The following is a 57,671-nucleotide window of genomic DNA, read 5'->3' on the forward strand; positions in this document are numbered from 1 at the left end:
TGCGAGGTGTAGCCGGTCATGTTGAACGAAGCGAGGTTCGCCGAGTAGAGCGAGTGCTCCGACGTGCGGCCGACGACCATCGCCGAGCCCTTGAAGAGCCTCAGCCGGACGTGGCCCGTGCAGGTCTCCGTCACCTTCTCGACGAACGCTTCGAGCGCCTCGCGGAGCGGGCTGAACCACTGCCCGTAGTAGACGAGCTCGGCGTAGCGGAGGGCGAGGCGTTCCTTCTCGTGCATCGCGTCGCGGTCGAGGGTGAGCGTCTCGAGGGCGCGGAGCGCCTGGACGAGGAGAGTCCCGCCGGGCGTCTCGTAGACGCCGCGGGACTTGATGCCGACGAGGCGGTTCTCGACGATGTCGACGCGGCCGACGCCGTGGCGGGCCGCGATCTCGTTGAGCGTCGTCAGGAGCTCGGCCGCCGGGAGGAGCTTTCCGTTCACCTCGACCGGGAAGCCCCCGTCGAAGCCGATCTTCACGTACTCGGGCTCGTCGGGCGCCGTCCGCGGGTCGACGGTCAGCTTGAACATCGACTCCTCGGGCTCGAACGCCGGGTCCTCGAGCGGCCCCCCCTCGTGCGAGATGTGCCAGAGGTTCCGGTCTCGGGAGTAGGGCTCCTTCTTCGTCACGGGCACCGGGATGTTCCGCTCGGCGGCGTAGTCGATCGCCTCCTCGCGCGAGGTGATCGACCACTCGCGCCACGGGGCGATGATCGTCAGCTCCGGCGCCAGCGACTGGTAGGCGAGCTCGAAGCGGACCTGGTCGTTCCCCTTCCCCGTGCAGCCGTGGGAGAGGGCGTCGCACCCGGTCTGCAGGGCGATCTCGACCTGCTTCTTGGCGATGAGGGGCCGCGCCGTCGACGTGCCGAGGAGGTACTCGTGCTCGTAGACGGCCCCGGCGCGCAGGACGCGCCAGAGGTACTCCGTCGCGAACTCCTCCCGCGCGTCGATCAGGTGGAAGTCGCACGCGCCGGTGGCCAGCGCCTTTTCCTTGAGGCCCGCGGTCTCCTCGGCCTGGCCGACGTCGACGGCCACCGCCACGACCTCGCAGCCGTAGTTCTCCTTGAGCCAGGGAATGATGATCGACGTGTCGAGGCCTCCCGAGTAGGCGAGAGCGGCCTTGCGGACCTTCGGCGTGCTCATGCGGCACCTTCCTTCAGCGTTTCTTCGAGGGCGGTCAGGAAGGCCGAGAGGGCGGCCTTCGGGATGACGTAGGGAGGGAGGAGGCGGATGACCGTCTTGCGGGCCGTCCCGACGACGAAGCCCTTTTCGAGAAGCCTCTTCTGGACCGGCGCGGCTTCGCGGTCGAGCTCGATGCCCCGGATCAGCCCCGCGCCGCGAACGTCGACGACGGCCTTGTTGCGCCTCTTCAGCGCGGTGAGCTTCGTCCCGAACCAGTCGCCCGTCTCCGCCACCTTCGCGACGAGCCCTCCCTCGACGAGCTCGTCGAGGACGGCGAGTCCGAGCCGGCAGGCAACCGGGTTGCCTCCGAACGTCGTCCCGTGGTGGCCCGGCTTCACGAGCCCTTCCATTCGCGGCCCGGTCAGAACCGCTCCGAGGGGAAGCCCTCCGCCGAGCGGCTTGGCCATCGTCACGACGTCGGGGACGACGCCCGAAGCCTGGAAGGCGAAGAGGTGGCCGGTGCGTCCGAGGCCGCACTGGATCTCGTCGAAGACGAGGACGGCCCCCGTCGTGTCGGCGAGCTCGCGGGCCGTGCGGAGGAACTCGGTCGTGAGCGGAACGATTCCCCCTTCCCCCTGGATCGGCTCGAGGAAGACCGCCGACGTCGTGCCGTCGACCGCGGCCTTCAGCGCCTCCACGTCGTTCGGCGCGACGAACGCCACGCCCGGCAGGAGCGGCAGGAACGGCTCGCGGTACGCGGCGTTGCCGGTGATGGAAACGGCCCCGGCCGTCCGGCCGTGGAACGAGTTGTCGAGGGCGACCAGCCCCGAACGGCCCGGCGTGGCGAGCCTCGCGAACTTCATCGCCGCCTCGTTCGCCTCGGTCCCGCTGTTGCAGAAGAAGGCGCGCGACAGGCCCGACAGCGTCACGAGCCGCTCGGCCAGCTCGCCCTGCGCCGCCTGGTAGAAGAGGTTCGAGACGTGGAGAAGGTCCGTCGCCTCGGCGCGGAGCGTCTTCACGAGGCGCGGGTGGCGGTACCCGAGGGCATTGACCGCGATGCCGGCGAGGAGGTCCCAGTAGACCTTCCCGTCGACGTCGACGAGCTTGGCCCCGCGCCCGTCGCGGGGATGGAACTTCGTCCAGGCGTAGGTTCCGAGAAGATACGAGGCCGCGCGGGCCTCGACCGCCTGCGGGCTCTCGTCAGGCTGCCACAAGGTGAGTTCCTCCCTTCCCCTCGAGGAGGGCCGCGCGGTGCATCGACGGTCCCGCGATGACCACCTCCGACACACCTGCCTCCAGGGCCTCGACGGCAGCGCGGAGCTTCGGCTTCATCCCGCCCGTCACGGCGGGCGAGGCGAGGAGTGTCCGCGCCGCACGCGCGTCGATCCGGTCGATCACCGCGCCGTCGGCGCCCTTCACCCCTTCCACGTCGGTCAGGAAGACGAGCCTCTTCGCGCCGAGAGCGCCCGCGAGGGCCGAGGCGGCCGAGTCGGCGTTCACGTTCAGGAGCGTCCCCTCGCGCCCCAGTGCGACCGAAGCCACGAGGGGCAGGAACCCGGCGCCGAGGACTGCCGCGAGGAGCGTCGGGTCGCACCTCACGACGCGGCCGACGAATCCGAGGTCGACCCCCTCGATCGCCTCGTGGAACTCGGCCCAGAGCGTGTCTCCGTCCGCGCCCGAGAGCCCCGCGGCACGGATCCCCCGGCCCCTCAGCTCGGCGACGAGAGTCTTGTTCACGAGCCCCGAGAGGATCGAGACCACGACGTCGAGCGTCTCGGCGTCGGTGACGCGCAGGCCGCCCTGGACCTTCTTCGGGATGTCCAGCGCGGCGAGCATCGCGTCGATCCGCTTGCCGCCGCCGTGGACGACGATCGACCTCTTCCCCGAAGACCACGCCGTGGCGACCGCTTCGAGGGCGGCGTGGCGAAGGTCCCGGTTCTCGAGGAGGCTTCCCCCCAGCTTGACGACGTCCGTCACAGGAGACCCTCCGTCTCCGGCAGGCCGAAGACCCGGTTCAGATTCTGGACCGCCTGCGAGGCGGCCCCCTTGAGGAGGTTGTCGATGGCGGACACGACGACAGCCCGTCGGCCCCCGGGCAGGAGCTTCCAGCCCACGTGAGCCCGGGGCGTACCGACGACGTCCCGCAGCTCGGGGAGGCGCCCGGCCGGAAGAACCCTCACGAACGGCCGGCCGGCGTACGCCGCGGCGAACCGGTCCGCGATGAGGGCGTCGGAGACCAGCGCACGGAACGAGATGTGGATCGTCGAGAGGATTCCCCTCACGGCAGGGAGCAGGTGCGGAACGAACGTGAAGGCGGCTTCGGCCGGGAGGCCGAGTTCCTGGCGCATCTCGGGCTCGTGCCGGTGGGAGCCGACCGCGTAGGCTTTGTAGTTTCCCGACAGCTCGCAGAAGGAGTACGCCAGCTCGGCCTTCTTCCCGGCACCCGAGACGCCGCTCGCCGAGGTCACGAGGAGCGGCTGGTCCGGCGCGAGAAGGTCCGCGAACGGCCTTGTCGCCACGAGGACGGACGTCGGGTAGCAGCCCGGGTTGGCGACGAGCCGGGCGCCGGCGAGCTCCTGGCCGCACCACTCCGTGAGGCCGTAAACGGCCTCGCCGAGGAGTTCCGGTGCCGGATGCGCGAAGCCGTACCACGCCGGGTAGAGCGAGGGCGCCCGGAGGCGAAACGCTCCCGACACGTCGATCACGCGCACTCCTGCACTCAGCAGCTTCGGCGCCATCTCGGCCGAGACCTCGTTCGGCGTCGCAAGGATGGCGGCATCCGGCGCCCCGTCGAGGAGCGTGGTCTCGGCGTACGCGACGACGTCGGGGCCATCGAGGCCCGCGAGGTCGGGGTGCAGCTCACCGAAGGCCGCCCCCTTTCCGCCCGGGCTGCCGAAGAGACCGGTGAGGGCGACGCCCGGGTGGCGGGCCAGAAGGCGGACGGCTTCCGCGCCGGAGTACCCGGCGGCGCCTACGACGGAGACACGAATCACGCTCAACCTCTCATCTTCCGGATCGGCGTCCGGCCTTCAGGCGCCGCGTCGGCGCGGCGGGGCGGTGGGCCCGGAGGCGGAAAGGCGAGCGGCGAGCGCTCGCGCGGAGGCCGCGTCGTGAGCGGCCACGAAGACCGTGTCGTCCCCGGCGATCGAGCCGGCGGCCTCCGGCAGGCCGGCTTCGTCGAGAACCCTCGCCACAGGGTGCGCACCGGCCGGCGGCGTCTTCAGGACGACGAGCGTTCCCGCGACCCGAACGGAGAGGACCGAGTCCGCGAGGACCCGCTCGAGCCGCCCGAGCCGCCGCCGGGCGTCGTCCGCCGGATCGACCGCTCCCGGAAGGGCGTACCCCCGCGGCGTCTTCACGAGCCCGAGGTCGCGGACGTCGCGCGAGAGTGTCGGCTGGGTCGCCTCGAAGCCGCGCCGGGAAAGCAGCCGCTGCAGCTCCTCCTGGGAACGCACGGGCTCCTCCCGCAGGAGCTGGACGATCGCGTCGCGCCGCCGCAGGAGCGAGGCTTGCGGATGAGTATTCACGGCCGCGAGATATTATTCATTTTTCCTCCCCTGTCAATCGCCCGCCGTTCGTCGGCGCATCGGCGTCTCCGAGAGCCCTGGAACGGACACCTCCCCGCATGCCGGACGCACTCCTCCAACCACGGGCCGCCATGGACACGGTCTCAGCCGGCGCCGCCAACTGATGCCCCTGAATCATTGAACAGGCCCCTTCCGGTCCGAATAATCCGCGCGGGGGACATCGTGACCGACCGCGTTATGACTGAATCGTTTTCCCGGCTCCGTGCCGGGTTCGTCCTGCTCCTCGTCATCCTCGCGGCCTTCGCACTGGCGAACACCGCGGCCGCCAAGCCGCCGACCGACGACGACTGCCTCGCCTGCCACTCCGAGGCGATGGGCAAGGGGAAGAAAGCTCCCCAGAAGGCGCTCGCCGGCTCCATCCACGGCGAAGCAGGTCTCTCCTGCGTCGACTGCCACGCGGACCTCGCGAAGATCAAGGAGCTCCCTCACGCCGAGAAGCTGAAGGCCGTCTCCTGCTCGTCCTGCCACGACGGCATGGCCGAGAAGCACGTCTTCCACCCGATGATGGCCGCGGACCCCGAGGCGATCGCCTGCCAGGACTGCCACGGCGGGCACGACGTGGTGAAGGCGTCCGACCCGAAGTCGCCCGTGGCCGGGGCCGCCGTCCACAAGGTCTGCGCCACCTGCCACGACGCCGAGGTGAACCTCTACGAGGCGTCCGCCCACGGCGCCGCCTCGGCCGCGAAGGTCGCGGCTGCCCCCGACTGCCTCAACTGCCACCGGACCCGCCTCGTCACCGCGGCCGAGGGCGCCCCGGCCGCCACGGCGAAGCAGGCCCAGGAAAAGCTCTGCCTCTCCTGCCACCTCGACAGCGCGGACGTCCGCGCCCGCGTCGCCCCGAGCGCCGGCTTCATCGCGAAGTACGAGCAGAGCGTGCACGGGCGCGCCCTCCTCGCAGGAAACGAGAAGGCCGCGAACTGCGTCGACTGCCACGGCGCCCACACCGTCCGTAAGAAGACGGCGGCCGGGACCGGGCCGACCCCCCTCGACATCGAGAAGATCTGCGGGCGCTGCCACACGGAGATCGACAAGGTCTTCGCGAAGAGCGCCCACGGGAAGGCGCTCGCCAGGGGCGTCCGCGAGGCGCCGACCTGCACGACCTGCCACGGCGAGCACGGCATCCTGAAGGCCGACGACCCGAACTCCCCCGTCGCCGCCGCGAACGTCTCGCAGAAGGTCTGCACCCCCTGCCACTCCTCGCTCCGCCTCTCCGAGAAGTACGGCATCGAGAGCGACCGCTTCCAGACGTTCGAGGAGAGCTTCCACGGCCTCGCGGTCAGGGGCGGCCAGGTCGACGTCGCGAACTGCGCGAGCTGCCACGGCTCCCACGACATCCTCCCCTCCTCCGACCCCGCCTCGAAGGTGAGCAAGGAGAACCTCGTCAAGACCTGCGGCGAGTGCCACCCCGGCGCCGGCGCGCGATTCGCCCAGGGGAAGATCCACGTCGACGCCTCTTCGAAGACGGAGGAGCCGGTCCTCTGGTGGATCGGCTTCATCTACGCGGGCCTGATCGTCGGCACGATCGGGGGCATGTTCGGCCACAACCTCCTCGACTTCGTCAAGAAAGCCCGCCACCAGCACCACGTCCGCCACGGACTGGTCGAGGTCGAGCCCGCGCCGCACCGGCTCTACCTCCGCATGACGCTCGAGGAGCGCCTCCAGCACGGGGCGCTGGCCCTGAGCTTCATCGTCCTCGTCATCACGGGCTTCCAGCTCCGCTTTCCCGACTCGTGGTGGGTCACCGCGCTCCGGGACGTCGGCGGCGACGCCGTCAACTACCGGAGCCTCGTCCACCGGATCGCCGCGGTCGTCATGACGCTGGCGTCGATCTACCACCTCTACTACGTCATCTTCACGGCGCGCGGCCGCCAGCTCGTCAAGGACCTCTGGTTCAAGCTGAAGGACGCCCGCGACCTCTTCGACATGCTCCGGTACAACCTCGGCCTCACTCCCGTGAAACCGAAGCTCGACCGCTTCAGCTACATCGAGAAGGCCGAGTACTGGGCCCTGATCTGGGGCACCCTCGTCATGGCCGGCACCGGCGCGGCCATGTGGCTCGACAACAGCTTCATGAACCTCTTCGGCAAGCTCGGCTACGACGTCGCCCGGTCGATCCACTACTACGAGGCGATCCTCGCGACCCTGGCGATCATCGTCTGGCACTTCTATTTCGTGATGTTCAACCCCGACTCCTACCCGATGAACACCGCCTGGTTCACGGGCAAGCTCTCCCACCGCGAGATGGAGGAGGAGCATCCCCTCGAGCTCGAGCGGATCCTCGAGGAGGAGGAGAAGGAGCGCGCGAAGGCCGAGATGGCCGCCGAGGAGAAGGACAAGGCCTGATCCCGGCTGCAGTCGCACCTCGAAGGGCCCGGTCCTCGCGGACCGGGCCCTTTTCATCTATGCCCGGAGGACCGGGGAGACCGGAGAGACCGAGGGCGTCGTCAATCCATCTCACCGTGCCACACGAGTCGCGGTCGGGAGGGGTGCCCCACGGCGACTTCTGCGCGCGCGCGACCCGCAACGGCCCCGCTGCGCGGGCCGCCGGGGCGAGCGCAAACTCCTCGCTTCGCTCGTCGGACACGTGCGCCCGCCTGATCCGGCGGCCTGCTCGCAGTGCCGTGCGGGGGCCCGCGCGTGCTCGAACGTCGCTCGCGGGACACCCCTCCCGCCCACTCAGACCCTCGTTTCGAAAGCCCTCTGCCGGGTCAGGTCTCGTCTCGCTGCCATTCGGTCAGGCGGGCCGCCGAGAACGGCTCCCCATCGATTGCTGAAGCTCGCCGGCCGCGGGCGGAGCGGTGCGTCTCGCGAGCCGCCCCTGAGCACGGCCGGGGACCCGCTCGAGTTCGCGAGGATCGGGCGGGGATGAAGCCCGCGCGCGTGTTTGACGAGCGAAGCGAGGAGTTCGCGCGGGCGCCCCGCCCGGCCGCAGCGAGCTCGGAAGCGGGTCGGCCGCGCGCAACAGGCGGCCGTGAGACGTACCGGCCCGCCCGCGGCCCCCTGCCGAAACGACGTGACGTAGAAGCTAGGCCTTCCTCGTCCCTTCGCCCCCTCGTCCACTCGTCCCTCAGGTGCTCCGGCCCCCCCCAGAACGGCAGCCGCCCCGGGGCAGGGGCCCTGGGGCGGCAGGAGACGCTGGAAAAGAGAGGGTATCTACTTATACGAGAAGAGCATCGCGTAGATGATCCAGAGCACCGTCAGGAAGCCGATCGTGAGGGCAGCCCACCCGAACGCCTTGACCGCCTTGAGGACCACGGGCTGGTAGGGCTCCCCGAGGTTCTCCTCGAGCTTCCCGCTCGCCACGAGCGCCTCGTACTCGGCCGGCTTGTCGCGCTTGAGCTCGTCGACCGACATCCGCCCCGTGAAGACGACGATGTCCATCGGGAACTTCTCGGGTCTCAGGTGCGTGTTGAAGAAGTGGATCGTGAAGATGAACCCGACGGCCAGGAGCGCCTCGTCGCTGTGGATGATCGTCGCGACGTTGAGGAGCCACCCGGGGAGGATCCTGGTGAACTGCTCCGAGAACCAGAGGAGCAGGCCCGTCGAGCCGATGATGAAAACGCCCCAGAAGACGGCGAAGTAGTCGAACTTCTCCCAGTAGGTCCAGCGGCCGTACTGCGGCCTCGGGCCGAGGCCGAGGAACCACTTGACGGTCCCCACGACGTCCCGGGCGTCCTTCATCGTCGGCAGCATCGTGCTCGGGCCCGTCAGCATCTGCTTCCAGGTCTTGCCCTCGCGCGACTTCCTCCGGAACACGTCGACGATGTGCGTGACGAAGATCGCAAACATCAGGACTGCGGCGGCCCTGTGGAGGAAGCCGGCCCCCTCGAACCCGCCGAACGCCTTCGCGAGCGTCCGGGCCCAGGCCGTGAACGAGAACTTGAGCGTCAGCCCGGTCAGGGCGAGGGTGATGAAGCTGACGATGAGCGAGATGTGCATCGTCCGCTCGAGGCGCGTGAACCGGACGTACTGGAGCTCCTTCTCGCCGGTCGCCCCGTGCGCCGCCTCCTCGGCCTTCAGCTCCTTGCGCATCTTCAGGGCGCGCGGAAGCCAGAGGAGGGTGTGAAGGCCGCTGATCGTGAACGTCCCGACGAGGAGCGCCGTCATCCCCCAGAAGGTGAAGAAGAGGATCGGGTACTTCTTCTTGTCGTGGTGCGTCGCGTGGGAGAGGTAGCCCGCGAACCGGCGCGTCGCGCCGGGGTGACACTGCTGGCAGGTGGCGACGACGTTCTCGCGGGAGAGGTGGGACGCCGGGTTCGACGGCGGGAGGATGTCGTGCGCGCCGTGACAGTCGTTGCACTTGGCGGTCTTGGCGTAGCCGAGCTGCGAGACCTTCCCGTGGAACGTGTCGAAGTAGGTCTCGGTGACCTCCTTGTGGCACTTGCCACAGGAGGTCATGACGTCGAGCTTGAAGCCCACCTGGTCCGTCCGGCGGATCGTGTGCGCGGAGTGGCAGTCCTCGCAGACGGGGAGCCTCTCCTTCGACTTCGAGACGAGCTTGGAGTGGATGCTCTTCTGGAACTTCTCCTCGACTCCGTGGTGGCAGCGGCCGCACGTCTCGGGCTGCCGGAGCGCGTTCACGGACGACTCGGGGTCCTTCGCCGGCAGGACGCTGTGCGCCGTGTGGCAGGACGTGCACGTGGCGCTCACGACGAGACCGCTCTCGAGGAGCCCCTTCCCGTGGATCGACTCCGTGAAGTTCTCGATGATCTGGTGCTGCTCGCCCGTGTAGCGGCGCGCGGCCTTCTGGCCCTCCCGGTGACAGGTCGCGCAGAGCTTCGGGACGTTCCTGGCGAAGGTCGGCGAGAGGGGATCCGTCCGCCCCTTCACGCCGTGCGTCCCGTGGCATTCCGCGCAGGGCGGCCCGTTCGCGTCACCCCGGAGAACGAGCTTCCCGTGCGTGCTCTTGGCGTACTGCGTGACGACCTCGGCGTGGCACGAGCCGCAGTTCACCTTCGCCGTGATCGTGGCGCAGGGCCGATCGAGCGAGGGCTTGACCTCGGCGTGGCACTGCGAGCAGCGCGTCTTCTGGTGCCTGGACCCGACGAGCTCCGCGCCGTCGACGAACATCGACCGGCCGTCCTTCGCCTTCAGGTCCCTGTTGCCGTGGCACTTCTGGCATTCCTGGTCGGCGAGACCCGCGTCGTAGAAGACCTTCCTCACCTTGTGCGGCTGGTGGCAGTCGACGCAGGCCGGGAGGACGTTCGCCTCCTTCTCCCAGAGCTCGCCCTTGATGATCTTCTGGTGGACGCCCTCGATGTTCGAATGGCACGCCGCGCAGGTCTTCGCGATGTTCTTGCGCGCGATCGAGGAGCGCGGGTCGGTATGCGGGAGGGTGAAGTGCGGCGTGTGGCACGACACGCACGTCGCCGAGACCGTCAGGCCCTTCTTCAGGAGCCCCTCGCCGTGGATCGACTCGGTGTAGTTCTCCAGGATCCGGTCCTGGGGGATGTCGTGCTGGAGCTGGACCGCCGTCCCTTCCCGGTGGCACTTCCCGCAGAGGAACGGGACCTTCTGGGGGAGCACCGGCGACTTCGGGTCCTTCACCTTCACGACGTCGTGCCCGCCGTGGCACGTCCAGCACCGGGGCGCCGTGGCGTCGCCCTTCTTGACCGCCTTGCCGTGGAGACTCTCCGCGTACTGCTGGACGACCTCGCCGTGGCAGGCGTCGCACGTCGGCGCAGCGAGCTTCTCCTCGTGCGGGAGCTCCTTGCCGGACAGATCGGAGTGGCAGCCGACGCAGGGAGCGTCGGCGTGGACCGATCGCGTCAGTCTCTTCTCGTCCACGAAGAGCGAGATGGTCCGGCTTCCCCGCTGCTTCGTGAGCGTCTTGTCGGAGTGGCACTCGAGACAGTCCGCGTTCTCCTGCGCCCCGGCGGCCCGGGTCAGTGCGAGGAGGAGGAAGAGGGCGAGCGGAACCAGCCGCGACGTACGGTGCGGGCGGTCGGGACGCGGGTCAGCCAAGGTCACCTCCGTCACGGGCGGCGATGATACGGGCCGCTCACGGTCCGGAACATCAGCCGAACGCACCAGCTCGCCTCGATTGGTTTCCCCCTCCTGATGCAAATGCATCAGGAGGCTCATCAAGATGACCTGGCCCGGGGAGGCTCCTTCGCCCCCGCGGCCACGCCGGGGCTCACTTCAGTCCGAGCTGCGTCAGGATCTCCGGGTTCTCCTCGTCCATCGCGAGCACCTGGTGGCACGCCTCGCAGTCGGCCGAGATGGACTTTCCGTCCTTCGATTCGTGGTTTCCCCCGTGGCAACGGAAGCAGCCCGGGAAGTCCTCGTGGCCGATGTTGTTCGGGTGGTAGCCCCAGTCGAGCTTCATGTTCGGGAAGACGTTCCTCAGGTAGACCGCCTGGACCGCCTTCACGGAGGCCTCGATCTCGGCCTTCTTCGAAGAGGCCAGGTCCGGGTAGCTGGACGCGTAGAAGGCCGTGAGGCCGTCGGCGATCGCCTTCGTCGCCTCCTCCTGGCTCGCGTACTTCACCTTGAGCAGCTCGAGCGCCTTCTTCTTGACGAACGGCAGGTCGCGGCTGATGGCGCCCGCCGTGATCTCGCGGTCGAGGCCCCGGTGGGGCAGCTCGAACGCGTGCGTCGGCCGGTTGTGGCAGTCGACGCAGTCCATCGACCGCGTCTCGCCCTTCGCGAGAGCCTCGGCCGTCGGCTTGACCTCCGTGCTCGCGTAGTCGACCGTCTGCCCGGCGTCGTCGCGATAGCTCACGGTCGCGATCTGCTGGCGCCTTTCGTCGAGGGCCGTGTAGCTGATCCGCGATCCGGAATCGAGGTGCCGGCCGTGGATGCCGACGCTCCCCTGGGCGTTCGACCCGCCGACGTGCATCACCAGCACCGTCGTCAGCTGCGTGTTCTTCTCGTCCTCCGCGTACTTCTTCCTGATGAGGACGCGGTCCCCCGTGAAGCGCTGCGGCCAGTGGCATTGCTCGCAGGTTTCCCGGGCGGGACGAAGATGGTGAACCGGGGAGGGAATCGGCGTGGAGTAGGTCTTCAGCGCGACCGCGATGACCTGGCGCGTCCCCGAGAGCTTCGACTTCACGAACCACCCGGCCCCCGCGCCGATGTGGCATTCGACGCAGCCGATACGCGAGTGCGGCGAGCCCTTGTAGGCGGCCAGCTCGGGCGCCATGACCGTGTGGCACGCCTCCCCGCAGAACCCGACGGAGTCCATGACCTCGAGACCCTTGTAGGAGGCGAACCCGACGAGCGTGGCATTCGCCAGGGTCGCGATCGCGACGAACGAGAGCACCCTCCGGAACTTCGGGGAGGCGAGGTCGATCGGCGGAGGCGGCTCGTTCTGGAGTCCGGCCTTGCGGTCGCTGCGGCGCTGGAGGATGAAGCCGGCCGGTATCAGGAGCAGGCCCGCGACGAACACGGCCGGCAGGATGAGGAACAGGACGATTCCCGAGTACGGGTGCTCCTGCCCCCCCCGCAGGATCTCCATGATCCAGAGGAAGACCATCGAGATACCGGTGGCGGTCGTGACGACGACGCCGGCCTGGCTGAGGCGGTTCTGCCCGAGGACCCTGAAGATGGTGCGCCCCCAAAGGGCGGTACGTTCGCGAGCAGTGGGCATGATCGGGGCTCCCTCCACCCCGTAGTTTCACATGGGGCGCGGGGCCTGTCGCCGGCCGGTGGAGCACCTCTTGACGCACCGCATCGAAAAGCGGACATTGATGGAGGGGGAACGCTCCCCTCCGGGCTGGGCTCTCGCGGCCGGGAGGGCTCGCCTCGGGGGGATGCGGGAGGTGGCGCGGTGAAGAATGGCGAGCAGGGCCCCCGGGCGGGGCAGCCGGTCCGGAAGAGGATCCTGTACTTCGCGCCGAGCCGGACTCACTCCGAGAGCCTCTTCGGCGTGCTCGGGTCGGTGCCGGGCACGGTCCGGTCCCGCGAGAACGGCGAAACGGCCTTTCGCCGGAACGACGTCACCCTCCGCTTCGTCCTCAGGCAGGACGCCGTCGAGGCGCACGAGGCCCTGCACCACGGCTACTACAACGCCGTCGTCCTCGACCTGAGGACGATGTCCGGGCCTTCCGCCCGCCTCGAGGATCACTTCGAGAAGACGATGCGGCTGCTCGACCTGATGGACGCCGAGCACGACGTCGAGCTCCGCTACGGCTTCCACCGCATCCTCGCCCTGATCTCGGGACGGGACTCGGCCCGGGTGGACGATCTCATTCGCCGCCTCGGCAGTCGCGGTATCGGCCACGTGCTTCGGGACCCCTCGGTCTGCTACCTCGATCCCGGCTGCTCCCGCCTCCCGGCTCCGGCCGACTTCGGAAAGCTCGTGGCCGACGAGCTCGTCCGGATGACGACGGTCGGCAAGAAGGGGTCCCGGGCGTTGTGCGCCTCCGGCGGAGGCATCACGGGCCTCTACTTCGAGATGGGCGCGCTGAAGTGCCTGTCCGACTGCCTGCCCCCCGGCGCCATGAACGCGTTCGACCTCTACTTCGGGATCAGCGCCGGGGCCGTCCTCGCCGGAATCCTCGCCAACGGCTATTCGATGGACGAGTTCATGGCCGCGATCGCGGGCCACCCGTGCGAGAGGGTACCGAACGTCGACCTCTCGCTCCTGAGGGTCGCTCACGTCAATCTCGCGAGCCTGGCCATGCCCTTCGAGAACGCTCTGAGGGGCCTCGCCACGACGATCCGGGACGTCCTCGGAGGGAAAGGCAACCCCTCCTTCTCGTCGCTCTTCCTCGACTACAGCGACCTTCTCGCGGCCCCGTTCCAGGCCGACGGCTACGAGAAGATGCTGCGCTACATGTTCACGCGACCCGGGGCGACGAACGATTTCCGGAAGCTGCACCGACGCCTCTTCATCGGCGCGACCGACCAGGACGCCCGCGAGCACGTCCTCTTCGGCGAGCCCGGGTTCGACAGCGTGCCCGTGAGCCGGGCCATCCAGGCCTCGCTCAGCATCAACCCGGCGTTCGCCTCGACGAAGATCGGCGAGCGGTACTACGTCGACGGGGCGGTGACGAGGACCTCCAACTTCACCGAGGCGATCCGCAAGGGGCCGACCTGATCATCGTCCTGGATCCGCTCGCCCCCTATGTTTCGAAGGGAGTCGCCGGCTTCGCCAGCCGCCGCGGACTCCTCTACAACGCCGACCAGGACATACGGACGGCGTCCTACACCCGCTTCGAGACGACTCGCCACTGGGTCCTGCGCCAGCATCCCGAGGTCAGCATGTACACCTTCCTTCCGGCCAATCGCCTCCGGAAGGTGCTCTCGGTCAATCCCATGGACCACCGCCCGTTCCTTTCCATCTGGCGGGGCGCCTACCTCTCGACGCTCCAGCGGATCCACCTCCTGCGCCACCGGATGTGCGGCGACCTCGCGACCCACGGTCTCTCGCTCGACACGGCGCGTGCCGAGGCCGTGGCCGCCCGGCTCGAAGCGACGACCGAAGCGAAGTTCGCGGACTTCTTCCCGGACGGAAGGGTGGACGTCACCGCGGGAATGCGGCCGTCCAAGGCTCTCCGGCTCGCGGCCGGGACTCCCGACGAGGCCGTCGTCTGCCGTTACGGCGACGGAAAGTCGGCCGTCGCCTGACGCCTCAGCCGGGGGGCGGCGCCAGGCGGAACCGGACGCCGACGACGACCGTGGCCCGGGCGGCGATTGGCCGGCCCCGCAGCGACGCCGGCGCGAAGCCGAGCTGGCGTCGCGCAGCCTGAACGACGACGTCGTCGATCTCCGGGTCGACCCCTCGCACGACGTGGATCGAGCCGATCGTCCCGTCGGCGAGGACGAGGACCTCCAGCTCGACCCGCCCGTCCAGGCCCCCGTGCCGGCGCATCAGGTCGTCGGAGAACGTCGGCCTCACGTCGGTCGTCCGGACCGGCGGGATCGCTCCCGGCGGGAGGGCGGCCGGGGGCGTCGGCGTCGGTTCGACCGTCGGGATCGGCGACGGCTCGGGAGTCGGGGTCTCGCTCGGCGCCGTGGGCGGCGGCGTGTCGGCCGGGACGAGAGGTGCGGTCGGCGTCTGCTCGACGACGACGATCGGCCCGGACATCGGATCCAGCGCCGGGGCCGGTGCTGGAGTGGGGGTGGAGTCGGGCGCCGGCAGGACTGCGGGCACGCTCGGTCCTTCGGCACTTCCCCCCGTCCGTCTCGCCCCGATCTTGTCCCACACGACGAGCGCGAGGACGACGGAGTTCACGCCGAGAAAGAGGAGGAGGAGTACGACGAGGCCCGGACGCCGGGACAGGGGGACCGGCGCGGACGCGGCGACCGGTCGCGGGCGGCGGGGCGGCGGACCGGCCGCCGGAACGGGCGCCGGCGCGACGAGGATGGGCTGCGACGAGATGACCGTCGGCGTATCGGCGACCATGGAATTCCGACGAGGCAGGAGCGCTTCGCGAAGCGCCGCGGCGAAGTCCCCGCAGCTCTCGTAACGGCCCTCCGGCTTCTTCGCCAGGACCCGGTCGAAGACCGCGTCCACAGCCGGGTGGACCTCGGGGCGCAGGGACGACGGCGCCGGCGCCGCGTGCGACACGATCCGCATCATCACGACGGCGGGGGCCGCGTTCGGCCCCCAGGGGAGCCGGCCCGTGAGCATCCGGAACGCGAGGACCCCGAGCGAGAACTGGTCGGAAGCGGGCGTCAGGGATTCCCCCCTCGCCTGCTCGGGCGAGAGATACATCGGTGTTCCCATCAGCGTCCCGGCCGCGGTCAGGCCGGAGGAGTCGGCCATGCTCTTGGCGAGGCCGAAATCCGCCAGGACGATCCGGCCGCTCTGGTCGAAGAGGACGTTCACCGACTTGATGTCGCGGTGGATGATGCCCCGCCCGTGAGCGGCGTCGAGCGCCGAGGCGAGGGCGTCGACCCACTCGCAGACGGTCTCCGGCGGAGGTGGCGGCCCGGACTCCAGACGCGAGGCGAGGGTACCTCCCGACAGGCAGGGCATCTCGATGAAGGCGACGCCGTTCTCGACGCCGAAGCCGTAGATCTGGAGGATGTTCGGGTGCTCCAGCTGCGCCGCCGTCTTGGCCTCGCGACGGAACCGCGCATCGAACTCGGGGAGGCTCGAGATCGTCTCCTTGACGACCTTGATCGCGACGCGCCTTTCGAGGGTGACGTCGACCGCCTCCCAGACCTCCGCCATGCCACCCTCGCCCAGCTTCCGGACGAGGCGGCAGTTCCCAAGACGGGTCCCTTCGGAGAGAGGCATGTCGGCGGTTCGAACTCCCCCGGTTTTGGTGCGCCGATGTTAGCCGAGGACCGGCGGAGCCGCCGGGAACGTCAGTCGAGGTTCACGGTGGCCCGCCAGCCCCCCATGGCGATCTCGTCGCCGTGGGAGAGGCGCGCCTTCGATACGACCGTGCCATTCAGCGTCGAGCCGTAGCGGCTTCCGACGTCCTCGAGCCAGAAGGTCCCTCCGCCTTCGCGCAGGATCCGCGCGTGGTGTCGCGAGACTCCCGGAAGCCGGACGATGACGTCGTTCTCGCGTGCCGCGCCGATCGTCAGGACCGCGGTGTCGAGAAGGTAGATCTCGCCCATGTTGTCGAGGATGTGCGGTCCGGCCGCGCCACGCGGGGAAGGCTCCCTCACGCCGGCAGCCTTCGAGGGGGGAAAGGCCATGCGGGAAGGATACGCGGGAGCAGACCGCCGCGCACCCCCGCGGGCCAGGGCCGGCCCGAAGCCGGCCCTGGCGGAGCGTGCCTCCTATTCCGCCCGGACGAATACCGGGTCCGTGGAGGCGTTGTCGATCACGGTGACGTAGGCGTCCCACGGCTCGAGGCCTTCGATCCTCTCGATCGTGGCGGTGAAGCCGTCGCCGCTCGTGCCGAGGACGTCCGCGAGAAGTCGCGTCCACTGGTGGAGCTGTCCGGGCCCGAGGGACTTCTCCAGGGGGGCCCCGACGACGGCGCCGCCCGAGTTGCGGACGGTCACCCGCAGCGTGACGCCCGCGTTCGGGTCCGAACCGGTCGCTCCCGAATGGACGACGGCGAGATTGGTCCGGAAGCGGTCGTTCTGCACGAGTCCGACGATCCGCTTCGTCCGTTTCGCGCGCTCTACGTACGGGTCGATCGCCGTGAAGCCGAGCCCCGTGCCGTTCGACGCGGTCGTCCTCACGGAGGCGAAGCCCGCGGCGAAGTCGCGGAAGGAGATCCTCAGCGGACCGTAGTCGTCGGCACGAACCGAACCGGGCGAGAGCGCGCGGAAATGGTCCACCGCGTTGGGCCAGAGGACGCCCAGCCCGGTCCCGAGAGTCAGGGTCTCGGAGACCGTGTTCCCCGAAACGGAGGACGTGAAGGACACGTCCGCCACGGCGGGCCCGCCCGTCGTGTTCGTGATTGCACACTCCGACGTGAAGCGCGTTCCGATGCCTCCGGCGTCCGTGATCACCGGAAGCGCCAGGTTCGACGCCCGGTCCGCCGGCGAGGCCCTCACGAAGGCGGCGTCCTGGTTCGCGTTCGAGACGACCGTCGCGTAGGCGTCGTAGGCCTCGGAGCCGGCCGAAAAGGGGACGAACAGGACCGAGAAGGTCTCCCCGACCGCTCCCGGGAACCCGGCCAGGGGCGCGTCGAGCTGGCGCCACTGACCGGGCGGCACCTGGAGAGGCACCGTGCCGACCGCCGCGCCCGTGGCGTCGTCGAAGAAATCGGCCGAGATGTCGAGCGTGGCGCAGCTTCCCTCGAGGCCGCAGAGGTTCGCGACCGCCACGTTGGTCCGGAAGGCCGGGGTGTTCTTCAGGCCGTTCAGCGCTTTGCGGAAGACCCTCACCTCGCGGGCCGCGTCCAGCGACGTGAAGCCGAGCCCCGTCGTCGAGGCGTCGGGGAAGCGGGTGAACACGCGTGCCGCGAGGCTTCCCGAGCCGTTCTTGAACGCGGCCGCGAGCGTCCCCGCCACCGTCTCGCCCGGCGGGAGCGCGGCCCCCCCGAGGTCGCGGAAAGACTGGACGACGTTCGGAAACACGCGCGTCGCCCCGGAGGCGAGATCGACCGGGAGGGTGTAGGTCCCGTTCGCCGTGGTCAGGGTCAGGACGACGTCTCGATCGGCGTCGAGGTTTGCGACGGTGACCTCCGTGAAGAAGTTCCGCGTCGGGTCGCCGGGCCGGACCTCCACGGCGACGGGAAGGACCTGCCGCGTCACGAACGGCGATCCGGCCGGCAGAGGAGTCCAGCGCTCCACGGCACCCGTCACGACGAGGAGCTCCCCGTCTCCGGCCCACGGCAGGGCGCGGTACGTCTCGCCGCTCGTCGTGAAGAGCGAGCGTCCGCCGTCCGACGGTGCGTAGACCGTTCGCACGGTCGACTCGACGGTCGTATCGGTGCGCCGTGGTGCAACCGCGACCGCCGGGGCGGCCACCGTCGTCGCGATGCCCGCATCGCCGGGGACCGGTGTCAGGGTCGTCGTCGCGCCGTCCGTCATTTCTGACACGGCGGCGGCGAGAACGTGAGGCCCGTACGACGAGGCGAGCGCAACGGTCCCTCCGGTGGCGGCGATGCCCGCCCAGTTCGAGACGGACCTCGCCTGCGGGAACGCGGTCCGCTCGCCGGTCGCGGGACGGAACCGGACGAGCCGGTCTCGTGCGCCATCCATCCCCCAGAGCTGGGTCCCCGTCTCGTCGACGGTCAGGAGCGTGCCCGGAGACGAGCCGTTCCCCCAGAGCGTCACGGCGCCCTCGGGCGTGAGCGAGAGGAGCACCCCACCTTCCGTCGCGAGCCAGAGGCGCCGGGCCGCGTCGAGCTGCCCCGCGGCCTCGACGACCCCTGCGATGGTCCACGTCGTCAGGGTGCCTCCCGCGAGGCGCGCCACCACGTCGCGCCCCACGAGCCACACCGACCCGTCCTGCGGGTCGAGCCGCATCGACCGCGCGAGGAACGGAACCTCCGTACGCGTCGCGCTTCCCGTCGCGGGATCGAGCGAATAGACGAGCGCCCGCTGCTCGGCCGTGAGCGGCACGAGGACGAGGACCCGTCCGGTTCCCACGTGCCTCCGGACGGCGACCGGGAAGAACGAGCGGGGCGTCGCGTCGAGATCCCATGTCGTGAGGGCGCCCGACGGGGCGAGGCGCCTGACGAGTGGTTTCCAGCCGCCGGTCGGGTTGTCGTACTCGGCGGCGGGGAACCAGAACGACCCGTCCGCGCCGGTCTCTCGATCGCCGGTCGAACCCTCGACGCCCGCAGTGGCGAAAAGCGTCACTCGATACGCCGTCCCCGCCGCGACGGCCCGGGACGGGAACAGCAGCAGAGCCGCGGCCAGCGCGGCCGCCAACGGGGCGTTCTTCATGGGACCTCCGATCGGAAAAATACACGATTCGTTGACAGTGGGCGAACCCAGCGCCACGATTCGGCCCGATGGACACCCTCCGTCGATCGCACGGACTCGTCGCGCGCCTTCTTCTCATCGGCCTCGCGCCTTTCGCCCTCGACGGCTGCGTATCCGTGGGGCTCGCCCGCTCCGTCCGCGACGGCGGCAGCTCCGGCACCGGAGAGGTGCTCGTGAGCGTCTACCAGACGACGGGTGACCGCGACTCCGCCGTTCTCGTGAATCACCCCGTCCTGGCCGAGCTGGCCCGCGTCGAGAGCGGGAACCGATCGATCGTGGCCCGCTCGATGGCTTCGTCGTGGTCTCTCGACGGGCTCCCTCCCGGGCGCTACGTCCTCCGGACGTCGAAGAAGATCGACCTGGACGGCAACGTCGTGCCCCTGAAGGGGCCGATCGAAAAGGAGTTCGACGTCCGCGCCGGCGAACGCGTGGACGCGAAGGTCGTCCTCGAGAAGGTCCCCGTCTTCTGGATCGTCCTGGCCGCCATCACCGTCGTGTTCCTCGTGATCCTCGCGATCGACGCGGCGGGTGACGGAGGGCTCCCGCTTCCACCTCCCCCGCCCCTCCCGCCGCTCTTCGTCGGCGTCGCCCTCGAGATCCCCTTCGGACGCACGACCGGGCCCGAGGCCGTCGAACCCGGCGTGGCCGACGTCTATCCGGCTCCCGGCTCCGTCGTCGCGGCACGCCGGATCGCCGTGAGCTTCTTCATGACGGTGCCGCTCGACCCGCAGTCGGTGGACGGCGCGGCCGTTCTCGCCGTCGGGTCCCTCTCCGGGGAGATCGAGGGCAGGGTCGAGTGGCTGGAGGAGGAGCGCCTTCTCCGTTTCCTGCCGGCGCAGGACTTCCGCCCGGGTGAGGACGTCACCGTGACGCTCGACCTGGGAAAGGTCGAGTCGGTGGGCGGTCGGAGCGGCAGCGGCCGCGCGACGACGTCGTTCCGGGTCCCCTGAGGGTCAGACCGACTCGCCCGCCGCGGCACGCCGCGGCGTCTCGTCGTCGACGCGCGGCTCCACGACCGCGAGAAGGGGCTTTCGTCGTGCCGCCGTGAGGAGAAAGGTCGCGAGGAGGCCGAGCATCAGGCCGAGGAACGCCTGCGAGGCGAGGAACGCCGCGGGCTTGAGGATCGCGAAGCCGGGATGAAGGAACCTGACGAGCCATCCCGACGCCTCCGAGAGGAACGTCGCGGCGAACGTCCCCCCCACGAACGCCGCCTTCAGCCGTCTCGGGCCGGGGACGAAGATGTAGAGGTGCGTCAGGACGAGCAGGACCATCGCCATCATGGCGAAGTGCCCGTGCGAGGACTCGACCATGGAACCGAAGGTCCGCGCAGGCTGGAACGTCTCGTCGGACCCTCGGTAGTACGCGGCGACGCTCGCGGGCGAGAGCCCCATCCTCGAGAAGTACATCCCGAAGTTCGAGGCCCAGAGCCCGGTGAGGAAGACGAACGTCCCCCAGAGAGTCAGGCGGGTGAGGGGGTTGTTCTGGAAGCCGCCCTGTTCCATGTATCTCATCGTCTTCTCATTTCGCCGGCAACGCCGGTTCGCCCAGGAGTGAATGAACCGCCAGGACCCGCCGGAGAGCCGCGGAGATGGAGTGCGTCGTGAGCGTTGCGCCGGTGACGTGCGCCAGCGCCCGACCGACGAAGAGACCGTCTTCCTGCCTCTTCCCTTCCACCCTCTTCAGCCACCCGCCGCGGGGCAGGTAGTCCTGCGGTTCGCCGAAGGCGAGGACGTCGACGCTCCTCACGGTCCGGTCGGGCGCGACGACGACCATCAGCACCTCGCGCGCCGTCCTCACGACATGGGCGTCGAAGTAGGCCGTGCCGAGGAGCGTCCCGTCCGGACCGAAGGCCGCGTAGCGCGTCACGACCGCGGAGTCGACCGGCGCCTGCGCCGTCTTCCGGGCCGCCGCGTGCTGGGCGTCGGTCAGGAAAGACGTGCTCCTCACGACGCGGGCCGGCGGCGGGAAGGCCCTCGCGAGCGCCTGTTCCTGCGTCTCGAAGACGGCCCCTCCCGCCGCGCCCGGGAGGATGGCGGCGAGGAGGAGAAGGGCCGGCGCCTGCCGGAATCGGCGGGCGCCGGGGCTCACCCCGGGGTCAGAAGAGGTAGGCGAGCGCGACATTCCACTGCGAGACGCCCGTGTTCGCGGCGTCCGAATAGTCCTGCCAGTCGACCTTGAGCGCGAGCTGGGGTATCGGCTTGAAGTCGAGACCGACCGTCCAGGCTTCACGGTCGTTCGCACCGTCGCGGGCCCAGCCGGCCGGGACCTCCTTCTGCGTGTCCGTCCTCTCGTAGCGGACGAACGGCGTCAGGGCCATCGCGGACCCCGGAGCGAGCCGAGAGAGAACCTCGTAGCCCACGGAGAGGTAGTACCCCTCCTGCGTCTCCCCGATCGACTTGTTGCCGGTGAGTCCGAGCGACTGGTTGAGGAGCGCGACGTCGTCGATCGTGACCCGCGCGAAGACTCCCCGCAGCCAGAGGCCGCGGTACCGCCAGTCGGCGTGAAGGTCCCACGTCGTCGTCCGCGCTCCGAAGGACTGGCCGGCGGCGACGAGGTCCTTCCCGGATTCGCCCGTGAAGAACGAGGCTCCCGCGAGAAGACCCGGGACCGAGACGAGGTCGAGACGGCCCGAGAACGCCAGGTTGTCGGCCGTGGCCAGGGCACCCTTCTGCCGGCCCCCTCGGATGCCGTTCGACGCGGTGAACGAAGAAGCGCTGAGGCTCTCGTTCAGGTAGAGCTTGTAGGCGACCGGGACCCGCCTCGCCGAAGACGCCGATGCCGTTCGCCCTCCACGTCGACGGGAGGATCCGGTTCTCCGTGTCGGGACGGCGCGCGCCCAGGTAGGTCGTCGGCTCGTGCATCTCGTTCACGAAGCCCACCGGCACGAGGACGAGCCCCGCCCGGAGGTTCACCTCGTCGCGAAGGAGTGCGTCGAGCGTCGCGAACTCCACCGAGACCTCGCCCCCCTTTCCGGTTGATGCGTGCTCGTACTCGAACTCCGAGTTCAGGACGAACGTCCTGTCGAACTTCCACCCGAGGTAGACGACGGCGCGGACGTAGTCCCACTCGTTCGTCCTTCCCGAGGGCGTGCCGTTCTCCCGGGTCGCGTCGAAGTTCTGGTAGAGCGACTCACCGTAGCCGCCGATCGACAGCCCGGAGGACTTCCCGTAGACCTTCGATGCGGCAGGTCCGAGTCCCCACTTTCCGGTCACGCCGGCGGGAGGGGCCGGATCGGAGGCGTCGCCGAGCTTTCGGGCTTCCAGCTCGCGGGCCAGGACCTCGATGCGCCGCGCGAGCTCCTCGTTCGATGGGGTAGCGTCAGATGCGCCCGCAGGGGCCGGTTTCGGCGGATCTTCGGAGCGGGCCGGGCCCGCGAGCAGGGTGAGCGCACACAACGGCAGAGCGAAGAGCGTTCTCGCCTTCGGGTTCATTCGTACTCTCCTGGAAGGTGGATTCAGGGCCGGTGAACGGAGGCGTCCGCGACGCGCGCCGGCGGCCGGAGCCGCTGGAAAGGTCGATCCGACAGGGTCTCGCAGCCGCCCTCGCGGCCGGCCAGAGCGAAGGCCACGGCTCCAGCGCGGCGTAGCCGTGAGCCGGGATCAGACCGGCGAAAGCCCGCCGGTCCCTCGACGGCCCATGCCGTCGAGAGGGCATCGGCCAGCGCGCCGCTGGCCGCGAGAACCGTGACAGATCCTGGGAGCGTCACGAGACTCCCCGTCCGGGGGTCGAGGAGGTGCCCGGCCTCCTTGCCGGCGATCATCCGCGCGCGTTCGGAGTTCGCCGACGTGGAGAGCGAGGCGTCCCGGATCCGGACTGTCAGGACTGGAGTGCCGGGGTCGAACGGAGAGGCAACGAGGGCCTCCCGCGCCGGAGTCCCGGGAGGAGGCCCGATGACGTAGAGCTGGCCTCCGAAGTTCAGGAGCGCATCGTCGACACCGCGGGCCCGGAGGGCTGCCGCAGCACGGTCGAGGGCAAATCCCTTCGCTATGCCGTCGAGGTCGAGCGAGACGCCCTCGTCGAGGCGGAGCATGCGGGTCCGAGGGTCGTAGAGCACGCCCTCGCGCCGGGCGAGCACCGCCGCGCGGCGTCTCTCGGCCCCGGAAGGCCAGCGCCCGTCCCCGCGGAGGTCATAGGCCGAGACGAGTGCCCCGATGGCTGGGGAGTAGGCCCCGCTCGACATTTCTGCTGCCCGGAGCGCCTCCTGGACCAGATCGCCCAGCGTCTCGGAAAGGACGACCGCCTCCCCGGCCCCGGCCCGGGCGTGGACTTCGCCGAGCTCCGTACGCGGCCTCCAGAGCGAAGCCGCCGCCTCCACCTTCGCCACCTCCGCGAAAGCGGCCTCGGCGAGCTCGTCCGTACGCCGCAGGGCCGCAGGGAGGCGCAACTCGAGCACCGTACCCATCAGCCACCGGGCGCGGACCACCTCGGGCTGGCCGACCGGCTGCGCCCCCTCTACCGCAACCGAGCGGCCCGGAAGAGCGAGAAGGCCGAGGAGCGCTACGCGACCGAGAGGACCTTTATTGAGAAAGCATCTCAACACGGTCTCAAGATACGGATCCCCGTCGAGTCTGTCAACACGGATCTCCACTCCACATGATTTCCGTCATGCCGGGCACTGGAGCCGCTCTTCGCTAGACTCGGGGCGAGGAGACTTTCATGGCGAAATGGGAGCGCCGGGACGTCGTCGTCAGAACCAACGCGACCGGGCACGAGCTGACCGCCCCGGTCTTCGTCGCACGCGGACGCCAGGAGCGGCCTCTCGCGTACGTCCAGGCCAACGTTCACGGAGGGGAGCTCCAGGGAAATGCCGCGATCCTCGCCCTGCTCGATCTCCTGGAACGTGAACCGCTTCGCGGCACCGTCATCCTCGTGCCCCGCGTCAACCCCGTGTCGGCGAACCAGCAGGTGGGTGACTACGTCGCCGGCGTCTACGACTTCCTGACGGGGAACAACTTCAACCGCGGCTACCTCTACCTCACCGGTCCGTCCCGCTCGGCGTCCGCGGCCTCGTACGTCGACGTCGACTCCTTCGCGGCCGCTCACCAGTCGTCACCTGTCGGCGAGATCCGCGAGGATTTCCGGGAGTCTCTCAAGGCGGCACTCGACGCGATCGAAGCGGAGACGCACACCTGGGGCACGGACTCCCGCCTGGAGTTCTCGCTCGCCATCCAGAAGATGGCGGTCGAGGCGGACCTCGTCCTCGACCTCCACACCGGCGATCGCGCCCCGCGTTACCTCTACGTTCCGGAAGGGGCCGTCGCCGCGGCGAGGGCCTTCGGCTTTCCATTCGTCCTCGAGGTACCGGCCCGGTTCGGCGGCGCGCTCGACGAGGCGTCCTTCGTGCCGTGGCAGGATCTCTCCGAGGCGTTCCGGCGCCTCGGCCGCAACGACGTCCCCCGTCTCGCCGACGGCTACACGGTCGAGCTCGGCTCGATGAACGCCTTCTCGCTCGAGGCGGGACGTGCGGACGCCCGCAGGATCGCGTCGGCTCTCCGTCACTACGGGATCCTCGAGGGAGAGCCCGAGGAGCCCCCTGTTCGCATCACTGCCTGCGCGATCGGCGACTACCGCTCGCTCCACGCCCCCGTGGGCGGCCTGGTCGACCTCGCCGTGGAGCCCGGGACGCCGGTGAAGGCCGGCGACGTCGTCGTCCGCCTCGTCGACCCCTCCCGCTGCCGGGCTCTCCCACCCCGGGCCGAGGATGCGATCGTCGAGGTGAAGGCCCCGGAAGACGGCGTCGTCCTCCTTTTCCACGCCTTCTCGTCGGTCCCGAAAGGGGCGCGCCTCTTCTCGATGATGACGAGGACGCGGACCCTCTGAGACCACGGACCGAAACGAAAAGCGGGGGGAAGGGATCGCTCCCCTCCCCCCGGGCGGCCCGAGCGGGCCTCTCCTCCCCGTGCGTCAGCCGTCGGACTTCAGGCTGACGTCGTCGATCCGGAAGTAGGTCAACGCGGACGAGTCGGTCGTTGCCGCGAAACGGACTTTCACGGTCTTGCCCTTGTAGGACGTGGCGTTGTAGCTCTTCAGCGCGTACGTCGTCGCGCTCCCGGTCTTGTTGAGGTTCGAGAGGGTCCCGAGCGTCGCCAGGACCGAGCCGGTCGAGGCGTCGACGAGCTGGATGCTCAGCTTGTCGTACGCGGTGACCGTGGACGTCTCGCTCGTCACGATGGAGACGTAGAAGGTGAGCGTGGCGCTCGTCGCCGCGGCCGGGATCACCACGTTACTGCTCGTCACGGTCTGCGAGGCCGAGTTGTAGACGCCCACGTACGCGTAGTCGGTTCCGGTTCGCGGGGCGCTGCCGTTCGCGATCAGCGTGTTGAAGCTCGTCCCGGTGTAGGCCGTCCGCGACCAGGAGCCGTCGGGCGCGGAGTTCGTGGAGGCCGTCAGGGTCTCGAAACCACCGTTTGACAGCCTCTCCACCTGACCCGTCGTCCCGCACGTGGCGGTGAAATTCTTCCCGGTGGCGCTCGGGCCGACCGTCACGGAGAGCGACGTCGGCGAGAACGTACATCCGGACTTCGACGGCGTCACCGTGTAGGTGCCGGCGGCGAGGCCCGTAATCGCGTAGTTGTTGCTCGCGTCCGACGTGGCCGACCTCGTCCCGGCCGTCACCGTCGCGCCGCTCGTACCGGCGCTGCCGCCGATCGAGTAGGTCACCGTCGCCGTCTGCACGGTGGCGGTCACCGAGTACGAAGCCGCCGCGTAGCCGTAGACGCCGAGCCACCAGCGCCCCGCGCCGGGGTTCGTCGCGGTGCAGGTCTCGTTGCCCGTCGCACCGTACGGACGGCAGATGTAGGACGAGGAGGTCGGCTTGGCGTTGAACTGGGTGTAGATGTCGGCGTCGGCCGTGGCGCTCGTCGTCGCGAACGTCAGGCTCGTGGCGCCGGACGGAACGTCGATGTAGTAGTACTTCCAGGCGCTCTTGGCGACGCTCTGGCCGGTCAGGGTCACGCCGCTCGTCAGGGCCGTGTCGCCGCTCGTGCAGGTCGCCGTGAAGTTCCTGCCGGTGGCGCTCGGGCCGACCGTCACGGAGAGCGACGTCGGCGAGAACGTGCAGCCCGACTTCGAGGCGACGACGGAGTACGTCCCCGCCGCGAGACCGGCGAGGGTGTAGTTGCCGCTCGCGTCGGCCGCCGTCGAAACCGTACCGGCCGCGACCGTCGCGCTGGCGGTCCCGGCGTTGCCGGCGATCGTGTACGTCGTCCCGCAGGTCCAGGTTCCCGGGACGCCGACGGCGTCCCACGCCTTGTGGACGGCCGTCCACTCCGCCGTACAGGTGCCGCCGTAGAGGTCCGAGGCGGCGTTCGCGGTGGCCGTGCGCGCCCCCTGGAACGTCGTCGAGGAGGTCATGTAGGCCGACAGAGCCCGGTACCAGACCTTTTCCGCCTTCGTGAGACCGATCCCCGTCACGGCGACGGTCGTCTTGCCGCGCGGATGGGTCCCGCCCTGCGAGAGGAGGTAGAAGAAGAGGTTTGCGATCCCGCTGTTCGTGTGGACGCCGCAGTAGTCGTTGCTGTCCGACGGCGTGCAGCCCGACGCGTAGTTCCGCGTCGGGTAGTAGTCGGCCGAGTCGCCGTCCCTGGCCGGGTCGTACATGTAACGGAGGGCGTCGCCGGAGGTCCCCGGCGTGTAGACGTCGGCGCCGACCGACCAGGCCGTCGTCGTCGCCGGGTTGCCGTTCCCGCCCCAGAAGGCCGCGGCGCGGCCGAGGATGTCGGAGTTCGCCTCGTTCAGCGCCCCCGAGTCGTTCTGGTAGGCGAGGTCCGCGGTCCGCGAGCAGACGGCGTGCGAGAACTCGTGCGTCGTCACGTCGACGCCGTTCGCGAGGTTCGAGAAGGTGCTCCCGTCGCCGTCCCCGAACACCATCTGGTTGTAGGGCGCGTCGATCCAGGCCGCGTTGCTCTTGGTGCAGCTGGAGCCGGTCGAGAACTGCCCGTGGACCGAGGACACGATCACCGAGCCGGAGCCGTCGTAGGAGTCCCGCCCGTGGATCGTCTTGTAGTAGTCGTAGGCGAGCCCGGTGTTGTTGTAGGCGCCCATGACCGCCGTGTCCGCCGAGGTGCCGCCTTCGGAGATGACGAGCGACCCGGGGAGCTCGCTGCCCGTCTCGAGGCAGTCCTGGTTCATGTTGTAGATCTTCCGGTTCTTCGCCGTGAAGATCTTCGGAAGGGAGCCGACGAAGGCGCCGGTCGCGGCGTCGACGTGGACGTCCTCGAACCGGAGCTCCTCGTTCTCGACCCACATCGCCCGGACCGGGACGACGAGGACCGGCTCGCCGGAGAAGCCCCAGACGACCGGCTCGAGGACGTCGACGATCTCGACGTTCACGCCGCCGCTCGCGTGGATCCGCTCGATCGCGGCCCCGGCCGCTTCGTTCGGCGTGAGGGCCGGGAACGCCGGGATGTCGAGGCCGCCGACGAAGCGGCCGTTGATCCCGAGCAGGCCGTCCCCGTCGAGGTGGACGATGAGCTCGCCGCCGAGAACGGCGATGCCGCGGTAGGTCTGCGACATCCTCACGTGCGACTGGCCGAGGGCGTCCTTCTCCTCGAGCCGGAAGGCAAATCCGTCCTGGGGACCACGGCCGAAGGCGCCGCGGTGCTCCTCGAGCGCGTCGGCGGCCGCAACGAGCGGGTCGACGTGGACGCGGATGCCGGCGCGCATCGCCTCGCCCGACCGGGCTTCGCGAATGACGAGCTCCACGTCGCGCGCCATGGCCGGCCGCTCGCCACGATCGACGGCGGCGTGCGCCGCGATCGGGAAGAGAAGCGCCGCCCCCGCGAACGCGATCGACAGAAGAAGGTCCCTCTTTCGGCTCATGCGTCTCCCTCCAGCCCCGGGCTCTCTTGTTGTCTGCGGTTTTCCCGGAGTGATCGAGCAACGATCGTGCCGTCGTGAGCGCTTCTGCCGGCGGCACGCCCCGCACCGGACACCGGACGGATCCTGGGCCCCGGAAGCCCCTGTTTACGGGCTTCTGGGAGGAACGGACGCATCGCGAGGCGTTCCCGGCCTCGGCGCCAGGTCCGCCCACCGGGTCCGCATCTGACCCTCGACCCGTGGTCCGTTTCTGCCGGCGGGTCAGCATCTGGACCTTTCCGGAACTCCTCGGACGCGGTTCGACCGGACGCCGCGGGCGGGTCGATAATCCAGCGCCCCCAACGAGACCGGAGGAAACGTGGCCAACGTAATCGAGTTCACCGGCAACTACCAGGACCTCTCTACCGAAAAGGGCTTCCAGTTCAAGTTCTACTGCGAGAAGTGCGGCAACGGGTACATGTCGAGCTTCAAGCCCAACAAGTTCGGGATGGCGGCCTCGGCCCTCCAGGCCGCCGGGAACGTCTTCGGCGGAGTGTTCGGGCGGGCGGCGTACGGCGCCTACGAGGTCCAGCGGGCGGTCGGCGGCACGGCGCACGACGCGGCGCTGAAGGAGGCCGTCACCGAGATCAAGCCGCTCTTCGTGCAATGCACGCGGTGCGGGAAGTGGATCTGCGGGCCCGTCTGCTTCAACAAGAAAGCCGGCCTCTGTGAAGGGTGCGCGCCGGACCTCGACGAGGAGATGGCCTCCGCGCAGGCCGAAGCCGCCCGCGAGCAGGTCCACCAGAAGGTCCGCGAGATCGACTGGATGAAGCAGCGCGACGTGGCGACCGTGACCGGAGCCGTCTGCCCGCACTGCGGCGCCAAGACCCAGGGAGGCAAGTTCTGCGGGGACTGCGGAAAGCCCACCTCCGCGAAGAGAAAGTGCGTCACCTGCGGCACCGAGGCGGAAGGCAGCCCGAAGTTCTGTCCCGAGTGCGGCGGCCGGTTCGCCTGAGGTCGCGGACGCGATGACCGGCGACGACGAGACCCGTCGCGCTCTGTGTACCTTCGAGACGGAGGGGCTCGAAGGCGCGCCCGCGGGCGGAGAAGGAGAGGCGTTCGTCGACGACGACGGCGTGAGTGTCGGCGGGGCCCGCGTCGCGTTTCTCGACGTGGACACGTTCACCGACGAGCAACGGGTCCTCACGCTCGGCCTCCACCCCTCGGGCCGGCTCCGGCTGTCGATGCTCGCCCGCCGTCACGCGACGTTCGCCAGGGCCCTCGCCGACGCCCGTGACGCGGCCCGCGTCCGCGGGCTCCTCGCCCACGGCCTCGGAAACCCCGAGCCGTTCGACGGCGCCCTGATCGAGCCCGGGCCCGCCCGGGACGCGAGGCTTCTCGTCTGGCCGACGCACGTGGCGGTCGTGCCCGCCGGCGGAGACCCCTTCCAGATTCCTCTCGGGTCCGTCGACGAGGTCCGCTTCGTCGAGGGGACCTGGGAGGTCGTCCTCGTTGCGAAAGCCGGGACCTTCCACTTCGGCCGGCTGGCGCTCAGGACCGACGCCTTCGCCCGCACGATCCGGGCGGCGCGCGCGAGCATGCTCGAGCGTTGCGCCCGCGTTTCCGGGACCCGGCACTTCTCGGACGGCCGTGCGGTGCCGGCGACAGTCCTCGGCTCCGATTTCGAACGCCTGATCGTCTCCTTCTCGGCTCCCGAGAGGCTCGACGGAGCCCGGGACATCGTGAAGCGAGCCGGCCGCGAGGGCTGTGCCCTCGGCCTCGTCGAGCTTCTCGATCCCGACGACGAGGGCCTCGCGGCGAAGGAGGAGCTGCCCGTGAACACGGCCGCCTTCCTGCTGGCGAGCATCCGCGGCCTCGTCGTTCTCGAGCTCCTCTCGGGCCCATCCGCCGCCACGTACGTCTTTCAGCTTCCGTTCGACGACGTCGCCCGTGACCTGGCCGGCATCCACTTCCGCCGCCGCGCTCTCGCCCTGACGGGCGCCGAGGTCCAGGGCCCCGCCGGCAGACCGTATCGCCTCGCGCTCCGCCGGCTCGAACCGCTCAAACGGCTGCGGGCCGCGACGGCGGCCCGCGTGATTCACGACGAGAGGTGGAGAGAAGGGCTCCTGAAGGCCCTCTAGCGAGCGGTCAGCTCTTCGCCCGCGGGACGTCCGCGAGGACCTTGTCGACGAGGCGGTCGACCTTGCTCGGGTCGTGCTGGGCGCCCACCTCCACCGGCCCGGCGGCCCAGCTCCGCCAGTAGAGCTTTCCCGCGCGCGGGTCGCCGATGTCGATGACGAACGTCACGTCCTTGCCGATGGACGAGGAGGCGTAGTAGCCGACGCCGATCGGCCCCCACGGGTACCAGGCGGCGACCGTCTGGTTCCAACGGATCGCGTCCACGTTCGCGACGCCGATCATGGCCTGCGTGGCGACGACGACGTCGGCCGTCTCCTCCGGTGCCGGGGAATAGCCCTTCTCCTTCAGGTGCCGCGTGATCGATGGGACGAAGCGCGTCGCGATGGTCTCGCGGAGCCCCGGGTCCATCGGGACCTTGTCCTGCGGCGCGACGAGGACGCAGAAGGTCTTCACCTTCGACGCGTCGCGCCCATCGATCCGCTGGGATCCAAACTTCATCGACGTGCATCCCACGGCGGCGAGCGTAAAGGCGAGGACGGGCGCGAGGGGGCGGGAGACACGCATCAGAGCTCCTTGGGACGGCACGAAGCGCCGCCGCGACGGGAAGTCTAAGCGACCCGTCGCCCGGCATCCCGAAGGGGGGCCGCCCGCTGCCCGCCACTTTTCCGCTTGACACGGACCCGGGCTCCTCCCTTACCCTGCACGGCCATGAGCAGCGCCTCAGCCCGCCGCCCGATTCAGGGCGCACCGTCCGGTGCCGCGGCGCTCTCGTCCGCCCTCGTCATTCGCCCGTCCATGCGCATGTCGATGAGCATGTGCAGCTCTTCCGCGCTCTCGCAGGAGGAGTCGGGGAACGAGGCGGGCTTGCGAATGTGACGCCCCCAGCGTAACCAGCCGAACGACGGCAACCCGACCGGCCCTCTCGCGAGAGAGGGCCGGTTTTCGTTTTCTCCCCCCTCGACGACGACGAAAGGAAGCGCCATGGCCACCTCGACCGACACCGCCACCCGCCCCGCCCTCCGCCCCGAGACGCTCGCCATCCACGCCGGCCAGGAAAAGGCCGACTCCGCCACGAACGCCCGCGCCGTTCCAATCTACGCGACGACGTCGTACGTGTTCGACAGTCCCGAGCACGCGGCCGACCTCTTCGGCCTGCGCAAGCCGGGCAACATCTACACGCGGATCATGAATCCCACGACCGACGTCTTCGAGCGGCGGGTCGCCGCGCTCGAAGGGGGCGTCGCCGCCGTCGCGACGTCGAGCGGCCAGGCCGCGGAGACGCTCGCGATCCTCAACCTCGCCCGCTCCGGAGAGTCCATCGTCTCCACGACGTCGCTCTACGGCGGGACCTGGGCCCTTTTCGCCCACACCCTGCCGCGCCTCGGCATCACCGTCCGGTTCGTCGACTCCTCCGGCCCGGAGGGGCCCGCGCGCGTCGCCGCCGCGATCGACGAAACGACGCGGGCGGTCTACGTCGAGACGGTGGGGAACCCGCGCCTCGACGTGCCGGACTTCCGCGCCCTCGCCGACGTCGCCCACGCGGCGGGGGTCCCGCTCGTCGTCGACAACACGTTCGCCACGCCGCTCCTCTGCCGCCCCATCGACCACGGCGCCGACGTCGTCCTCCACTCCGCCACGAAGTGGATCGGCGGGCACGGCACGGCGATCGGAGGCGTCGTCGTCGATTCGGGCCGATTCGACTGGAGCGGCTCGCCGCGCTTTCGGGAGTTCTACTCCGACCCCGAGCCGGCCTACCACGGGCTCTCCTTCTCCGCCCTCGCGCCGGCTGCGTACGCCGCTCGCCTCCGTGTCGTCCTCCTGCGCGACGTCGGTGCGGCCGTCTCCCCGTTCAACTCGTTCCTCTTCCTCCAGGGGCTCGAGACGCTCCCGCTCCGGATCCGCCGCCACTGTGAGAACGCCCTCGCCGTCGCGCGCCACCTCGAGGCGCACCCGGACGTCGCTTGGGTCCGTTACCCGGGTCTCGCGTCCCACCCGACGCACGAGACGGCGCGCCGTACGCTCACGGGAGGCTTTGGCGGGGTCCTGACCTTCGGCGTGAAACCCCCGGCCGGCGTTTCCGCCGAGCAGGCCGCGCGGAACCTGATCGCGCGCCTCAGGCTCTTCTCCCTCGTCGCCAACGTCGGCGACGCCAAGAGCCTCGTCATCCACCCCTGGTCGACGACCCACGAGCAGCTCACCGAGGAGGAGCGGCTCGCCGCGGGCGTCTCGCCCGACCTCGTCCGCCTCTCCGTCGGCCTCGAGGACCTCTCCGACCTCCTCACCGACCTCGACGCCTCCCTCGCGCGCCTCTCCGACGCGCCGGACGGCGCACGATGAGCGCCGCCCGCGAGACCCTCGTCGTCAAGTTCGGCGGGACGTCGCTCGGCACGCCGGCGCGGATCCGGCGCGCCGCGCGGCGGGTCGCCGCCCTCGTCTCGGGCGGGCGGAGCGTCGTCGCCGTCGTCAGCGCGATGGGGCACACGACCGACCACATCCTCGAAACGCTCGGCGCCCTCGAGACCGGGCGCGGAGCCGGCCCGGCGGCGCGGGAGGTCGACCGGGCGCTGGCGACCGGCGAGGACCTTTCCGCGGCCTTTCTCGCCGCGGCGCTGAACGCCGTCGGCGTCCCCGCCCGGAGCCTCCGGGGAGGCGAGGCGGGCGTGAGGGCCGACGGCGAGTTCGGCGCCGCCCGGGTCGCCCACGTCGACGTCCGTCGCCTCCGGTCGCTCCTGGCGCGCGGGGTCGTCCCGGTCGTCAGCGGATTCCAGGGAGAGCGGCGCGACCGGGAGACGGCCACCCTGGGGCGGGGCGGCTCCGACACGAGCGCCGTCGCCATCGCGGCGGCCCTCGGCGGGGGGGCCTGCCACATCGTCACCGACGTCGACGCCGTCTACGACCGCGACCCTCGCCTCCACGCGGACGCCCGCCCGCTGCGGCGCCTCTCCCACGACCAGCTCCTCGTCCTCTCCGGGACGGGCGCGCAGGTCGTTGCGGCCGAAGCGGCGCGCCTCGCGCAGGCCCACGGCGTGCCGCTCCGCGTCCTGGGCTGGGACGCGCCGGCTCGCGACGAGGAGAGCGGCACGTTCGTCGGGAGCGCCCCGTGAGCGGCCCTCCCGACGCCGCCGCGCTGAAGGAAGGGCTCTCGACGCACCGCGCGGGCGACTTCACGCTCGAGTCGGGCGAGACGCTGCGCGACGTGCGGCAGGCCTACCGGCTCGAAGGCGAGATCGACGCGGCCGGGGGCAACGTCGTGCTCCTCTTCCATTCCCTCACGGGCTCCCCCGCCGACCTCGGCGGGTGGAGCCCCTTCGTCGGAGAGGGTCTGCCGATCGACACGCGCCGCTTCGCCGTCCTCGCCCCGAACCTCCTCGGGTCGTGCTACGGCACCCGGTTCCTCCGCGGAGCAGGTCACGCGGGAACGCCGCTGGCCGTGACGACGCGCGACATGGCACGCCTCGCGGCGCTTCTCGTCGCGGATCTCGGCATCTCGCGTCTCGCCCTCGTCGCCGGGGGCTCGCTCGGCGGCATGGTCACCCTCGAGTACTGCGCGACTTTCCCGCAAGGATCGCAGGCGGCGATCGCGTTCGCCGCGCCCGCCTCTCCCACCGCGTGGGGTGCGGCGTGGAATCACGTTCACCGGACGGCGATCGAGGCCGCGCCCCGGTCGGGCCTCGCCCTCGCACGGATGGTCGGAATGCTCACCTACCGGACGCCGGGGGAGATCGAACGGCGCTTCCGCCCGCCCGCTCCGGCCACCCACCCCGTCCGCGACTATCTCGAGCACCACGGCGTGAAGCTCGTCCGCCGCTTCACGACGAAGAGCTACCTGACGCTCCTGGACGCCATCGACGCGCACGACGTCGCGAGGGGTCGCGGCAGCGTGGCGCGCGCGCTGTCTCCCGTCCGGGGATCGCTCTCGGGAGTCGGCATCCCGGGCGATCTCCTCTACCCGCCCGAGGAGGTGCTCCGGTGGACCCGAGCCACCGGTGCCCGCTACCGCGAGCTCGCTTCCCCGAGCGGCCACGACGCGTTCCTCCTCGAAACGGACTCGGTCGGGACGATCCTCGCCGAGGCTCTGGGCTCGGAGTCGGCCACGCCGGTTCCTCGACTTCCGCCCCGCACGCAGCCGAGCCCCTTCTCGGTGCTGGAGTAGCGCCTCCCGCTGATAACCTCCCCGGCGGATTTCGCCATGCGATCCGCTCGATCTTCCGTTCCCGCCCGGCGCGTGCCCCTCGGGCTTTTCGTTCTCCTCGCCGCGACCTCCTGCGGCCGAGGGGCATTCAATCCCGCGCCGGCCCCGCTCCCGGCGGGCGAAACGTGGGTCGCGCACCTCTCGCGCGATCTCGCCCCGTTCTGGCTGAGACCCGAGGCGCTCGGGTCGCCCGTCGGGGCGTTCCCCACGTTCCGCTGCGACGACGGGACTCTCGTCCAGCCCGACCTCCCGTGCGGCGAGATGCTCGTCGCCGGTCCGTGGGCCTCCTCGCAGCTCGGCAAGGAGTTCACGCGGATGCGGTCGCGTCAGACGTTCTTCTACGGCGTCGCCTTTCACCTGACCGGGGAAGAGAAGTACCTCGCCCTCGCGAAAGCCGGCGTCGACCACTTTCGCGCGCACGCCCTCGACAGGATGGACCGGAGCGCCGTGTCGTGGTGGAAGGACGGTGTTGCGCGCCCGCCCGTCGAGGCGAGGAACTCGCAGGATCTCGCCTACGCGAACCTCGGTCTCGCTTTCTACGCCTACCTGACCCGTGATCCGGCATCGCTCGCCGACGCGCTCCTCCTCTACGACGGCATCTTCGAGCGCTACGACGACCGGACCCGGGGTCTCATCCGCTGGGCTGCGGGAGGTGTCGGCGGAGAGACGGCCCGTGTCGAGCTCGTCGCGCAGCTCGACCAGGTGAACGCCTACGCCCTGCTCCTCGCCTCCGTCGCCCCCGAGCCGCACCGGACGAAGCTCCGCACGGACCTCGCGCGGATCGCCCGGATACTGATCGACCGGTTCTGGAGCGAGGAGCTGGGCCTCTTCCGCGGCTCGCTGCACGACCCGCTCGAATCGGGACTCGGCTCCCGGCACACCGACTTCGGCCACACGATCAAGGCGCTCTGGATGATCGAGCGGACGGGCGCCCTCCTCGGAGACGGGAAGCTCTCCACCTGGGCCCGGGAGCGGATGCCGGGGGTCTTCTCTCGCGCGTTCCTTCCGCGAGACGGCTGCTGGGCCTCGGGCCTGCGCCGCGACGGGTCGATCGACGCGGGCGTCACGTGGTGGATCGCCGCCGAGCTCGACCAGGCCGCCGCGACCCTCGCCCTCACCGACCGCCGGTACACGGGCTACCTCGAAAAGACGTACGCCTGCTGGCTCGACCGGCTCGTCGACCGGGAGAACGGAGAAGTCTGGAGCTGGATCGACCTCGACAACGCGGCGCGGCGCGGCGCCAAGCAGCACCTCTGGAAGAACGGGTACCACTCCGCCGAGCACGCGCTCGTCTCGTACCTCACGGCGCAGGAGCTCCACGGAAGACCCGCGAAGCTCCATTTCGCCTTCACGACGACGCCGCCGCTCGAGGAGCTGCGGCCCTACTTCTTCGCCGGCGAGGCGGTCTCCGTCGAGGAGAGCGTCATCGAGGACCACCCGGAGCGCAAGCGCGTCACCGTCTCCTTCCGCCGACTCCGCTGAATCCGCTGAATCCGCCGGCGGGATGAGAACATCCCGCGGTGACCTCCGACGCCGCACTCCTCGCATCCCGCATCTCGAACGCCACGCTCGCGGTCCACGACGTCCTCACGATCTACCTCGGCGAGAAGCTCGGCTTCTACGACGACCTCGCGCGGCACGGCCCCTCCACTGCGTCCGAGCTGGGCGCGCGCACCGGGACCCACGAAAGGTACGTCCGCGAGTGGCTCGAGCAGCAGGCGGCGGCGGAAATCCTGGGCTGCGAGGATCCGGCCGCACCCGCCGCCGAACGGCGCTTCTTTCTCCCGCCCGGCGCCGCCGAGGTCCTGACGGAGCGCGACAGCCTCCTCTGGTCCGCCGCGCGGCCCCGCAGCCTCGTCGCCCTCGCGCAGAAGCTGCCGGCGCTGCTGGAGGCGTTCCAGAGCGGCGAGGGCATTCCAGAAGGCACCGACGACGCGCGGACCGCCCAGGCCGACCTCGGCCGGGCCGCGTTCCTCGGGCTCCTCGCGACGGACTGGATCCCCCGCATCGCCGACGTGGACGCGCGCCTTCGCGAAGAGCCACCGGCGCGGGTCCTGGACGTCGGCTGCGGCGCCGGATGGGCCTCGATCGCGCTGGCGAAGGGCTACCCGCTCGCTCGCGTCGACGGCCTCGATCTCGACCCTATCGCCCTCGGCGCGGCCCGCGCGAACGCGGAGGAGCACGGCGTCGGATCGCGCACGGCTTTTCACGCCGTCGACGCCGCCTCGCCCGACCTGCCCGGAGGCTACGACCTCGTCGTCGCGTTCGAGTCGCTCCACGACATGCCACGCCCGGTCGAGGCCCTCGGCGCGATGCGCCACCTCGCGTCACCGGCCGGAACGGTCCTCGTCGTCGAGGAGAAGTCCGGCGAGGCCTTCTCCATACCGGCCACCCCGAACGACCGGCTCAACTACGGCTGGAGCGTCCTGACCTGCCTCTCGTCCGCGATGAACGGTCCCGGCGCGGCGGGAACGGGGACCGTCCTGCGCCGCGAAACCCTCGAACGCTATGCCCGCGAAGCCGGCTTCTCGTCGATCGAAGACGCGGGCGTTCCCCACGAGGCCTGGACGTTCTGGCGCATGCGGCCCTGAGGCCGGACCGGAGCCTACTTCAGCCGGTCGCGCAGGAACGTCAGCGTCGCGGCCCAGGCCTTCTCGGCGGCCTTCCGGTTCGCCCCGTCCCGCCCGGCCTGCTGCCTCAGAAACCCGTGCCCGGCCCCTTCGTAGACGTTCGCGGCGAACGGCTTTCCGAGCTTCTTCATCTCCGCCTCGGCCGTCGGGATCGTCGCGTTCACGCGCGCGTCGTCGGCCCCGTAGAGGCCGAGGACGGGCGCGGCGATCTTCGCGTACGCCGCCGCGTCCGCCGGCGACGAGCCGTAATAGACGACGGCGCCGTCCAGCTTCGGCTGCGCGGCGGCGTAGGCGAAGCTCATCGAGCCGCCCCAGCAGTAGCCGACCGAGGCGCTCTTCCCGTTCGCAGCCGGGAGCTTCAGGGCGTAGTCGCGGACGACGTCGAGCCGCGCGGCCACCTGCTCCGGCGTCAGCGTCCGGATCGTCTTCGTCACGTCCGCCCCGAGCCCCTCGGTGCCGCCCCCGTTCGGGCCGAGGCCCGAGAGGAGGTCGGGAGCGAGCGCGATGAAGCCGTCCTCGGCGAGCTGGTCCGCGACGCCACGAACCCAGTCGGTCAGCCCGTAGACCTCGTGGATGACGAGGACGACGCCGGCCTTCGCCTTGGACTCGGGATAGACGACCCAGGTCAGGAGCTTCGTCCCGTCGGCGAGCTTCAGGTCGACCCACTCGCCGTGTCGCGGGCTCTTCGCGAGCGCCGCCTTCGCGCCCTCGGCGTCGGGCGGGATCGCCTCGTTCGGCGGGAGCGGCGCCGCGGCCGGGGCGGACGTGGCAGTCGTGGCGGGCGCCGCGTGCGCGTGCCCGGCGTGCGGGTCGGCCTGCGCGAGGACGGGAGCGGTCGACAGAAGCAGGGTGAGGACGATTGCGACGGTCGATCTCGTCATGGGCTCCTCCGGTTTCCGCTCTCCGCGTCGGGACTGGCGGCCGGATTCTACGGTTGCCCGGGCGGCACTACACTCGGCTCCGGGGAGAGCGTCGTGAGAACTGTCCGGACCGGTCCGCTGGCGTTCACGGTGGAGTTCGACTCGGAGGAGGAGCTCGCCGCAGAGGCGCGGACGAACCTCTCGGCCGGAGGTCTCCGGCTCCCGACGGCGGAGAAGCTCGGGATCTTCTCGCGACTCTCCCTCGTCCTTCGGCTCGCCGGGGGCGGCGAGGCCGCAGCCAGCGCGACGGTCGTCGCCCCGCTGCCCGACGGCTTCGCCCTCGCAGTGGACGGCGACACCGCCGTGCTCGTCGAGGCCCTCCGCGCTCACCCGCAGGCCCCGGGGGATGCGGGGCTCGAGGAAGCCGTCGAGGAAGAAGACGAAGGCCAGGGTGCGCCCCGCGGAAACGTCTGGGACCGCCTCCGCTCGATCTCCCGAATGGAGAAGCTCCTCCTCGCCCCGAAGGCCGACCGGGTCGAGCGCGCGATCCTCGCCCAGGACTCCGACCCGCAGGTGCTCTACGCGCTCCTGAAGAATCCGCGACTGACCGCCGACGAGGTGATCCGGATCGCCAAGTCCCCGTTCCTCACGTTCCAGACGGCCGAGGCGATCATGAAGTCGACGCAGTGGCTTTCGAACCTCGAGGTGCGGGTCGCTCTCGTGCACAACGCGAAGACTCCACCCGCTTTCGCCATGCGCCTCCTGCACACTCTCCCCGAGTCGGAGGTCAGGACGATCTCCCACGGCGCCGCGACGAGCATGGCGCTGAAAGTCGCCGCGCTGAAGAAGCTCCAGGGCTATACGTAGCGGCACGGTCCCGCGCACGGACGTGCGTTCGAAGTCCGCGCTCCGTGGCAGAATCCGCCGCCAACTGCGAATGAAGAGGCCCCCGTCGACACGACGCCCTGCCGTCGAAGCGTTCCGTGCACCCTCCGGACAGGAGGCCCCCTGAGCAGCGCCCGGCGCTCGTCCGTCCTCGAGACGGTCCTGAGGATCCAGCCCGGCGAGGGGGCTCGCGTCGGGCTCATGCTCGCGTTCTCGCTTCTCGCGGTCGGGGGCGTCGTGATCACCGGGCAGGTCGTGGGCCGATCGCTCTTCCTGAGCGCGCTCCCGCCCTGGGCGATCCCGTTCCGGTTCCTCCTTCCGCCGCTCGCGCTCGTCGCGGCCGTGGCGCTCCACGGGCGCGCGGCCCGGCACCTGACTCCCCGGCAGCTCGTCACGGCGACGTTCGGGCCCATCGTCGCGTTCGTCGTCCTCGCGCGGATCCTCATGCCGACGCCGCTGGGCGAGACGCTCGCCTTCCTGCTGACCCTCGCGGTCATGCTCGACGCGGCGGGGAACGTCGTGATGATCGTCTTCTGGACGATCGCCGGCGACGTCTTCGACGCGCGCGAGGCCAAGCGCCTCTTCGGCATCATCTCCGGGGGCAGCGTCGTCGCCAACGTCGCCTTCGGCCTCTTCCTCGGCCGGCTCGCGGCCGCGGTTCGCGCCGCCGACCTGCTGCTGGTCGTCGTCCTCGCGGTCCTCGGCTGCTGGGCGATCGTCCAGCGCCTGACCACGCGGCACTCCCGGCAGGAACCCGCGCCCTCGCCTCAGGAGACCGCAGCCGGTGCGAACGCCGGCGAGGGATTCGTCGATGACCTGAGGGCCGTCCTCTCGTCACCCCTGACACGGACGCTCGGGGCCGCCCTCGTCGTCGTCGCCCTCGTCGGGACGATCGCCGACTACCAGCTCGACCTGACGCTCAAGGCGGCCTACGGCGCGGACGCGAAGGGGATGGTGGGATTCCTGTCGAACTTCCGCGTCGCGGCCGGCCTCGTCGGGCTCGTCGTCCAGTTCGCGGTCGCGGGGCGTCTCATGGAGCGGTGGGGCGTCCTCGCCGCCCTCCTGGTCCTCCCCGCCTCCGTCGCCCTCGGCGGCGTCGCGGGGCTCGTCACGGGTGGCGCCCTCTGGGCCATCTCCCTCCCGCGCGCAGCGGACATCTCCTTCAAGTACACGCTCAACGATTCCGCCTTCAACCTCCTGTACCTCCCGCTCACGTCACGCCAGCGCACCCGCGCCAAGGCGGTGGTGGACGGAACGCTCAAGCCCGTGCTCGCGGTCCTCCTCGGCCTCGCGTTCCTCGCGGTGAGCCGGACCGGGAGCACGCATGTCCTCCCGTGGACGGTACCGCTCCTGCTCCTCTCGGGGATCTGGATCGCGCTCCTCTTCCGAGCCACACGGCACTACGTGGACGCCCTCTCGGCGAGCCTCGTCATGAGGCGGCTCGACCTCGGGCGCGGCTCCGTCGACCTCTCGGACGAGACGAGCGCACGCGTCCTCAGGACGGCCCTCGGCGAGAGCGACGGCCTGCGCGTCCTCCACACGCTCTCGGTGGCGCGGAGCGCCACCGGGTCGGACTGGTCGGACCTCGTGGCCCCCCTGACGTCGCACCCCGATCCCGAGGTCCGCGCCGAGGCCGCGTCCTACCTCGCCGAGCGCGGGGCGTCCCGCCACGCGGAACGCCTCCGGACGCTGATGGCCGATCCTGCCGAGTCGACCCGCGCCGCGGCCATCGCGGCGTACTGCCGGCTCTCGGGGGCGGACGCCGTCCCCGTCGTCGTCCCCCTGCTCCAGGACGCGAGCCTCTCGACGCGAGGCTCGGCCATCGTTGCGCTCGTCCGGCACGGCGGTCTCGGCGGCCTCCTCCACGCCGGTCGGCCTCTCCAGGACCTCCTCGTCTCCCCGGACGCCGGAGAGCGGACACTGGGCGCCGGAATCCTCGGCGAGCTGGCCGTGCCCGGCTTCTTCCACCCGATCCAGGACCTGCTCGAGGACCCTGTGCCGTCCGTGCGTGCCGCAGCCCTCCGAGCGGCCCGGAGCGTCGCGGCGCCCGAGCTCGTCCCCGCGCTCCGGAAGGCGCTCGACGAGCCGTCTTCCCGCGCCGGTGCCGTGAGGGCCCTCATCGCGAGCACGGCGGCGGACCCGCAGCGCCTCGCCGGGATCGCGCTCGACCCGACGCTGGCGGCCCCGGCGCGCGTTGCGCTCGTGAGGGCTCTCGGCAAGGCAGGCCCCGCCGCGTCGGCGTTCCTCCCGGACTTCGCATTCGACGAGGAAGAGAGGGTCCGCGCGGCCGCGTACGCCTCGATGCTCGACCTGCGCGCGAACGGTCACTCGCCCGCGATCGAGCCGGAACGCCTTCGTGAGCAGCTGCGCTCGGAGGTCCGCTCGGCCTTCGAAAGGCGGGTGGCGCTCGCGGACCTCGAGAGGGACTCGGTGCATCCCCTCCTCCTCGATGCTCTCGCCGCCGGAGTCCAGCGGGACCAGGACCGGGTCCTCGCGCTCGTCGCTCTCCTCTACCCGCGCCTCGTCCTCGAGCCCCTCCGCCGGGCGATGAGCCAGACGGACGCGCGGCTCCGCGCGAACGCCATCGAGCTCATCGAGAACGTCGCCCAGGCGGAGAAGGACGTTCTCGTGCCGTACGTGGGCGGCTCGGCGGCCGAGCGGCAGGAAGCCGCGCGCCTCCTCGGCGTCACGAACCAGGATCCGGCCGCGCACGTCGAGAGGCTCCTCGGGAGCCGGGATTCGTGGGTCCGCCTCTGCGCCCTCGCCTCGGCGGGCGGCTCCTCCCACGCGGGGCTCAGGTCCCGGATCGAAGCCGAGCTCTCGTCGCCGGACCCTCTCTTCCGGGAAACGGCACGTCACGCTCTCGGGACGCCGGCTGCGGGGGCCGGCCAGGCAAGGGAAGGAGAAAACCGGATGCCGCTGGCGCCGCTCGAGAAGGTCCTGTTCCTCAAGCAGGTTTCGCTCTTCCGGGAGATCCCCGCGGAGGACGTGGCCGCCCTCCTGCCGATCGCCGAGGAGGTCTCCTTCCAGGCCGGCGACGTCGTCATCCGGGAGGGGGACAAGGGAGACGCCCTCTACCTCATCGTGGAAGGCTCGATCGGCATCTCTGCCGGCGGGGTCGCGACCGGCAAACGCCTCGGATCGCGCGACGTCATCGGCGAGCTCTCGATCCTGACGGGGGATCCCCGCTCCGTGACCTGCACGGCCGAGAGCGAGGTCCTCGCCCTCCGAATCGACCGCGAGCCTTTCTGGCAGCTCATGCGGGAGAGACCGGAAGTTCCCGTGGGGCTCGTCAAGATCCTCACCGGGTACATCAGGAAGTGACGAGTCCGGAGGTCACGCCCATGTCAGCCTCGAGCGTTCTCCCCCGCCTGCTGTCCGCCGTGGCCGCACTCGCCCTCGCGGGCTGCGTCACCCACGGCGCCCTCTCGAGCCGCGCCGTGGACTACAACACCGCCGCCGAGACCGCCCGCAACGAGATGCTCCTCATGAACATCCTGCGCGCGCGGGATCGCAGGCCCATGGTTTTCACGGGCCTCTCCCGCATCACCGGGAGCGTCCGGGCGGAGTCGCAGATCGGCGCGGCAGCGTCGACGGGCTCGGCGGCGCCGGACGTCCAGGCCTTCTCGCCCAGCTTCGGCTTCAGCGACTCGCCCACCTTCGACGTGGCGGTCCTCGATTCGCAGGAGTTCACGAGGGGCATCATGACCCCCGTCGGCACGGAGATCCTCGAGTACTTCTGGGACCAGGGCTACAACCGCGAGGTCCTCCTCTATCTCGTCGTCGACCGCTTCGAGGTGGACTGTGGAGCGGCGGTCGGAGCGCCTCTCAGGGTCCTCGAGAACGACCCGACAGAAAGTTCGTTCGGCGCCTTCTCCTCCCTCGTCGCCGACCTCGCGGACACCGGCCGCTGGCAGTTCGACGAACTCCTCACCGAGCGGATCGGCCCGCCGGTCGACGCGACCGAGGCCCGGCGTCTACCGACCCTCGTGCAGATGGCCTCCTCGCCCCTCCGGCTCCGGCCTCTCGCCGACGGCACGTTCCAGCTCGAGAAGACGTCCACGAAGCTGCGGCTCACGATCCCGGAGACGGGAGCCTGCGGGGGCGGGTCTCGCGACTCCGTTCGTCTCTACGACACCCGGGAGGCCGTCGAGGCCGCGGCTCGCCTGGCGCCGGGCGAGTCCCGGGCACGGATCGTCATGCGCTCCCCCCAGTCGATCCTCCATTACCTCGGGGAGCTGGCGCGTCCCGAGCGGGAGGTCGCCATCCGGGCGCGCCGGGCCGACCAGCCGGTTTCCGAGAGGCGCCTCTTCGCCGTCCGGCCGGGAGGTGCCTGCCCAGCGAGCGAGGTGTCGGTCCGGTACGACGGCTCGCGGTGGGCCATCCCGCGCGGAGCGGCCGAGTGCGACGGAGGACGATCGATGCAGTCGCTCGCCATCACGGCCCAGCTGATGTCTCTCCTCCAGTCGGCCAAGGATCTCCCGACGACTTCGACGGTCCGGATCGTCGGGCAGTAGAAGCGCGCCGGGACGTCGTCAGGCGGCCCCGGCGCCGGGTGGGCCGGGCGCGCGGCCTTCTTCCACCGCCTCCGACTCGGCGGCCAGGATCGCCCTCTCCTCGACGAACCGGACGAGCCCCTTCAGCGTGAGCGGAAGGGAGAAGTGGAACCCCTGGATCAGGTGGACGCCGCGGGCGACGAGGTAGTCGACCTGCTCCGGCCGCTCGACGCCTTCGGCGATGATCGTCATCTCGAGCTTCTGGCCGAGGTCGACGACGGCGTCGATGACGGTTTCCGCGACGGAGCCGGTCCCGATTCCCTCCACGAAGCTCTTGTCGATCTTCAGGTGGTCGAGGCGGAAGCGGCGGAGCGTGGCGATGTTCGAGAAGCCCGTCCCGAAGTCGTCGAGCGCGACCTTCGCGCCCCACGCCTGGATCGCCTCGAGGACGTTTCGCGCCGTCCCCCCCTCGTCCTCGATGAACTCCCTCTCCGTCACCTCGAAGACCAGGCACTCCGGCCGGAGGCTCGAGCCCTCGAACGCGCGCAGGATGCCCGCCACGGTCCCCGGGTCGCGGAGGTGGGCCCCGGCGAGGTTGATCGACACGTGGAAGCGATCCGGCTCGGGCAGGCCGTCGGGCAGGTCCCGGCCGACGCGCCGCATGAGCCAGTCGGTGATCGGCACGATCAGGCCCGTCTCCTCCGCCAGCGCGATGAAGAGGTCGGGCGAGAGGAGCCCCTCGCGCGCGTGGCGCCAGCGAAGCAGCGCCTCCGCGCCGACACAACGCCCCGAGCGGACGTCGACGACAGGCAGGTAGCGGACCTCCAGCTCGCCGCGGCGGGCGGCGCCCCGGAGCTGACGCTTGAGGGCCGCGCCGGGTGACCCGGCGAGGAGGACGAGCGCCGCTGCGCCCGCCCCGAATCCGAGGCCGATCGCGAGGAGGAGAGGAAGGGTCTCTCCCCACGCGGCGAGCTGGACGTCGGCGGTGGCCCGCACGCGGACGGAGATCCCCCCGCCCGTGCAGCGGGCCCTGGCCTCCTCGGCACGCACCCCGACGATCCGCCCGAGAAGCCGGAGCAGCGCGCCGGGGCGCGGCGAGGGCGTCTCGCCCGCGGCCGGCACCCGGAGCACGATTCCCGCTGCCCCGGCGACCTCCCCCACGAGGCGTCCGCCGTCCGCCACGGGCGCCAGGAAGCGCGACAGCCTCGCCGCGTCGAAGCTCACCTGTCCTGCGCCCCGCGGAAGGCGGACGGCGAACCGCACCGCGCCGGTCCCGAGGGCACCGTCCCAGAGGGCCCGTCCGTCGCGCTGCAGGGCGTTGCGCACCGCTTCCGGCAGGGGCAGGGGGACGGCTCCGACGCTGCAGACGAGCGAGAGGGACCCGTCGAGCAGCGAGGCGTCGCGCACGGCGAGGCCGACGTCGATGGCGGACTTCAGCGTCTCGGCGGTGTCGGGGCTGCAGCCGCCGTCCCACCGGTTTCCAAGGCGTGCCAGGAACGCCTCCGCGTGAGAGAGGAGCGCGTCGGTCAACGCAGCCGCCACCTGAGCGCGCGCCTCCAGGTCGTCGCGGAGCGCCCGCCTCTCCAGGCGCCACGAAAGCCAGACGAGGAGCGCCGGCGGGAGGAGCACGGCGAGGAGGACGGACGCGGCCAGCCGCGCCGGCCACCGCGTCAACACGCCCCCGACGGCCGATGTTCCGAATCCGGTGTCATCGAGACGGACATTGTACGGACGGTCGTCCCCTTCAGCGGAGGTAGCCGAGGGATCGGAGGTTCTCCACGTACTCCTCGGGGTCCAGCGCGGGACCGCCGCCCGGCCGCTTTCGGCCCCAGGAGGAGACCGTCGCGTCCGACGCGGCGCCCTCGCGCAGGAGACGCGTGTCGACCTTTCCCTCGGTCTGCCTCGAGGCAGGCACGCCGAGAGCGGCGAGGAGCGTCGGCGCGAGGTCGACGGGTCTCACCTCTCCGGCTACGGCCGCCGCCGCGAGGCGTCCGGAAAGGAGAAGCTCCCCGGTGACGGCCGACCGGCCACGGTCGACGACGACCGCGACGAGATCGGCGTCGCCTCCGAGGACGTCCGGTCCCGCGAGGAACGAGGCGATCGTGCGGGTCTCCTCGCCCAGGGCAGTGGCGAGAGCCACGCGATCGGCCACCGTCCGATCCGGCTCCGAAAGCGCCGCGCCGAGTATGTCGAGCCCCGGCAGGTAGAGAAGCGCCAGGCGCGGTCGCGCCCTCGCGACTTCCTGCCGGAAGGCGGCGATGGCGAACGCGTCGAGACCTCGCGCGTCCGCGACGAGCCGGCCGACGCCGGGCCTGGGTGCCGCCTCACGAACGGCCAGGCGGGCGGCCCGCGCAGCGGCCTCCGGCGGCCATCCCTCGCCCTCCAGCTTCGCTCCGGCCCGGGCGGCGAAGAAGAGGTGGTTTCCGAGGACGACGCCGCCGGCGTCGTCCGCCGGCCACGTCGTCCACCAGTTCACGACGAGCGATGCGAGACCTCCCCTGTGCGCGACCTCCCACAGCGACGGGACCCTTCGGGCCGCGGACGTGACGGACTCCTCGCGCGCCAGGCCGAGCTCGGGAAGGATGCGGCCGAGGTACCAGCCCGTCCCGGCCGTCAACCGGACCGGCGCGACGAGGCCGTCGAGACGCACGAGCTCGAGTGCACCGACGCCGTGCCGGCGCGCCGGCTCGCCCGTTGCGACGGTCGTCCAGAACGCCGCCGGATCCGACGTCTCCTTGCGGTACCCGAGGCGCACGCGTGCGCCGAGAGGTGCCACGTCCGTCACGACCTCCGGGGTCCAGCCGTCCACCGCGACGAGGACGGCCCTCGCCGCCGAGGAGCGGACGACGAGCGGCTCGTCGGTCGGTGGAGCGCGCCGCAGGAGAAGCCAGCCCCCGGCGGCGAGGGCGGCGGCGGCGAGCGCCGAGCCCACGGCGAACGCCGGGCGTGGCGCCCGTGAGAAAACGGCCCGACCGGAGGCCGCGAGGACCGTGAACGCCAGGCCTCGGGCCACCCGGACCGCAAGGACGACCGCGAACGCCGCCGCGCCGAGAGCGACGAGCGCCGCGAGCGGGCCGGCCGCATCGAGGACCGGCCGCGCCGCCAGCACGGCGCCGACCCCGGCGAGGACACCGAAGACGATCGCCAGCTCCGTCGAGACACCGGACGGGTCGCCGCGTCCCCGCATGCGCAGCCACGCGAGCGCGGCGAGAAGGAGTACGAGGACGCCCGCGGCGAGGAGCGCCCCTGCGCCGAGCCACGCGAAGAGGACGAGGGCGTCGCGCGGCGCGAGGGACGAGGCGAGGGCGACCGCGACGGTCTCGACGGTGGCGAGGGCGAGAGCGAGAAAGAGCGACGCGACCGCGGCGCCGAAGAGCAGCCCCAGCGTCCTGTTTCGGGCGGCGAGGGCCCCCTTCAGGACCGCTCCTTCGACGCCGCGATCGAGGTACCCGCGGGAACGGAGCCGCTCCCGTGCCTCCTCGAAGGTGACGGGATCCCGGCTCCCGGGGGGCTCGCTGGACGGTGCGCTCACCCGTGCGACGTTAGCAGGGCGCGCGTCTCGCCGCAGCGGCCCGATCAGACGGTCCGATCCCTGAGCAACGAGGCGAAGGCGCAGAGGTGCGCCGCCCTCGTCCCGAAGGGCTCGAGGGCCTCGATCGCGTGGAGCGTCAGCTCCTGGACCAGCCGGCGCGCACCCTCCTCGCCCACGTGCCGCGCGAAGGTGGGAGTCGGAGCCCGCCGGGCGTGCTTGCCGGTCCGCGCCGGGTCCTGCCTCTCGAGGAGATCGTCGACGATCTGGAACGCGAGGCCGACGTTCTTGGCGTAGGAGCGGACGGCCGCCAGCTCCTTCGGCCGCGCCCCGCCGAGGACCGCCCCGAACTCGGCGGCCGCCACGAAGAGGGCACCCGTCTTGCGTGCGTGGATCGTCTCGAGCCGGTCGAACGACGCTTCCGCCTCCCCGGTACGCAGGTCCAGGGACTGTCCCGACGCGAGGCCCCAGAGACCGGCGGCGTCCGCCAGGCGCGAGACGAGGTCGAGCGCCGGGGCGGGCCGGATGCTCGACAGCCCGGAGTCGGCGAGGACGCCGAACGCCCGGACGATCAGCGTCACGCCGGCGAGGATGGCGAGATCCTCGCCGTGGACCGTGTGGAGAGCGGGCCTTCCCCGACGCGTCGTGGCGTCGTCCATCGAGGGGAGGTCGTCGAGGGCGAGCGAGGCGGCGTGGACCATCTCCACGGCGCAGGCCGGGTCGAGGAGGCTCTCTTCCTTCGCGCCGAACAGCGCTCCGGAGAGAAAGACGAGGCCGGGCCTCACCCGCTTGCCGGGAGAGAGGAGCGCATCCCGGGCCGCAGGGGGCAGGGGATCCAGGACGTCGTCGAGGAGGCCGGCGGAAGGACCCCGCTCGAGCAGCTCCGGGAGCCGGGCGTCGACGGCGCTCCGAACGCGGGAAAGGGTCTGGGAAAGGTCGAGAGGCACGGTGCGTGGCTCCGTTTCCTGTCCGGACGGCACGGTCCGGAGGGCCGGGGAGTGTAGCATCGGGTTCGATGCCTGCCGCGTCGACGAAGGCGCCGTCCCGTGCGAAGACGTGGCTCCCCGCCGCGCTCGTTCCGGCGGTCGTCCTGCTCGGGTTCGCCTCCCTCGCCCTCACGCAATCGCCCTCCCCGCTCCGCACGCTCACGGCGGGCGTCCTGACCGCGGCGGCCGTGGCGGCCCTCGGCCGCCTGGCCGAGGGCCGCATCCTGCGCGCCCGCGAGGCGACGCGCGACGCGCTCCACCGCGCCTCTGCCGGAGACCTGACGCTCTCGCGCGCGGCGCTCTCCCGCTCCGGAGACGCGGCGCTCGCCGAGGCGTTCCACGGACTGATGGTCGCGATGGAGCGGATCCTCGCCTCGTTCGCGCGGCTCTCCGAGGCGGTCTCGGGTGTCGCACGCGACCTCACGACCCGGGGCCGCGACCTCTCCCTCGCCGCCACCGTCCAGAACGCGCGGGCGGAGGAGACCGCGGCGGCGATGCGCGGCACCGACGCGGCGATCGGCTCCCTCCGGGAGTCGATGGAGACGCTCGCGGGGGCCGCCGAGAACGCGGGCGCCTCGCTCCACGAGATGACCGCCTCGGTCATGCAGGTCTCCCGCAGCACCTCGGCGCTCCGCGCGTTCGTCGACGAGACGGCGGCGTCCCTCGGTGGCGTCGTCTCCGCCCTCCAGGAAGTCGCGTCGGCCGTCGAGAACCTCTCCGGCCTCGCGGGGGAAACGGCAGGAGCGACGGAGGCGATCCGTGCCTCCACCGCAGAGACGGACCGGCAGGCCCAGACGGCCGCACGGCTCTCCGAGCGGGTCTCGGCGGCCGTCGTCTCGGGCAAGGCGGCCGTCTCGGGCACGCTCGCCGGAATGCACGAGATCCGGGGCGCCGTTTCGGGAGCCTCCGACGCCGCGACGGCGCTCGCCGAACACTCCGCGCGGATCGGCGAGGTCCTCCACGTCATCGAGGAGATCGCCGGGGAGACGAACCTCCTCGCCCTGAACTCCTCCATCATCGCGGCGCAGGCCGGTGAGAGCGGCCGGACCTTCTCCGTCCTCGCCGACGACATCCGTGACCTCTCCGACCGGACGGCCGTCTCGACCGAAGAGGTGCGCGGCCTCGTCTCTTCCGTTCGCTCCGGCGTCGAGGACGTCAGGCGGCTCCTCGCCGAGGCGCGCCGCCGGACGGAAGACGGGGTCGACCTCGCGCAGACCTCCGACGCGACCCTCGACGAGATCGAGACGCTCGCCCTCGACTCGCGTCGCGCCTCGGAGGGGATCGCGAGCGCCGCGGACGAGCAGAGCCGCGAGTCGGCCCGCGTCTCGGAGGCGACCTCGCGCGTCTCGTCGGAGGTGGCGCGCATCTCGGAGGCGACCCGCGGCCAGCTCGAGTCGGCCAGAGCCGTCAACGCGAGGACCGACCGGGTCCGCGAGCTGACGGAGCAGCTCGCCCGCGCGATGGAGGAACAGGCCACGGGCGGTCAGGCGCTCCTCGGCTCCATGGAGAGGGTCACCTCGACGGTCGACGCCATCGCCGAGGCCACCGTGACGCTCGCGGACGGCTCGGCGGCCGTCGTGACGTCGATGGACGAGATCCGCAGGGCCGCCGAGAGGAACGCCTACGCCTCCACCTCGATGAACCAGGCGGCCCAGGCCCTCGAGCAGGAATCGCTCCTCCTGCGTTCCCGCTCATCGCTCTTCCGCCTGCCTTCGCCCGCACCCGGCGGGCGCGTGAGGGCTGCGCTGCGCTATCTCGACGAGGCGAACTTCGATCCGGCCTTCTGCCAGACCGTCCCGCAGGCCATCCTCGTACGGACCTGGGGCGAGGGCCTCGTCCGTTTCGGCGAGGGGACCCGGATCCTGCCGGAGCTGGCGGAGAGCTGGGAGATCGACCCGTCGGGAACGCTCTACACCTTCCACCTTCGGCGGGGCGTCCGCTGGCACGAGGGAGGGACCCTGGCGGCGGCCGACGTGAAGGCCTCGTTCGAGCGGTTCCTCTCCCCCGCGACGGCCGCGCCGCTGGCGACCCTCTTCGACGCGGTCGAAGGGTACGACGCCTTTCGCGCCGGGCACACCCCGGGCGTCGCCGGCCTGGAGGCACCGTCGAGCGCCCTCTTCCGGGTGCGCCTCGCGCGCGCCGTCCCCTTCTTCCTCCAGCTCCTGACGCTGCCCGACATCACCGTCCTGCCGCCTTCGCTCGTCGGCGACCGGGATCGCGCCCGGCGAGCCCCGTCCGGCACCGGACCGTTCGCGCCCCGGGAGATCACGTTCGGGAAGGTGGCCCGCTTCGACCGCTCCGACACCTACTGGGACCGGGGCCGGATCGCCCTCGACGGGGTCGACCTCGATCTCACGGAAGACTCCGAAGCCGGCGTCTTCCAGCGGTTCCTCGACGGGCAGCTCGACGTCGTCTGGGACATCCCGTATCCCGAAGCGGCCCGGCTCATGGCGGACCCCAGGTGGCGGCCGTACATCGACTCGTCGGTCCAGCTCCACACGTCGTTCCTCGTCCTGCGCTGCGACCGGGCGCCTCTCGACGACGTCCGCGTGCGCCGAGCGCTCAACCACGCCGTCGACAGGGCCGCGCTGAACGAGAAGACGTTCGCCGGACTGACGGTACCGGCCGCCTCGATCCTGCCGCCCCACCTCGTCGGCCACGACCCGAACCTGAGGCCCTACCGCCACGACCCGGAGAGGGCGAAGGCGCTCCTGCACGAGGCGGGCCACGGCGGCGGCCTCGCGCTCACGGCCTGGCTCAGCCCGAAGGACTCCCGCGACCCGCTGAACCCGCTCCCGGTCATCGCCACGCAGCTCGAGGCCGTCGGGGTGAAGCTGGCGCTCGAAGTCCTGCCCGGCGAGGAGATGTCCGCCCGCAAGCGGGGCGGCAGCTTTCCCGACGTGAGGCTCTCGCGCTGGTTCGCCGACTTTCCAGACCCCGATACGTTCTTCAGCTCCCTCCTCTACTCGAAGACGGAGGACGTCCTGGACGCGGGCTTCCGCGACGCCGAGGTGGACCGTCTCGTCGAGAAGGGGGCCCGGCTCCTCGACGCCGCCGAGCGCGAGGCGGTCTACCGGGAGCTGAACCGGCTCGTACAAGCCGAGGCGCCCCTCGTCTTCCTCTTCCACAACCGCGGTTTCGTGGTCCAGGCGCCGCGGCTGCGGGGCGTGCAGGCCCACCTCCTGCCTCCCCCCGTCCGCTGGAACGACCTCTGGCTCGAGCCCTGACAATGGATCGGGGAGACCCGCCACGGGCCTCCCCGCGGCGCCGGTGGCGCCTCCCCTGTGGCGCCTCCCCTCCAGCAGGGGCGCTGCCGTCGCGAGGCGGACGCAAAACGGCCCGGGCTCCCCGAAGGGCGGCCCGGGCCGCTGAGATCCGGCTTCTCGCCCGATCAGGAGGCGAAGCTGGCGACCGCCTCAGCTTCGTTCGGATAGACGTCGAAGACCGTAATGAGCTGGGTGACGGTCAGGACGTCGCTGATCTTGGCCGGGAGGTTCATCAGCTTCATCTTCGCCCCCTTGTGGGTGGCCGTCGTGAAGCAGCCGACGAGCTCGCCGACACCCGAGGAGTCGATCGTCGTGACACCCGACATGTCGACGAGGAGCTTGCGCGCCCCCTCGTTGAGGACGGCGTGGATCGCCTCCCTCATTTGAAGGTCGCCGGCGCCGATGGTGATCTTCCCCTTGAGCTCGACGACCGTGATTTCTCCGATCTTGCGGACGCTGGCATTCTTGTTCATTCGTTCTCTCCCTTCGCGATCCCGCGCTTGCTGAGGTCCTTGCGCATCGTCAGAACGGTCCCCCCGCTCTCACCGCGAGAGAAGGTGACGTCGTCCATGAACGTCCGGATGTAGAAGATCCCCCGTCCGGAGGTCTTCATCTGGTTCTCTGGGGCGAGTGGGTCGGAGACGCGCTCCGGGTCGAAGCCCCCGCCCTCGTCTCCGATGACGATCGAGAGGTCGTTCCCGACACCGTCGAACTTCACCAGGACGCGCTTGTCGGGATCGAGCCGGTTCCCGTGCTTCACGGCATTCGCGACGGCCTCCCGGAGGGCCATTCCGATCCAGTGCTCCATCTCGGCGTCGATTTCCCGCTGCCGGCAGACGTGCGCGAGCGCCGCCTGCACGAGCTCGATGTTCTCGTAGCGGCTCGCCAGCCAGAGGACGATGGGACCAGGTGAAGTTACAGTCATCTTTTCCGTCGGCTCTCGCGCCTCACGGGGACCGGAGACCACCGGGAGAGAAGCGAATCGCCCTGCTAAGCTGCGCTCCAATGTGTACGGCCGGACCCTGCGACGAGGTCCCTGAAATCATACGTCAACGCCGCTCGTCTCGTCCAGAGTGGTCCGCGACCGTCGCGCTCCTCGGGGTCCTGGCCATGGGCACCGTCCGGGCGGACGAAGGGACCCTCCTTGCCGGCCGGGTCGCCACGGCGCAGGCACTCGTCGAGAAGGTTCGAGGCGTCGCCTTCCGGGCGCCGGTGGCCTCGGCGCTCCTTCCCGAGAAGGAGCTCGACGAGGTGCTCGGGAAGAAGCTCGTCGAGGACCTCCCCGCGTCCTTCGAGACCTACACCGCGTCCCTGTCCGCCATCGGCCTGATCGATCCGACGCCCGACCTGCTCCTGCGCCTCACCCGCCTCTACTCCCGCCAGGTCGTCGGCTTCTACGACCCGGCCGAGACGAGGTTCTACGTCGTCCCGGAAAGGTCGCGCGACACCGCCGGCCCCTCTGGCGACCTGATGGAGCAGCTCCTCCTGGCGCACGAGCTGACCCACGCTCTCCAGGACCAGCGCCTCGGGCTGCACGCGCGGATGAAGGCCCTTCGCGACTCCACGGACGCTCTCCTGGCTCTCCAGGCCGTTCTCGAGGGCGAGGCCACGATCCTCATGACCGAGGCCCTGATGGAGAGCGTTCCTGGCGACGCCCGCGAGGCCCTGGGCAGCGACCCGGTCGACCAGATCCTCGACGGGCTCGACGACCCTTCTGCCGTCGAGGGGGCGGAGGGCGTTCCGGACTTCTTCGTGAAGGAGCTCGTGTTTCCGTACGCCGCCGGGACCGCCTGGGTGCGGCAGAAGAAGGCGAACGGGGGCTGGGCCGCAATCGACGCCGCCTACCGGGACCTTCCCTCGACGACGAGCCAGATCCTCCGTCCCGGGATCGTGCTCGCGGCCCGAAAACGCCTTTCCCGTTCCGACCGACCGGTGCCCGGCCCGGTGCCGGGAGGCTCGGCCACGACCTGGTACGACACCTTGGGCGAGTGGGTCCTCGGAAGCCTCCTGGAGCGAGCGGGGGCAGGCGACGCCGCGAAGGACGCGGCGGCCGGCTGGCAGGACGACCGGGTCGTCTTCTTCTCGCCGAAGTCTGGTCCGGCGGAAGGCCGGGTCGGCTTTCTCTGGAGGATTCGGGCGACGAGCCCCGCCGCGGCGAAACGGATCGCGGCGCTTCTCTCCCCGCTCTACTCGGGCCGGCCGGCCGGCGCGAGGCCCCGCGTCACCACGCGCGGAGACGTCGTCGAGGTTTCCCTCGCCGCGGTTCGACCCCCGGCCGCCTGAGCATCAGCCGGGGATCAGCCGGACGACCGAAGGAAGGATCAGGAGGAGCTGGACCGCGTCGAAGACGCCGTGGGCGACCATCGATGCGACGACGGACCCGGTCTTCTCGAACGTCGCGGAGAGGACCGCGGTGATCGCGAGGAGGCCGACGAAGAAGAGCGGGTCTCCGTAGCCGCCGTGGGAGACGAGGAAGAGGATCGACGCCGCCACGGCGCCGAACCGCCTCTGCAGGAAGCTCCGAAAGAAGACCTCCTCTACCGTCATCGCCGCCACGACCAGCACGAGCCGGCTGCCGAAGGGCTGGCTCGCGAGCCATCGCACGAGCGGCGGGATCGGGCGGACCTCTTCGAGTCCCGCGAAGCGGAGCGCCCCGAGGACGACCAGCCCCGCGGCGACCGTCAGGCCCCAGCCGGCGAGCCCGACGACGAGCCCGACGCGAACCTGCCGTCCGGGATCGGGCGTCGCGAGCGCCAGGAACTCCCGCACCGGCGGACGCCCCGCGAGCAGCCACCACGCGAGGAGGAAGAGGGCGAGGAGCTGCTGCAGCGCGAGGATCGAGGGAAGGCTGAGACGCTCGGGATCGATCGGCCTGCCGAGGGAGAAGGCGGGCAGGATCGTCGTCGCGGCCAGCGTCACACCGAGCGCGACGAGCGCCCCCGCGCGCCGCCGGCCGCTCGGGAAAGCGTCGCGCCGGAAAGCGCCCTTGCGGGCCGCGACGACGACGATCGCCGCGACGATGGGCAAAGCGACGCCGAGCAGGAGGAACGAGTCGACGGACTTCATCCGGGCCTCACGGGCGGGAGGCCCGCACGGGGCGGCGAGGCGGACGGGATGACGATGGGTCGGAAGGAGCGTTCATTCCGCGGGCGGAAGAGTCTAGCAGGCGGGCCCGTACGCCCGGCCGACAGTCCCGGATAGTCGAACAGCCCGCCCGGGCGAGAAGCCCCGGCGGGCTGTAAGTGATTGAGGGTAAATGGCGGGGCCGACGGGGCTCGAACCCGCGACCTCAGGCGTGACAGGCCTGCGCTCTAACCAACTGAGCTACGACCCCGCATGGAAAGACCAGCCCTCGCGGGCGGAGGCGAATTATACGCAGGAGAGGCACCGACGCAAGCGGCAGCGTCAGAACGGGTAGCCGATGCTGAAGCTGAGCGCCCCTGTGTCCTCGTCCTGCTTGCGGTCCAGCCGGAACCCGTACTCCAGGCGGAACGGACCCACGGGGGTCAGGTAGTGAACGCCGAGCCCGGCGCCCCACCGGCCTTCGGCCAGCTTCACGTAAGAGGGCCCCGCCCAGACGTTGCCCCAGTCGGCGAAGAACACGAGACCGAGCCCTCCCGTGATCGCCAGCCGCCACTCGACGTTCGCGATGAGGAGCGCGTTGCCTCCGATCCCGCCGCCGTCCTGCAGCGTCTGGCCCTCGACGCCGAGGTCGTCGAGCGGGAAGGCGCGGTGCGTCGTCCGGCCCCCGGCGAAGAACCGCTCGACGATCGGCGTGTCGAGGTTCGGAAGGCAACCGGGGTTCACCTCCGGGGAGCACTGCACGAGCGACTTCAGGAGCCCGGCCCTGATCCCCGCGGCGAGGATCCCGCCGGAGAGGGGCCGATAGAACGTGTACTGCGCGAACCCTCTCAGGAAGTGTGCGTCCGCGGACGCGGCCGGGAAGGCCCACTTCCCCTCGAGCGCCGCGAAGTACCCCTTGCCGGGCACGATGGGATCGTCGCGGGCATCGATGGCGGCGCTCGCGCCGACGGAGTTGATGAAGATTCTCTGGTCCTGCCGCTCGATCTCCGAGAGGATGTCGGGCGGGGCGCTGGGCTCGACGATCTCGTACTGGTAGCGCAGGGCCCCCTTGAGCGGACCGACGATCGGCCGGCCGACCTCGAGGAACGCGCCTCCCCGTCGCACGGAATACGCCTCCCGGATCTCGTCGGCGACGTATCCCGTGATCGCGCCGGCAAGCCCCGAGTCGAATATCGAACGGTCGGCCAACCGGACGAGGACCCGCGTGTCCCGCCGCGAGTACCGCGCTTCGACGACACCGGCAATGGCCCGGCCGAAGAGGTTCGAATGCGCCAGGGCGAGCGAGAGCCTGGGGTTCAGCGCCCGCTCGGCCTTGGCGTCGTACTCGAGGCCGAGGCCGTAGAGAAGACTCCACGGCTTCGCTTCCTCGACCGTCACGAGGACCGAACGCGCCTCGCTCCCGGCATCGGGCGAAAGGCCGGACACGTCCACCCGCGAAAAGACGCCGAGCCGATCGAGGTTCTGCTGCGTCCGTATGAGCCGGGCCATCGAGAAGGGAGTCCCTTCCCGGTACGCCAGCTCCCTCTGGAGGACCGAGAGGTGCGTGGCGCGGGCGCCTCGCAGGATCGTCTTTCCGAAGACCGCGTGCTCCCCCTCGCGCACCTCGTAGGTCACGTCGACGACGACCGGTGCACCCGGCTCGGCGGCGGTCGGCGTCGTCCGTGCCTCGACGCGGGCGTCGGGAAAGCCGCCGTCACCCAGGGCGGACCGGAGCGTCGCGAGGTCGGTTTCGACGTCGTCCTGAAGATACGCTCCGCCGCGCCGGGCGCGCAGCTTCCTGACCGCCGCCTCGACGTCGAGGGAGCGGAGCCCCTCGACCGAGACCCGGCCGAACCAGGCGGCCGCCCCCTCGTCGACGCGAAACCTCACGTCGAGCTCGAACGGAAGGTCCCCCGCGACCACCTCGACCGACGTCACCCGGGCCTCGGGAAAACCGCGAGCGCGGTAGATCGCAGAGATGTCCGCCCGATCGGCCGCGAGGTCCGCGTCGACGAGCCGCCCCTTCTCGAAGAGGCCCCTGGGCCGGGTTCTGAGGGCGGACAGGAGCGTCTTCTCCCTCACCGCGCAGGTCCCTTCGACGGCGACGGCGCCCACGACCCAGCGTTCCCCCGTCTCGGCGTGCAGCCGGACTTCCTCCCGATCCGCGGTCGCCTCCACCTCCAGCTCGACGCCGGCCCGTGCATAGCCCTTCCTCTGCAGGCCCTCCCGGAGGACGCCGCGGAGGCGGTCGAGAGCCTCGCCGTCGGGCGGGTCCCCCTTGGCCCACGGGGACGCCGGGTTGCGACGAACGTCCTTCTCCTTCATCCCGGTGACGTCGAGAACGACGTCGGGACCGGCGAATACCGCGTACCGTGCCGTCGCCTGTCCCGTGCCGCGGTCGTACACGGCGCCGTCGTAGCGCACTTCACCCCGGGAGCGGCCCAGCGACCTGTAGTGCGCGGTGTACCGCTCGGCGTCGTCCCGCGCGACGGCCTCGCGGAAGACGCGCTGCCGCCGGAGCTTCCCTTTTCGACGGAGGTCCTCCGGCGAAAGCGGGCCGAGATCGCCCGAGAAGGCCGCCGGCGCCGGCGCCGCGGGGCGGCCGGGCGTCACTTCGAACGTGACGTTCACCGACGTGTCGTCGGGACCCGGCTCGACCCGCGGCGTCACCCCGGCCTCGAAGTAGCCACGCTCCTCCAGGACGCGAAGGGCCGCCCGGGTCGCCGCGACACCGCGATCCGGACTCCAGGGATCGCGAGGCCTCGTTCCGATCGCGTCGACGACCCGTCCCTTCGCGGGGATGCCCCGACCGGACACGGTGATCTTCGCGACCCGGGTCGCAGCCGAGAAGACGATCGTGACGGCGACCCCGTCCTGCGTCGGCGCGGCCTCCACCGAGAGGTCGGCGAACCGTCCCGTCGCGAAGAGGTTGCGGAGCGACGTATGGACGGCACGCTCGGTCAGGCGAGCGCCGGGCCCGAGGTCGACGAGCCGCCCGAACGACTCCTCCTCGATCGGGGCATCGCCCCGGAACGTCAGGCCTTCGATCGTGCGTCCCCAGAGGCTCTCCGCGGCCGCGGCCGGTACGGCAGGAAGCACGAGCAGGAGAGCGAGGACGACGGCCGCCTTCAACGGAGCCTCTGGCGGATCTTCACCTCCGCCGAGTACACGCCGTTCTCGTCGCGCAGCAGCTGGAGGAAGGCGCTCGGGGAGATCTGGTACTCGACGAGGATGACCTGCTCCTGGTCCGTGGAGGCCTTGTACGAATAGGTGACGGTCAGATCGTTCGAAAGGCGCTTGGCGACGGTGAGGCGCGGCGCATCGAACGTCGAGCCGATGAAGACGGGGTCAATCTGGAGGCGGTCGAGGCGAAGGAACTCCTTCGTCCGGCTCGCGGCCGCGTCGGTGGCGAGGCCCGCGATGAGCTCCCTGGCGGCCGCGACGATGTCCTGGTCGGTCGAGACGGGCGAGACCGAGCCGATGCTCCCGGCCGAGGTACTCGGGATCTCCCCCGTGGCGAGGATCGAGACGATCTGCGCCTCCGGGAGCTGCGGGTAGGAGGTGAAACGGGGCACCACGCGCGAGGAGGTGCCCGAGACGCCGAGCGTGATGGCGTACTCCTTCACCTGCGTCCGCGCTTCGAGCTCGAAGTAGGGGTCGTTGCTGGCCGGATTGGCGAAGACCACCTTTGCCTTCGTGACGTCGTACCGGAGGCCGCGCAGCTCGAGGCGCCCCCCTTCCGACGCCTCGACCGAGCCGAGGAGAAGAGGTCTTCCGAACGTACCGCGGACCGTCAGGTCGCCCGATCCACGCATCCGCGCCACGTTGTTGC

Annotated in this window: 43 protein-coding genes and 1 tRNA gene (2 of these 44 cut by a window edge); 17 read left to right on the forward strand and 27 right to left on the reverse strand. The window is 70.9% G+C overall.

Annotated elements, in window-relative coordinates:
* The 5 genes in view from IPN03_19085 to IPN03_19105 are tightly spaced (at most 30 nt apart) and all read right to left on the reverse strand, a layout consistent with a single transcriptional unit that may run on beyond the window.
* Positions 1 to 1,136, reverse strand: partial view of an argininosuccinate synthase gene (locus IPN03_19085; GenBank protein MBK9375760.1) — the 5' portion only. It extends 121 nt beyond the left edge of the window; the window shows 1,136 of its 1,257 coding nt (coding positions 1–1,136); its start codon is at positions 1,134 to 1,136; the stop codon falls past the left edge of the window.
* The gene (locus IPN03_19090) at positions 1,133 to 2,329 is read right to left on the reverse strand and encodes an acetylornithine/succinylornithine family transaminase (protein ID MBK9375761.1); all 1,197 of its coding nucleotides are present in this window, start codon (positions 2,327 to 2,329) and stop codon (positions 1,133 to 1,135) included. Before IPN03_19090 ends, IPN03_19085 begins: the two co-directional genes overlap by 4 nt.
* Positions 2,316 to 3,092, reverse strand: a complete 777-nt coding sequence (gene argB, locus IPN03_19095) for an acetylglutamate kinase (GenBank protein ID MBK9375762.1) — start codon at positions 3,090 to 3,092, stop codon at positions 2,316 to 2,318. The genes IPN03_19090 and argB overlap by 14 nt, the downstream gene beginning before the upstream one ends.
* A complete protein-coding gene (gene argC / locus IPN03_19100) occupies positions 3,089 to 4,114 on the reverse strand; it encodes an N-acetyl-gamma-glutamyl-phosphate reductase (protein ID MBK9375763.1) in 1,026 nt (341 codons plus the stop codon). Before argC ends, argB begins: the two co-directional genes overlap by 4 nt.
* A 30-nt stretch (positions 4,115 to 4,144) precedes the next feature.
* Complete coding sequence (locus IPN03_19105) at positions 4,145 to 4,642, reverse strand: hypothetical protein (GenBank protein ID MBK9375764.1); 498 nt, start codon at positions 4,640 to 4,642, stop codon at positions 4,145 to 4,147.
* 222 nt (positions 4,643 to 4,864) lie between these two features.
* Between IPN03_19105 and IPN03_19110 the strand changes: the two genes are divergently transcribed.
* Positions 4,865 to 7,045 carry a cytochrome c3 family protein gene (locus IPN03_19110; protein ID MBK9375765.1) on the forward strand — a complete coding sequence of 727 codons (2,181 nt, stop codon included), beginning with the start codon at positions 4,865 to 4,867 and terminating at the stop codon, positions 7,043 to 7,045.
* 810 nt (positions 7,046 to 7,855) lie between these two features.
* On the opposite strand, the gene IPN03_19115 is transcribed toward IPN03_19110, so the two are convergent.
* Positions 7,856 to 10,666, reverse strand: a complete 2,811-nt coding sequence (locus IPN03_19115; protein MBK9375766.1) for a cytochrome b/b6 domain-containing protein — start codon at positions 10,664 to 10,666, stop codon at positions 7,856 to 7,858.
* Positions 10,667 to 10,838: 172 nt separating this feature from the next.
* Positions 10,839 to 12,293, reverse strand: coding sequence for a NapC/NirT family cytochrome c (locus IPN03_19120; protein ID MBK9375767.1), 1,455 nt, complete (start codon positions 12,291 to 12,293; stop codon positions 10,839 to 10,841).
* Positions 12,294 to 12,473: 180 nt separating this feature from the next.
* Here IPN03_19120 and IPN03_19125 point away from each other — a divergent pair, with 180 nt between their 5' ends.
* Complete coding sequence (locus tag IPN03_19125; GenBank protein MBK9375768.1) at positions 12,474 to 13,745, forward strand: patatin-like phospholipase family protein; 1,272 nt, start codon at positions 12,474 to 12,476, stop codon at positions 13,743 to 13,745.
* A gap of 164 nt (positions 13,746 to 13,909) precedes the next feature.
* Positions 13,910 to 14,275, forward strand: coding sequence for a hypothetical protein (locus IPN03_19130; protein MBK9375769.1), 366 nt, complete (start codon positions 13,910 to 13,912; stop codon positions 14,273 to 14,275).
* 4 nt (positions 14,276 to 14,279) lie between these two features.
* On the opposite strand, the gene IPN03_19135 is transcribed toward IPN03_19130, so the two are convergent.
* The 3 genes from IPN03_19135 to IPN03_19145 form a co-directional block, all read right to left on the reverse strand.
* On the reverse strand, positions 14,280 to 15,893 hold the full coding sequence (locus IPN03_19135; GenBank protein ID MBK9375770.1) for a protein kinase: 1,614 nt from the start codon (positions 15,891 to 15,893) through the stop codon (positions 14,280 to 14,282).
* A gap of 71 nt (positions 15,894 to 15,964) precedes the next feature.
* A complete protein-coding gene (locus IPN03_19140) occupies positions 15,965 to 16,303 on the reverse strand; it encodes an FHA domain-containing protein (GenBank protein ID MBK9375771.1) in 339 nt (112 codons plus the stop codon).
* A gap of 84 nt (positions 16,304 to 16,387) precedes the next feature.
* Positions 16,388 to 18,958 (reverse strand): hypothetical protein, encoded by a 2,571-nt coding sequence (locus IPN03_19145; GenBank protein MBK9375772.1) that lies wholly within the window; start codon positions 18,956 to 18,958, stop codon positions 16,388 to 16,390.
* Positions 18,959 to 19,026: 68 nt separating this feature from the next.
* Between IPN03_19145 and IPN03_19150 the strand changes: the two genes are divergently transcribed.
* Positions 19,027 to 19,947, forward strand: coding sequence for a hypothetical protein (locus IPN03_19150; GenBank protein MBK9375773.1), 921 nt, complete (start codon positions 19,027 to 19,029; stop codon positions 19,945 to 19,947).
* Between the two features lie 3 nt (positions 19,948 to 19,950).
* Here IPN03_19150 and IPN03_19155 read toward each other — a convergent pair whose 3' ends face one another.
* From IPN03_19155 to IPN03_19170, 4 genes are all read right to left on the reverse strand, one after another.
* Positions 19,951 to 20,508, reverse strand: a complete 558-nt coding sequence (locus IPN03_19155; protein MBK9375774.1) for a hypothetical protein — start codon at positions 20,506 to 20,508, stop codon at positions 19,951 to 19,953.
* A 7-nt stretch (positions 20,509 to 20,515) separates the two neighbouring features.
* On the reverse strand, positions 20,516 to 21,085 hold the full coding sequence (locus tag IPN03_19160; GenBank protein ID MBK9375775.1) for an FMN-binding protein: 570 nt from the start codon (positions 21,083 to 21,085) through the stop codon (positions 20,516 to 20,518).
* 7 nt (positions 21,086 to 21,092) lie between these two features.
* Entirely contained in the window at positions 21,093 to 21,356 is a 264-nt protein-coding gene (locus tag IPN03_19165; GenBank protein MBK9375776.1) for a hypothetical protein, read from the reverse strand.
* Positions 21,357 to 22,451: 1,095 nt separating this feature from the next.
* A complete protein-coding gene (locus tag IPN03_19170) occupies positions 22,452 to 23,537 on the reverse strand; it encodes an FAD:protein FMN transferase (protein MBK9375777.1) in 1,086 nt (361 codons plus the stop codon).
* A gap of 116 nt (positions 23,538 to 23,653) precedes the next feature.
* Here IPN03_19170 and IPN03_19175 point away from each other — a divergent pair, with 116 nt between their 5' ends.
* A complete protein-coding gene (locus tag IPN03_19175; protein MBK9375778.1) occupies positions 23,654 to 24,817 on the forward strand; it encodes a succinylglutamate desuccinylase/aspartoacylase family protein in 1,164 nt (387 codons plus the stop codon).
* An 84-nt stretch (positions 24,818 to 24,901) separates the two neighbouring features.
* On the opposite strand, the gene IPN03_19180 is transcribed toward IPN03_19175, so the two are convergent.
* The gene (locus tag IPN03_19180) at positions 24,902 to 27,817 is read right to left on the reverse strand and encodes a M4 family metallopeptidase (GenBank protein MBK9375779.1); all 2,916 of its coding nucleotides are present in this window, start codon (positions 27,815 to 27,817) and stop codon (positions 24,902 to 24,904) included.
* Positions 27,818 to 28,172: 355 nt separating this feature from the next.
* Between IPN03_19180 and IPN03_19185 the strand changes: the two genes are divergently transcribed.
* Both IPN03_19185 and IPN03_19190 read left to right on the forward strand, forming a co-directional pair.
* Positions 28,173 to 28,808, forward strand: a complete 636-nt coding sequence (locus IPN03_19185) for a zinc ribbon domain-containing protein (GenBank protein ID MBK9375780.1) — start codon at positions 28,173 to 28,175, stop codon at positions 28,806 to 28,808.
* 13 nt (positions 28,809 to 28,821) lie between these two features.
* Positions 28,822 to 29,934 carry a hypothetical protein gene (locus IPN03_19190; GenBank protein ID MBK9375781.1) on the forward strand — a complete coding sequence of 371 codons (1,113 nt, stop codon included), beginning with the start codon at positions 28,822 to 28,824 and terminating at the stop codon, positions 29,932 to 29,934.
* 7 nt (positions 29,935 to 29,941) lie between these two features.
* Here IPN03_19190 and IPN03_19195 read toward each other — a convergent pair whose 3' ends face one another.
* Both IPN03_19195 and IPN03_19200 read right to left on the reverse strand, forming a co-directional pair.
* Positions 29,942 to 30,496, reverse strand: coding sequence for a DUF4136 domain-containing protein (locus IPN03_19195; GenBank protein MBK9375782.1), 555 nt, complete (start codon positions 30,494 to 30,496; stop codon positions 29,942 to 29,944).
* A 173-nt stretch (positions 30,497 to 30,669) separates the two neighbouring features.
* Positions 30,670 to 30,915, reverse strand: a complete 246-nt coding sequence (locus IPN03_19200) for a hypothetical protein (GenBank protein ID MBK9375783.1) — start codon at positions 30,913 to 30,915, stop codon at positions 30,670 to 30,672.
* Here IPN03_19200 and IPN03_19205 point away from each other — a divergent pair.
* Genes IPN03_19205 through IPN03_19225 form a run of 5 tightly spaced genes read left to right on the forward strand, consistent with a single transcriptional unit; the run spans position 30,914 to position 36,715 of the window.
* A complete protein-coding gene (locus IPN03_19205) occupies positions 30,914 to 32,269 on the forward strand; it encodes an O-acetylhomoserine aminocarboxypropyltransferase/cysteine synthase (GenBank protein MBK9375784.1) in 1,356 nt (451 codons plus the stop codon). The two genes, IPN03_19200 and IPN03_19205, sit on opposite strands and share 2 nt — an antisense overlap.
* Positions 32,266 to 33,036, forward strand: coding sequence for a hypothetical protein (locus IPN03_19210; GenBank protein ID MBK9375785.1), 771 nt, complete (start codon positions 32,266 to 32,268; stop codon positions 33,034 to 33,036). Before IPN03_19205 ends, IPN03_19210 begins: the two co-directional genes overlap by 4 nt.
* Positions 33,033 to 34,085: an alpha/beta fold hydrolase gene (locus IPN03_19215; protein ID MBK9375786.1), complete on the forward strand. Its 1,053-nt coding sequence runs from the start codon at positions 33,033 to 33,035 to the stop codon at positions 34,083 to 34,085. The genes IPN03_19210 and IPN03_19215 overlap by 4 nt, the downstream gene beginning before the upstream one ends.
* Before the next feature lie 36 nt (positions 34,086 to 34,121).
* Entirely contained in the window at positions 34,122 to 35,606 is a 1,485-nt protein-coding gene (locus IPN03_19220) for a hypothetical protein (GenBank protein ID MBK9375787.1), read from the forward strand.
* 38 nt (positions 35,607 to 35,644) lie between these two features.
* Positions 35,645 to 36,715, forward strand: coding sequence for a class I SAM-dependent methyltransferase (locus IPN03_19225; GenBank protein MBK9375788.1), 1,071 nt, complete (start codon positions 35,645 to 35,647; stop codon positions 36,713 to 36,715).
* Positions 36,716 to 36,729: 14 nt separating this feature from the next.
* Here the strand turns inward: IPN03_19225 and IPN03_19230 are convergent, their stop codons facing one another.
* Positions 36,730 to 37,635 (reverse strand): dienelactone hydrolase family protein, encoded by a 906-nt coding sequence (locus IPN03_19230; GenBank protein ID MBK9375789.1) that lies wholly within the window; start codon positions 37,633 to 37,635, stop codon positions 36,730 to 36,732.
* A 93-nt stretch (positions 37,636 to 37,728) separates the two neighbouring features.
* Here IPN03_19230 and IPN03_19235 point away from each other — a divergent pair, with 93 nt between their 5' ends.
* The 3 genes from IPN03_19235 (at position 37,729) to IPN03_19245 (ending at position 43,016) form a co-directional block, all read left to right on the forward strand.
* Complete coding sequence (locus IPN03_19235; GenBank protein MBK9375790.1) at positions 37,729 to 38,481, forward strand: hypothetical protein; 753 nt, start codon at positions 37,729 to 37,731, stop codon at positions 38,479 to 38,481.
* 219 nt (positions 38,482 to 38,700) lie between these two features.
* Positions 38,701 to 41,823, forward strand: a complete 3,123-nt coding sequence (locus IPN03_19240; GenBank protein MBK9375791.1) for a cyclic nucleotide-binding domain-containing protein — start codon at positions 38,701 to 38,703, stop codon at positions 41,821 to 41,823.
* A gap of 20 nt (positions 41,824 to 41,843) precedes the next feature.
* Complete coding sequence (locus IPN03_19245; GenBank protein MBK9375792.1) at positions 41,844 to 43,016, forward strand: hypothetical protein; 1,173 nt, start codon at positions 41,844 to 41,846, stop codon at positions 43,014 to 43,016.
* Positions 43,017 to 43,034: 18 nt separating this feature from the next.
* Here the strand turns inward: IPN03_19245 and IPN03_19250 are convergent, their stop codons facing one another.
* The 3 genes from IPN03_19250 to IPN03_19260 all read right to left on the reverse strand — a co-directional run bounded on the left by IPN03_19250 (position 43,035) and on the right by IPN03_19260 (position 47,471).
* Positions 43,035 to 44,672, reverse strand: a complete 1,638-nt coding sequence (locus tag IPN03_19250) for an EAL domain-containing protein (protein ID MBK9375793.1) — start codon at positions 44,670 to 44,672, stop codon at positions 43,035 to 43,037.
* A gap of 67 nt (positions 44,673 to 44,739) precedes the next feature.
* On the reverse strand, positions 44,740 to 46,527 hold the full coding sequence (locus tag IPN03_19255; protein ID MBK9375794.1) for a hypothetical protein: 1,788 nt from the start codon (positions 46,525 to 46,527) through the stop codon (positions 44,740 to 44,742).
* A gap of 44 nt (positions 46,528 to 46,571) precedes the next feature.
* On the reverse strand, positions 46,572 to 47,471 hold the full coding sequence (locus tag IPN03_19260; GenBank protein ID MBK9375795.1) for a polyprenyl synthetase family protein: 900 nt from the start codon (positions 47,469 to 47,471) through the stop codon (positions 46,572 to 46,574).
* 68 nt (positions 47,472 to 47,539) lie between these two features.
* On the opposite strand from IPN03_19260, the gene IPN03_19265 reads away from it, so the two are divergent.
* Positions 47,540 to 50,737, forward strand: coding sequence for a hypothetical protein (locus IPN03_19265; GenBank protein MBK9375796.1), 3,198 nt, complete (start codon positions 47,540 to 47,542; stop codon positions 50,735 to 50,737).
* 164 nt (positions 50,738 to 50,901) lie between these two features.
* Here IPN03_19265 and IPN03_19270 read toward each other — a convergent pair whose 3' ends face one another.
* Together IPN03_19270 and IPN03_19275 are read right to left on the reverse strand one after the other, a co-directional pair.
* Positions 50,902 to 51,249, reverse strand: coding sequence for an STAS domain-containing protein (locus IPN03_19270; GenBank protein MBK9375797.1), 348 nt, complete (start codon positions 51,247 to 51,249; stop codon positions 50,902 to 50,904).
* Entirely contained in the window at positions 51,246 to 51,701 is a 456-nt protein-coding gene (locus tag IPN03_19275) for an ATP-binding protein (GenBank protein MBK9375798.1), read from the reverse strand. Before IPN03_19275 ends, IPN03_19270 begins: the two co-directional genes overlap by 4 nt.
* 185 nt (positions 51,702 to 51,886) lie before the next feature.
* Between IPN03_19275 and IPN03_19280 the strand changes: the two genes are divergently transcribed.
* The gene (locus IPN03_19280) at positions 51,887 to 53,059 is read left to right on the forward strand and encodes a hypothetical protein (protein MBK9375799.1); all 1,173 of its coding nucleotides are present in this window, start codon (positions 51,887 to 51,889) and stop codon (positions 53,057 to 53,059) included.
* A 3-nt stretch (positions 53,060 to 53,062) separates the two neighbouring features.
* Here IPN03_19280 and IPN03_19285 read toward each other — a convergent pair whose 3' ends face one another.
* The 4 genes from IPN03_19285 to IPN03_19300 form a co-directional block, all read right to left on the reverse strand.
* The gene (locus IPN03_19285; GenBank protein ID MBK9375800.1) at positions 53,063 to 53,842 is read right to left on the reverse strand and encodes a CPBP family intramembrane metalloprotease; all 780 of its coding nucleotides are present in this window, start codon (positions 53,840 to 53,842) and stop codon (positions 53,063 to 53,065) included.
* A gap of 191 nt (positions 53,843 to 54,033) precedes the next feature.
* Positions 54,034 to 54,110: transfer RNA gene (locus IPN03_19290), tRNA-Asp, on the reverse strand.
* A 71-nt stretch (positions 54,111 to 54,181) separates the two neighbouring features.
* Positions 54,182 to 56,971 (reverse strand): BamA/TamA family outer membrane protein, encoded by a 2,790-nt coding sequence (locus IPN03_19295; protein ID MBK9375801.1) that lies wholly within the window; start codon positions 56,969 to 56,971, stop codon positions 54,182 to 54,184.
* On the reverse strand, positions 56,968 to 57,671 hold the end of the coding sequence (locus IPN03_19300; protein ID MBK9375802.1) for a translocation/assembly module TamB domain-containing protein. 3,322 nt of this gene lie beyond the right edge of the window; only the last 704 of its 4,026 coding nucleotides appear in the window; its start codon lies off the right edge, out of view; it ends in the stop codon at positions 56,968 to 56,970. The genes IPN03_19295 and IPN03_19300 overlap by 4 nt, the downstream gene beginning before the upstream one ends.

Source organism: Holophagales bacterium, from assembly GCA_016719485.1.
In the GTDB taxonomy this organism is placed as follows: domain Bacteria; phylum Acidobacteriota; class Thermoanaerobaculia; order UBA5066; family UBA5066; genus UBA5066.

Bases quoted from the DNA above. Each gene is read 5' to 3' on its own strand.
- IPN03_19120 (MBK9375767.1), bottom strand. From the start codon at position 12,293: ATGCCCACTGCTCGCGAACGTACCGCCCTTTGGGGGCGCACCATCTTC.
- IPN03_19130 (MBK9375769.1), top strand. From the start codon at position 13,910: ATGTACACCTTCCTTCCGGCCAATCGCCTCCGGAAGGTGCTCTCGGTC.
- IPN03_19135 (MBK9375770.1), bottom strand. From the start codon at position 15,893: ATGCCTCTCTCCGAAGGGACCCGTCTTGGGAACTGCCGCCTCGTCCGG.
- IPN03_19140 (MBK9375771.1), bottom strand. From the start codon at position 16,303: ATGGCCTTTCCCCCCTCGAAGGCTGCCGGCGTGAGGGAGCCTTCCCCG.
- IPN03_19145 (MBK9375772.1), bottom strand. From the start codon at position 18,958: ATGAAGAACGCCCCGTTGGCGGCCGCGCTGGCCGCGGCTCTGCTGCTG.
- IPN03_19150 (MBK9375773.1), top strand. From the start codon at position 19,027: ATGGACACCCTCCGTCGATCGCACGGACTCGTCGCGCGCCTTCTTCTC.
- IPN03_19155 (MBK9375774.1), bottom strand. From the start codon at position 20,508: ATGAGATACATGGAACAGGGCGGCTTCCAGAACAACCCCCTCACCCGC.
- IPN03_19175 (MBK9375778.1), top strand. From the start codon at position 23,654: ATGGCGAAATGGGAGCGCCGGGACGTCGTCGTCAGAACCAACGCGACC.
- IPN03_19180 (MBK9375779.1), bottom strand. From the start codon at position 27,817: ATGAGCCGAAAGAGGGACCTTCTTCTGTCGATCGCGTTCGCGGGGGCG.
- IPN03_19190 (MBK9375781.1), top strand. From the start codon at position 28,822: ATGACCGGCGACGACGAGACCCGTCGCGCTCTGTGTACCTTCGAGACG.
- IPN03_19195 (MBK9375782.1), bottom strand. From the start codon at position 30,496: ATGCGTGTCTCCCGCCCCCTCGCGCCCGTCCTCGCCTTTACGCTCGCC.
- IPN03_19205 (MBK9375784.1), top strand. From the start codon at position 30,914: ATGGCCACCTCGACCGACACCGCCACCCGCCCCGCCCTCCGCCCCGAG.
- IPN03_19200 (MBK9375783.1), bottom strand. From the start codon at position 30,915: ATGGCGCTTCCTTTCGTCGTCGTCGAGGGGGGAGAAAACGAAAACCGG.
- IPN03_19210 (MBK9375785.1), top strand. From the start codon at position 32,266: ATGAGCGCCGCCCGCGAGACCCTCGTCGTCAAGTTCGGCGGGACGTCG.
- IPN03_19220 (MBK9375787.1), top strand. From the start codon at position 34,122: ATGCGATCCGCTCGATCTTCCGTTCCCGCCCGGCGCGTGCCCCTCGGG.
- IPN03_19230 (MBK9375789.1), bottom strand. From the start codon at position 37,635: ATGACGAGATCGACCGTCGCAATCGTCCTCACCCTGCTTCTGTCGACC.
- IPN03_19240 (MBK9375791.1), top strand. From the start codon at position 38,701: ATGCTCGCGTTCTCGCTTCTCGCGGTCGGGGGCGTCGTGATCACCGGG.
- IPN03_19245 (MBK9375792.1), top strand. From the start codon at position 41,844: ATGTCAGCCTCGAGCGTTCTCCCCCGCCTGCTGTCCGCCGTGGCCGCA.
- IPN03_19265 (MBK9375796.1), top strand. From the start codon at position 47,540: ATGCCTGCCGCGTCGACGAAGGCGCCGTCCCGTGCGAAGACGTGGCTC.
- IPN03_19270 (MBK9375797.1), bottom strand. From the start codon at position 51,249: ATGAACAAGAATGCCAGCGTCCGCAAGATCGGAGAAATCACGGTCGTC.
- IPN03_19275 (MBK9375798.1), bottom strand. From the start codon at position 51,701: ATGACTGTAACTTCACCTGGTCCCATCGTCCTCTGGCTGGCGAGCCGC.
- IPN03_19280 (MBK9375799.1), top strand. From the start codon at position 51,887: ATGGGCACCGTCCGGGCGGACGAAGGGACCCTCCTTGCCGGCCGGGTC.
- IPN03_19285 (MBK9375800.1), bottom strand. From the start codon at position 53,842: ATGAAGTCCGTCGACTCGTTCCTCCTGCTCGGCGTCGCTTTGCCCATC.